This window comes from Bacteriovorax sp. BSW11_IV, from assembly GCF_000447755.1.
GTDB lineage: Bacteria > Bdellovibrionota > Bacteriovoracia > Bacteriovoracales > Bacteriovoracaceae > BSW11-IV.
Genome location: NZ_AUNE01000045.1, coordinates 57,672 through 115,342 on the forward strand (window position 1 = coordinate 57,672; position 57,671 = coordinate 115,342).

A 57,671-nucleotide genomic window follows, 5' to 3' on the forward strand; every position below is an offset into this window, starting at 1 on the left:
AAAACGAACTGTCGTAAAGTTTGTATCTTTGTGACTTATTGAATAGTGCTGACAAATCATCTCCGCGGTTCTTTTGCTGGCACCCATGATATTTGTTGGGTTAACGGCCTTGTCTGTAGAAACGAGAACGAATTTTTTTATTCGATGTTCTGCACATGCCCTGACTAAAGTCTCAGTACCAAATACATTGTTCTTGATACATTCTCTTGCATCGCCTTCCATTAGTGGAACGTGTTTATAGGCGGCCGCATGGAGGACAACTTCTGGATCATGCTTAATAAGAAGCTCTTTAATTCTTTGATGATCACAGATGTTTCCAATAGCGGGTACAATCTCGATTGAATTGTCTTGGCATTTTTCGGCAAGTTTGCGATCAATTTCGTAAAGGCCGAACTCTGAAGTATCTAGAAGAACGAGTTTTTGAGGTTTAAATGAAAGGACTTGATTGCAAAGCTCACTTCCAATTGATCCAGCAGCTCCAGTGATGAGGATAGATTTCCCTTGAATCATTTCACTGATTTTCTTTGTATCTAAGCGAACAGGTCTTCTACCAAGTAAATCTTCTGGATCAATATCTTTGATTAAAGAAATATCAACAAACTCAGAAGTTAGCTGACTCATACTTGGCAGAATTTTCACTTTAAGATCTTCGAGTTGAGGAATTTTAGAAACGATTTTACTTACTTCTTTTGCATTGGCAGAAGGAATAGCAATGATAACCGTTTTAACATTTCTTTGATCCACAAGCGTTGCGATATCATCTGAAGTCCCCATGATTGGACAACCATGAATCAAACGACCTTTTTTACTTCTATCATCGTCTAGAAAACCAACTACTTTAAGATTTGTGTCGTGGGAAGATTTAATCGACTTATATAGCTGAGAACCAGCATCTCCAGCTCCCACAATAAGAGTGTTGTCTCCATTATTCTTGTATAGACTGTCTTTGTAAAGTCTATAAGAGAAGCGACCAGCACTTAGAAGGATGATATTTAGAAGATAGTAAATAATAAAAGAAGAGCGAGGTACGTCATCTAAATTATGCGTAAAAAAGAAAAGTGTTAGAGTTAAAATAAGACCAATACTTGATGATTTAATAATTTGAATTAAATCGTGAGTACTCGCATATCTCCATATCCCTTTATACTGACCTGTGATTAAAAATATGACTTGGTGACAAAGAAGAATAATAAGAATCTTTGTCGTCATCGTTTGATTCAGGACTGGATTTGAGAAGCTTCCATAACGTAGGGCCGTTGCAAGAGGAAAGGTCGCAACAACAATGGAGCTGTCATAGATAAAAGCAATAGTTCTTTTGTACTTAATATTTAACATCAAACTTCCTCTTTTTGGTTGTGAGCATTGTTAAAAACTGTCGTTGCAGCAAAGACAAATAGGATAAAGAAAACGTTCTCTCCATCAGTGAATGTACATTGAGTAAGACCACCGATGATAAAACAGCTAATAAATGAGAGCGAAACCTTTTTAGAAAGTTCATTTTTCGATTGAATAGATTCTTTGATCCAAAAAAAGATCCAAAGCAGAAAGCTGATAAAACCGAAAATTCCTGTTGTCGCAAGGATTTCAAAGAAATTACTATGAGCATGACCTTGGAAATCTTGGCCAGGAATATTGTATTTAATTTTTAATGGGATCGCGTTTCTTTCAAAATTTAGAAAACCCATTCCAAAAACAGGTCTTTCTTTGAAGCCATTGTAAGCTGCTTCCCATAAATAAAGTCTTTGCATAGATGAACTCGAACGAACAACTTGTTCATCGATAAATTCTTTTTTAGCAGAATAAATACCAAGGCCTGCAACAATTCCAACAAGGAGAGCAATTGCTATGAATTTCTTTCCAAGTGTTGAAAGAGAGGCCATAAAGGCTAAAATTGCTCCACGAGTAAAACTTAGAACTAGTCCTACAATATTGATGGCAAAGCCAATCAGAACGAGTCGAGTTTGATTCTTATTGAGAATTTTCTTTTTATAATTGTAAATCGCTATTGGAAGTAGAAGTGATCCTAGAAGAGCCGCTTGATGAGAATAAGTCATAAGCATCCCAAAAAGACCTCTGTTTCTATCTGTTCCTTTGAATTCAAATCTTAATGGGTGAAAGTCGAAAAAATATTGTGTCAAACCTGACAACGTCGCCACAAGAGATGAAATAAGAAGAACTTGTAATACTCGCCATAAAAACGTTTTTCTTTTTTCTTCATCAAAATAATGAAAAAGCAAATGGCGGATAGGGAAGTAACTAAGTGCTCCAATAAGGTAGTACTTTATTTTCTTCAAATTTTTGAAACTGCCTAAAAGGTCTTGATTAAAGAAAACGGAAAAAGCGATGGCAATAGAAAAGAGTATTAAGAACCATACACTGAGCGGCGTTTTTTTTAATCGACTCTTAAAAGCGAAAAAAAGTGAAGGGATTGATATAAAAATGTGAAAGCCAGACATTATCGAAATTGATGTAAAGGCCCCGATTGCCAAGATAAAAATTGCGCCAAGTGTTAATTGATTCATAATCGTCCTTTTATGAGTGCAAATAATACTCGTTTTTGTGAGGTTCGTTAACTTATTCTTTCACTTTCAAGCTTTTTGTGGACAGGTAAAAAAACGAAAGAAGGAAAATTGGCAGAGGCGCAAAAAGCATAGGGTTAGATAAAGACAAAATTAAGATTGCCGCGGAGCATGTGAATGTTAAAAATGATTCTCTTTTTTCAAATTCGACGAGACTGCTTCTAAAAACTAGGTAGATCAAAAAGAAGATAAAAAATGAATTCACTCCGTACTTATGAATGATATTTCCCATAGTCATCTCAAAGGCATAGGAAAAGTTTGGATCAAAGGCAAGAAGGTTTTTGAGTCCACTACCAAGCCCATTGCCCAGAGGCATTGAGTCAATAACAAGACTATAGAGTTGGTAAAGCCTAATCTCCTTGTCTTTAACAAAAGAGAGAAGCGCAAGGGGAGTAAGGGCAATAATCACTATTTTTGAAAAGTGTGTTGAAATCAAAGCATGATACTTTTTGATTGGATAATAAAGAGCGACAAGAAGTATCACGAGAAGAAATATGATTTTGGAATTCAAGTGAAGTAAATTAAAGACGGCAAGACCAATGACAACAAGCTGTAAAAGAGTGTTTAAAACTTTCTTTTGAGGAGAGTTAACAAGACAGTGAAACCCGTAAAAAAAAGATAAAATTGGAAAAAGTGCCATTTCATTATAATAGGTTCTAGAAAAAGCATACGAGAGTCCGAGCTTTTCAATATTAAACACACTTGCTATGGCGAGAAAAAGATTTGCAAAGTGTGAACTCAATAAAAGTGTGTTCCAGTAAGCACTTTTTGATTTTTCAGTATTGATTAGAAAAAGTGGAACGGCCAAAACAAAAGTACCGAAAAAATTTCGAAGAACTACTTGAAGAGGTACATCTCCTATAAAAAAACCATAGAAAAGAGTGTTTATATGGATTGCAATTATCGTCAGGATAAGAGGATATTTTTTTAAATTAAAAATATTCTTGATATGAAACAAAGGAATAAGGGCAAAAAAACCATAGAAAAAATAATTCTTTTGCTTGAAGATTTCTTTTGGAAGAAGAAAGGGTTCTCCCAGTAAAGGGTAGTTGTAGCCGAGATATACATTGAAAACCATTTCTAAGGCCAACAGCGCCGAAGGAATAAGAAGGACAAAAAATAGTAAAAATGAGTAACTATTGTTTCTTTTCATAAGTACGCGCGAAAAATGTATAAATCAAAATATTAATAATATAGAAAAATAAGAGGGCCATTACTTTAAAAGGTGAAAATGGTGGCACTTGGTTAGTTAGAAGCATATTTTGATCTAACTCTTTTTGAATTTGGTCAATTGTCATCTCTACAATTGGTCTTGTGTCATCGGTACAATCTCTAAAGAAAAAGGCTGGTTCTCCAAGAATGTGTGTCTGTTCTTCTGGAAGAATTGAAAGATAATCTTTCATTTCATGTAACGTCTTTTGAATTTTCACAAACGATATTTCTGATCCATGATGATCAGCAATCTCAAGCATGACTTTTAAATTTCTAAAAGTTAGCTTAAATGAAGAAACATTTTTTTTAATTAAAGTTACAGTACAAGAAATTGGGTGTTCGTAATTTTGAATAAAGTTTTGTTTTGAATAAAACTTATCTCTTTCTTGGAAAAGAAAGATCGAATGGCATATAGCTAGGAGAACTCCAATCACTATTGGAAAATAGAATTTCATTTTTTTATTCATTTGTAATGAGATTATATGATGCGAGTAGGTCTGTGAAGGTCTTTTATTTGATCAGAAAAAAGAGAGGGTGCTACTTGCACCCAAACTCCACAGTATAATCTTTCCAAGAATCAATCGAATGTTTTTCCATTGGGACATTATAGGCCCTGCCATCTTTTAAATCGCGGAATGTATCTTTACGATTAATATATGTTTCCCCGCGATTAATCGAGGCCGCGAAATAAAATACACCATTTTTCGTTGTGGCCACATTAATTGTTTCTTTTGGTTCAATAGGCAATAGACCTACGGCGAGCCATTCATTATCTGTATTTTTATAGTAGTAGGCCGTGTAGATACGCTTGTTGCATTTATTTTTTATAAAAAGGTCGATAACCTTATCATGTTTATGCTCAATTGAAGTCCATTGTTCTTCAAATTTCTCGGGAGAAAATTGATTAGTGATAATGGACTTTATAATTTGATGGCGCTCTTTTGTGAGGAATGATCCACCATTTGAAAAACGTCCATGAGATGAAATAACGCCCATCACGTAATGAAATCCATGCTCTTTAGAGAACATTAAAATGGGGCCACCACTTTGACCACTGTAGATATCGCAATCGAGATTAAGCTCTTTGTTATCTACAATATGGGCAACACAATCTCTTTCATAGTATTGAGTACTTTCTCTCAAATCACCCGGATAACCAATTGTTAGAACTGATCCTAGATCAAATTCTGCTCGTCCCCAATATGAGAGATAACCAAGGATTTCTCCTGCATGTTTTCCGTCTTTATTGGATTCAAGCTCCATTACGGCCATATCATCGGCATCATTAACAATTTGTCTGTTGTTAGCATAATTTCTAACGAGATAGGACTTTTTAATTTTAAAACGACCAAATGGAATATCGTTCAGGCGTTTAACTCCAGGAATGAAGTAGGCATTTTCAATAGCTGGATTATCGGTTGCTGATGAAAAGACACAATGGGCCGCTGTTATAATAAAGTTCTTCGCGATTAAGCTCGCTGAACATCTTGTCTTTTTCTCCAGTCCAGAATCATCTGTATAGGTTGACTCTATTAGCCCAACTTTATTAGACATGATTTTGTCTAGGCTTCCATACTCACTGATAATTCTATTGTCCTGGCCAATGACCATAGCAGAGCTCTTAATTTGAGAGTTTGCGCTTTCTCCTACTTCTGTTTTACAGGCAGCTGCTAGAAATGTGAGAGAGAGACTAAGAACAAGTGTGTTTGTGTATTTCATAAAAAACCCTTAGATACTGATTTCTTTTATTCTAAATAAAATAATCATTACTAGGGTCAAATATTGAAAAATATTCAGGTGTGTAAAGAAAGCGAACACTTTTTAAGTGTTTGAAATTATTGAAGATTTTCTTCGTTAAAGTGAAACAAATCGCGTACTTTTAGTGAGGTGTTGGAAGGGACCACTTGAGGCCTTTTTTCAAAAGGGTCATTGCCTAAGTCATACATTAGAGTTTCATCATATCTTTTGGACCAGACATATTTTTTTGGCCATTCGATGGCGCCAATATATTGTCCATCGTAAGGTTGAAGAACTGGTGCGAATGATTCTGTTGCGCTCAACATAGATTGGCCCATAACTCGCGCATCGCCGTTGAAGTGAATCAACTCGTAAATTGTTGGAGCAATATCAATTTGTGAAAAGGCGAGATGATCAATCTTTTTGGGTTCAATTTTCCCTTTCCAAATAGCAATAAAAGGAACTTTGAAATTTTCTTCAAAGCTTCCCATTTCATTTGAGTAATAATCATGTTCACCAGCAGGAAAGCTGTGATCACCCGTTATAATAATTAAGCTATTTTCGTAAAGATTTTTTTCCTTCAAAAGAGAGATGAACTCCCCAAGATATTTGTCGCTTAAGTGAAGAGAGTTTAAAAATCTTTCCTTTCTTCCTTCTCCTTTTTCCCCTGGAAATAGGAATCGTTGAGACACAGGGATGCGATTGAATTTCATGTGATGACTAATGGTCGCCATCATAGAAAAAAGAGGCCGATCAGATTTTTTAATGAGTTCTAAGGACTCATCAATGAATTGTTTATAGCTAAAATTGTCTTGAATTCCCCAGCCCCAGATATTTTCGATTCTTTGAGCTTCTGTTAATAGGTAAGGTGAGGCGCTTTTAATATTTTTAAAGCCCATCATCTCCATAAAGTTTTGAGTGTTATCAAAACCAAGATTCCCAAAGCTTTGGAAGAAGAAATTTTGATAGCCATTGCTTTCAAGAGTTTTGGGCAGACAATCGACTTTGTCTGTACTCACTTTATAAGAGGCTTTTCCTTGGATGAGGGGAAGTCTTGAGCAAAGAATACTAAAGTGACCCTTCACCGTCTGAATTGAATTGCCATAGAAGTGTTCAATATAAAGACCTTCATTAATGAGTTCATTTATTATTGGGGTCACAAACTTATCTTCAACTTTCTTATTAATATACAGACCATTAAACGATTCAAGGGCCACAAGGAAAATGTGTGGTTTTTGATCTTTGTTGTCGCTAGTGAATGTGGTTAGAAATGGATTTTCTTTTTTACTCAGTTCACTATAAAGCGCACCTTTTTCAGTCGGTTTGAAATGATAATCAAGTGCAGTCTTAACTGTATATGAAATCTTCTCATACAGATAAGGAGAGTTAAATACTGCTGTGATATAAAGAGCAATCAGAACGACACCGAAACGTAAGCTTCTATGTTCAAAATTTTTAGAAAATATTTTTTTCCAAAGTTCGAGAATAATTAAAGCAGGGATGGCGTAAGCGGCCATGAGTAGGTCTTTAACTTTAAATGTGTCCAGAATGACATTCGCACTTTCAGGGTTGAATGCATCTCGAATATTATTTATGAAAGTTGCGTAATCAAATCCACTTGTGGTGCGGTAGTGATACTTAAAGCCAAAGTAATAAAGGATAATCAAAAAGATTCCCCAAAATGTTCTACTAATTCTACTTTTGCACGTATGGTTAAAAGTTTCGCTAAGAAGAAAGAGGCTAATAAAACCAAGACCTACAAGAATCAAATCTTTAGGGGCGAGAGAAATTGTTTGGATGTCGCCGCGGCTCTGAAAATACAGAATAACCATCACATAAAGTGACCATAAGACTTTTGTTGTAAACCAAGTTTTGTTTAGATTGAACATTTGGAAAAGCTAGCATAAAAAGGTAGAATTGACAGTAGCTTTGTGCAATCCTTGGCCGAAAAACAATAGAGTGAGATATATATGACATTACCCTTTAATAAATCATTAATCATTATTCCTACTTATAATGAAATCGATAATATCGACAAAATGATTAAGACAGTTTTCGGACTTTATCCGCAGATACATCTTCTTATTATTGAGGATGGCTCTCCAGATGGAACTGCAGAAGTTGTTAAAAAACATATGGAGACTAATAAAAATCTTCATATTATTGAGAGAAAAGGGAAGCTTGGACTTGGGACTGCTTATTTAACAGGTTTTAAATGGGCCCTTGAAAGAGAGTTTGATTTTGTCTTTGAAATGGACTGTGATTTCTCACATGATCCAGCACAGGTGAAAGACCTACTTGAAGCTGCTCAAAATGCAGAACTCGTTATTGGATCTCGCTATATTGATGGAATAAGAATTATCAACTGGCCATTTAGAAGACTGCTTCTTTCATATTGCGCTTCTATCTATACTCGTTTTGTTACAGGTATTCCTGTCTTTGATACAACTGGTGGCTTTAAATGTTTTACGAGAAAGGCCCTTGAATCTATTAATCTTTCAAACGTCATCTCTAACGGATACATCTTCCAATTAGAGCTAAATTACAAGGTTTGGTCTAAGGGACTTCGTGTTACTGAAGTGCCAATCATTTTCTATGAGAGAAGAGACGGGCAATCGAAAATGGGTAAAGGTATTATCTTTGAAGCATTTTTCAACGTTCTCAAGTTGCGCTTTCATAAGATGATGGGCAAATTAAATTAGAATCTTGCCGAAAATCCAAGAGTCGGTCGATACTCTCTATCGCTGCCTCTTGGTCTACCTGTAAAGACTACAGTCATTCCCGCATTCACTCGAATTCTATTATTTAAATTTATCCCTAGACCAGCTCCAGCATAAGGAGAAAGATAAACAGCAGGTTTTTTTGTCGTTGTAACACCGGCCTCAGTTCTTTCAATTTCTGATTGGCGGGCATGTCCACCAGCGCGAAGGTAAAAGCTCACGATTTTTCCAAGTCTGAATGATGATCTAATACCAAGCATTCCTGTATTGGAAGTCTCTTTAATCGTAAGATCTCTATCTACAAATGTTTCTGTATCTTTTGCTTGCGTGGCCTCTGCTTCTAGTGACAGAAGAGGGACCCCAAATCTTACTCGAACTCCATAAGTTAATCGGTCTTTTGAGTGCGCCGTGGGTTCAAACTTCATCACGCGCTCATATCCAACGATAGGCTCGATTTCGACTAGGCCCCTCAAAGAAGATTGTTGGGCCAAGGTTTGTAATGAGAGAAATGTTAGGAAAATCGTTATTAGAGTTTTCATAAGTCCATTTTGCAAGATTTATGGGGCAAAGAGAAGCGTGCAAACTATTCCCGTTATCGTACTAATCTATGGATATGACTTGGGTGGAAGTGACTGCCGATTGAATTTAAAAATAAGAGTGATTTAATAATAGAAAGAGTGCGAGGACAGAGGTTGTGGCCGACAAAAAAACTCAAATTAAAGAATTTGAAGAGATCAAAAAAGAATTAAAGAACTACGTTCGAACGAAGCGTTTTTTTACTATTTTCAAAGGTGACGAGAAATTCTCATGTCATTTTGAGAGCACTTCGGACTCGGATTTTACAGTGAAGATGTCAACTCTTCTGGCCAAAAAGGCCTTTGATGAAAATGCATCTTATAAGTTCACTGGTGGAAAGAATGGAATTTTTGTTTCATTCCAAGCAAAGTGCTTAGAGGTGGGTCCTTATGCATTTCGATTTCAAAATCCACGTGAGATTGAAGTCGTACAAAAAAGAATGCATCCAAGGATTCACACACTAGATATGCTCTATCCCTTTGTTGTAGTTGATATTGATGGTGAACATTACACTTTTAAAATGTTTGATCTATCGCAAGGGGGATTGGCCTTCTTGGTTCCAAAAGAAATTAAGGGACTTTTTATGGAAGGGCAGCATTTGTTTTTCAAAAAAATTGGGCGTCAAGATTTCAATCCACATCTTGAAGCAAAGATAACGCATATTTCAGAATACCCATTTGAAGGGAAGGCATTTTATAAATTAGGGGTACAGTTTATTCGTGTACCAGATCAAATCTCGGTCAAAATATGAAAATAACCTTAGTGCTTCTAACATTACTTTCTTCCCATGTATACGCTAGTTCTGTTTTTGATTTCTTTCATGAGCTCGAAAATGGATTCGAAAATCCTAGAGTGTTGTGTGATCCGAAATATTATGAGAATCAGAAAAAAGATGAGAAGCTGTTCCAGCAATGCGCAGTTTCCCTTTGTGGAGATGTTGATCCTAATAGATCAGCAGTTCTTTCTGATCATAATTTTGATAAGTATCTTGATGTGAGAAAAATGCAAAAATTCGAAGAGTTTGTTCCAACTATTAAGGACAAGCTTGCACGCACAAAAAAGTATTTTATCGATGCTGCAAAGAAACTTGGATCAGAAAAAGAGATGGCAGACTTTATCAAAGAAGATCATCCTGAGCTAGAATTCACTGTTTATCCGCAATACACTTCAATCGAGATTGATCACAGTAAGCCAATCGAAAAAAGAATCCGATATGTAACTAAAAAAATAAAAGATAAAGAGCTACAGGCCGGAATTGATGATTATATAAAAAGGCAAACTAAACTAATGTATTCATCTAAGTCAATGCTTCATTCTATTGGAGCTTATACTAAAGATGAACTCGTAGGAGTTTTAGAAGAGCTTTATAGTAAATATAAGTCTCTTCCTCAAATGAATCGTTTTGAGGAGGAAGAAGGATATAATGACAATAGCATTGAAGACTTTTATGAAGAAGCACTCAGAGATCCAAGTGATACTTTTGCTGTAAGTAAAGTCCTTGCTGAATTAGAAAACGCCATCATCGTGAATAAGCAGGAAGAAGATGGTTTTCTTCAAGAGAGTCCATTTAGTAAATATGATTGTGGAAGTTCATCTCTTTGTAAAAAAGGAATTAGGGCCCACTTGAAAAAACTTCCTTTTAAAGAAGCAAGTAAAGAATACTTAAGCAGATTAAATGATAAGGGACTAGAGTCCAAAATTATTGCTGATTGTCGCTCAAGCTATGCTTCAACTCTTATGAAAAGAGAGGAAGAGAATAATTTTGAAGAAAATATAAAAGAAGTGAAAAAGCGTTTTGGAAAAAATGTTTTAGGTAAGTTAAGTCAAAAATCTAGAAACGAGTTTATGAATTATTTGAATAATAAACTTAATTTTAGCGTGAAATACTCTAAAGAATCTGAAGCTGAACAATTTGAAGCAGATCTTCAATATAGTGATTATGATGCCTACAATGGAAAATCTGAAGCGAGTGATGCTGTAAGTATCTTATTGAGCATGACTCAATATAATAAAAGAAAACACGACCCAACTCCAATGCTAAATGTTTGTTCAGTTGGTAGTCCATATCTTGTTTGGGATATGTTTCTTGTTCGCGGTTCGGAACTCTACAATGATGTCGGTAGTACAGACATGTCATATGAAAAAGACAATATTATCGTTTCAGAGTATTCTTGCTCTCACTTTCATCATGGAGAAGGTGTTGTTGCTCACGAAATTGGACATGCTCTTGCACACCAATTTAAATCAGGAGATCTTAGTTCCGAAAGTAAAAAGAAGTATTTAAAACTAAGACAATGTGCCAATGCAAATTATAGTTTTTATAATCTAGATGAAATACAAGCATTTGGAGATGGATTTCCCGGTGATAAGCTTAGAACTGAAGAAGATGCAGCAGATTTAATCTCATTTAGTTATCTTGGAAAGAAAGGGAAGAATGATTCATTGTATTCATGCTCTCTTATTGATCCTAGCAAAGATTCCACAAGATATGCTGATCTTGAAGTTGATAATATTGGATCTGGAGATTCTCACTCATCTGGCTTTTTTAGATTAATTAAAGAGGCCGTAGCACGAGATGTGAAGCTATCTAGTGCTTGTGAGAGCGTTATCAAAAAATATAAATATTACGGATTTAAAAAATGCGATTTATAATTTTAGTATTATTGATGTCTTCGAATTCTTATTCATTTGAAGTGGAAATTAAGAAAGGGCTTCCTTGGAATAAGATTTCTGTTAATAAAGATATGGCCCATATCAAGGGTGCTGAAGTCAATATGAAAATCGATAGCACAGATTGTTCTCGAGATCTGGTAGAGGAATTTGAGGGGAAACTAGAAAGTAGCTTTCAAAATTCCCCGAAAGTTTTGGCAACAAAAGAGGCAGAGATTATTTATGTGATTGAAGGCAAAGAATATCAGGCCACAAGAAAATCACCTCTAGGCCAATTTCTTATTCAACAACCAAGAATATTTCAAAGCATGAAAGTAAAAGAAAAATTCCGTAAATGTCTTTAAATTTTCTTTTGATACTCAAGCTCTCTAATTTTTGTATATTTTAAAAATGCATAGAGAGCATTGATATAACAAATGATGAAGCCATAGCGTCCGTCTAAGAAGCCTCTTTTCAAAATATAATCTTTAAGAAATTTCAAGAAAGGGCGAGTGACAATTTTAAATGTACTCGATCTTTTTCCTTGATCAAATGCCGCCTTCGCTGCAATTGTCGTAAATCTATTCGTTTGATTGATATGATCAGTCACTGAATCGTAACTATAGTGAAGAATATCACCCTTCAAGTATTCAATTTTTGCACCCTCATTCATAATAATGAGATCATGCGGGTTTTCTCCGCCCCAACGCCCTTTGTGCTTATTAAGGAGTCTAAGCTTGCGATCGGGGTACCAGCCACTATAACGAACCCAGTGTCCAGCGTAATTGGTTAGTCTGTTAAAGAAGTACCCATCGGCCGAGAAATTCTCTTTCGCCTTGAGTATTTCGTTGCGAAGCGTTTCATCGAGGGCCTCATCGGCATCCAGTGATAAAACGATATCGTACTTTGTTTGCTCTAGTGCAAAGTTCTTTTGTTGAATATACCCACCAAAAGGGTTTTTGATGAAAACGACGTTGAATTTTGCGCATAGTTCCTCTGTTTTATCAGTGGAAAACGAATCAACAACAATGATTTCATCGACTATGCCTTCAAGAGATGCAAGGCAACGCTCAATTTTGTCTTCTTCGTTAAATGTAATAATGGCCGCAGATATCTTCGTCATAAACTTAACCTATGTATTTTGGGTCGTTTTTGCTATTATAAAGGTCATAGGATTCAATGGAAAATAAAAAAAAACTGATGGAAAAGAATATAAAAAACATTCTAATTGTCAAAAATCGGGCCATGGGTGATAGCATCATGGGCCTTTCCACTGTCTCTTATCTAAGAGGACTCTATCCTGAAAGCAAAATTTACTACGCTCTTCCGGGGTGGATTGCCAAGCTTTATAAAAATGTAAAAACAGATGCCGACGAAGTCATTGCCTTTGATCTAAAAGGAATGAAAGACTGGTTTGCTAATTGGAAGAAATTAGATGGTCTTAATATCGACCTCGTTTATGAAATGCACCAGTCCGGACGAACGGCAAAGTTTTTTAAGTTCTATACATTTTGGAAGAGAATTCCTTATTTTTTTCACAACCATCATTTAAAATCTGGAACAAAGGTATTTGACCAAGGTGTTATCAAGGCCGTGATTCAACGAGACTTGGATGGTGTGTATACTTATCTTGGTAATGAAGATGGGTACCCAAAATACTTAGATTTTGAGCCCTTGATGAAGCCTTTAAGTGGAGAGTGGATTCAGGAGAAGAAAATTATTTTTGGAGTTGTAGCTACTCGTGAAACAAAAATGTGGCCATTAAATTTCTACGTATCCTTGGCGCGTATGATTTATGAATACAATCCGAAAATAAAAATTGAAATACCACTTTCTCAATCGAGTGCTGATCTTAAAATCAAAGAACAACTCAATGAACTTGGCCTGCCAAATAATACACATATAGTTCATTATGGGCTTGATGTATTACCTGAAAAAATTGCTCAGGCCAAACTCTATATAGGAAATGATACAGGCATAAAGCATTTGGCCATTGCCACTGGTGTAAAGTCTTATACACTTTTTGGTCCAGAGCCTCCAAATGAATGGCATCCTTACGATGAAATGAAGCATCCTTACTTTTATAGAGAGGGTTTAGAGTGTCGTACAAGAGATGCGCATTATTGTGGCCTTTCTACATGTGACAGTATGATCTGTCTCAATGAGATTCGACCAGAATTTGTATTTTCTACAATTAAAAGAGATTTAAATGAATTCAATTAATGAAAATATCCTAATTTCAGGAATCACATTTATAAAAAATGGTCTTACTCTAGGTTATCCAATAAAAGAGAGTATCGAGAGTATCGATGCTCTTTGTGATGAGATCATTGTTAATGTTGGTTTTAATAATCCTGAGTGCACAGAAGATGATGGAACCTGGGATTATTTAACAAAAAATTTCACAGGACCAAAGTTTAAATTTTTAAAGTCATGGTGGAACCCTGATGTTATGAGTAAAGGCTTAATATTGTCTGAACAGACAAATATTGCGCTTGAAGCTGCAACTGGGAAATACTGTCAATATATTCAAGGTGACGAATGTCTCCATGAAGACGATCTTGAATTGATTCGTAGTGAAGTTAAAAAACTTGATCAAGAAAAGGATGTCGATGGCCTTGTCTTTAAATATGTTCATTTTTATGGAAATACTAATATCCAAAAAGTAACAAAGAAAACATACCGTCAGGAAGTTCGTCTTATTCGCAATGGCGTTGGAATTAAATCTTGGTTAGATGCCCAAGGTTTTAGAAAGGCCGATGATTCTAAACTTCTTTGTAAAAAAATTAATGCAACAGTTTATCATTATGGATGGGCAAGGGCCGAGCAAGTAATGAATAAGAAGACTGAAGCTTTTAATAAGCTTTATCATGGAAAAGATTTTAAGTCTGAAGAAGTTCGTTATTCTCGCATTTGGGGGCTTCGTCCTTTTACCAAATCTCATCCTAAAGTAATGGCAAAGTGGATTGAAGATAATAAAAACGAAATTGATATTCTCTCTCTTCCCCTAGATTTTAAATGGGGTGATATTCGTTTGATGCTTTCTGATTCATTCGAACACATTAGTGGAATTCGCCTAGGTGAGTACAAAAATTTTAAATTGAAAGGTTAAATATGAAAATTGTCTTTGTTCATATGGGAGTTCTTCCTGTTAAGACTTATGGTGGAACTGAGCGAATTATGTTTTGGCATATGTGTGAACTTGCTAGGCTTGGACACGATGTCGTATTAATTGGAAATAAAGAGAGTGATGTTGAGCGCTTTGGCATTGAGCTAATTGCACTTGATAAGAGTGAAGAAAGCAAATGGCCAACTCTTGTTCCAAAAGACGCGGATATAGTTCACTTACAGTATAATTGGAAAGAAAAGCTCTCTGTTCCTCATATCAATACGGTGCATGGAAATGGACAGCCCGGCGAAGTATTTTATAAAAATACTGTTTTTGTTTCAAAACGACATGCCGAAATTCATAATGCAAAGGCCTTCATCCATAATGCTATTGCCCTTGAAGAATATCCCTATGAGCCGCCAAAGGAACAGAAATGGGAAAATTTTTTATTCTTGGCCAAAGCATCTTGGCGCGTAAAGAATGTTAAACATACAGTTAAAGTTTGTAAGAAGAATAAAAAGCACATTTATATTGCAGGTGGAAAGGTTTTTTCATTTTCCAAGTATGTTCATAATGAAGGAATGGTAGGCGGCGAGAAAAAAATGTCGCTGCTAAGAAGCACTGATGCATTAATATTTCCTGTTCGATGGGAAGAGCCATTTGGAATAGCAATTATTGAGGCCATGAGCCAAGGACGTCCCGTTATTGGATCACCTTATGGCAGTTTGAAGGAGTTGATTACTCCTGAAACGGGAATTGTTTGTCATAATTATGATGAACTTGATAAGGCCATTTCTGGTTGGGAGAACAAGTTTAATCCTGACGTTATTAGAAAATATGTCGAAGATAATTTCTCGGTTGTTGATTACACAAAAAAATATCTAGAATGCTATGAAAAGGTTATTTCTGGACAGGACATTAATGATTCACAACCATGCTTTAAGGGGCCAAAAAGAGCAGAGGATTTACTGCCCTTTTAATTGTTTTTCAAAATGGTGTTTAAGTCATTAACTGCATAGCGCTTGAAAAATACGACACCTAGTTCTTTTGTCTTATTATCGAATTGATTGATGTTCGCATAAAATTTGCGAGCATCAAATTCTTCTTCAAGTTCATATTTGTCATCTTTGTAGCGAAATAATCTCATGAGCTTTTCATCTTGAAGAAAGACAGCTTTAACTTCTGGATCTTGTCCATCGTATAAGGCTTCGTTTTCAAGTTTTCTATTAGGGACATTATAGTTCTTAACTGAATTGTAGCTATCTAAACTTATTAGTGACGGCCCAGAGATACTTGTACTTGAACCAATAGTCCCACTGGCCGCCTTTGATGAGGTAGCGGCTTCTGCGCTTTTTTGAGTCTGGCCTTGCTTAACGGAAGCTGATGTCCTTTCATTTTTGACATTAGATTGGTCTATCATTTGTTCTTGATTAACATTGCTATCAGCAACTTGATTATTTTCACGAAATTCTGGAGTGTTTAAATCATAACTAGGAAAAGAGAATTTTGCTTCAGCGGTTGAACCCGGAGTCGTGTTGTAATTTGGTTCATAGCTGCTTTTTCCTTTCGAAGAGAAAAAATCATCGCGAGATTTCTTCTTCGAAAGACTACTAATCTTCTTATTAATATTAAAGCGATCTTTTGATGTAAGATTTGGATTTGTATTCAATTCCTTATTCAAACGAGCAATTTCATCTTGTTTTCTTTTAATCTCTTTTTTATAAATTGAGGCCTTAACTTTGTCCAAAAGATCTTTTTTACTGTCAGCAAAAAGATTGATTGAGTTGCCATACATTTTCTTCAATTTTGTTTCTATCGTTTTAATGCGGGCCTTGTCGTTTTCAGATAGGTTGCCTGAGTCTATGATATCCTTTGCTTTGGATATAATGTCTTCAGCTTCTTTCTCTTCATTAGAATTGTGGGATATGACTATTTCAGTTTGTGTTACATCTGGAGTAAAAATTTCAACTTCAGCAGATGTGGTTATTGCCTTATTATTTTCCGGGTATAAACAGCTGAGCTTTTTGATGTTTTCTTTGAAGTCTCGATCTGCAACTGTGAATTCATTTTCAGCATTCAAGTAAAAATGCATTTTGTTTCCAATTTCACTTGTCGGATTACAAGAAAAACTTAGTTTCGCTGTGATTTCTGAACAAAGACGATTTTTACTTGGTATAGTTGGTTTTGCTTGTGCTAAAGATTTACTTTTAAATAGTTTGTCCATAATGGTTTGAATCAATGCACTCTTTGCAGCAATCTCATCAGAATTTTTACATCGCAAGTCTATCTCTGGAAAGTTTGCGGCAACATCAAATAGAAGTTGTCTGACTTCTAATGGATATGACGTCTTTACATCACAAATGCTTGTTATAATTTCATTTCGATAAGGAGTTTGTCCATCAGTATTAGCTAAGATAAAATCTGAAAATGAGTCGTGATTTTTTAATACATTTTCAATTCTTTGAAGGGAGTCTTCTTTTTTTGATTGAATATCTTTTCCATAATATTCTTGTTCTAGCTTATCTTCTGTGAAGTTTGAGCGTATGATTTTGTCTTTGAACTGCTCGCCACAATATTCGAACTCAGAGAGATCGCATTGCGCATCTTTAAAGCTCATTAATGAAATAATGGCATTTTTGTTATAGACATCAAAATTATCTTTAAGTCTTTTATTAATTTGATCCTTATATTCATCCAGAATTCCATCAGTGCATATTTCTTTACGTGAACGGTTGGATTTTAGTTCGCAAATACATTCATTAGAAGGAAGAGGGCTGATATCGCTAACAATTGTATGTGTTTTAGTATTTATGGCCTTACAATAATCTCCAACAGACATGACTTGAACTTTGTTGATAATCTTATCGACATCATTTGCCAAATCATCTTGGGTTGATTCTTCATTATTTGCCTTATCAACCGAACATACTCCTAGATTTAAGCCTCTATATTCTTTCGTTTCTAAACCGCAGAAAAATTTATGGGCCTCATTATATTCAAGGGCATGAACATTTATAAATGTGAGAAAAGTGCCTAGAATGGCCAATGATTTTGTTTTCATACAAAGTTTTATCGACAAAACTCATTGATTACTTGAGATAAAAAATCTGTCTTGGCATGGAATGTGCTGATAGATTATTGGATTGTATTACCCTCGCAGGTGCAATTTATAAATGCAGTTAGTTAGGGTATCTTATTTTTAGACAGTGTTGAATAATTCATCATAAGTTGAGGTGTGTCGCTATTATTATAGCGGATGTTCATATGATTATTGAGGCTTAGTGTTTCTACTTCTTGGCATAGAGTTTGTATATATATTGGTATATCGAATCAATATGGGGAAGGATTTATGAAAAAGCAACTATTTACACTAATTACTCTTTTGACAGTGTTTAACTTTTCGACACTTGCTGGAGAATGCTCATTTCAAAGACCTTCTGTAGATATCAATGATTCAATTATTGAAAACCTAAATCTTGCTGAAGTTGCTGTTTCACAATTTAGCAGACAAGATAATCTATACATTAATGGTGAAAGCGGTATTCACCCTGAAGATAAAAGAGTGCAGAAAACTGCCAAATCTCCAAAGTTCCTAGATGCTGTTGGTAGATTAGAAATGAAGTTCGCAAACGGAAAGACGACATCATGTACTGCAAATTTAACTGATACTGTTCCTGGAAGAGCATCAAGAGTATTAACTACAAATAGACACTGTGTTTTTGATAAGAAAACTGGTGAAGCGCCAACTTCAATCAAGTGGACTACTAAATTGCAAGATGGTTCAACTATTACTAAAGTTGTTAAAGTTGAAATGCAAGATGAAACGACAGACGTTGCACTTTTATCATTTGAAACAGCAATTCCTTTCTCAAAAATTCAACCACTACTTCTTGAGGCCGAAATGATGTTGTCTCCAACTGATATTGGTTATTATTCAAAAAATATCGTTGCTGCGGGATATTCTTCAGATAAAGAAATTGGTAAAAACGGTACAGTTTTAACGTATACTGATGGACTTCAGAGTCAAACTTTAAGAAATGGTGCCAATCGTTCAATTGGTATTAATACTTTCTCTTTTGGTGGGGCCAGTGGTGGAGCGCTAATTGCTGATGCTGATTTGTCAGATGAAGACATTGAAAATCCACACGGACAAAAATATATTTTAGGCACTCTTATCGGAGGATCTTCTGCCGCAAGTGTTAGATATAAAAGTTCTAACGGAGCAGAGGGATCAAACGCAAATCTTTTTTCAAGCTACGAAAACTTCTTCAAGCATGATGGAGAGGGGATTTTTAATCAATTGAACTAATTAATTTGGCATAGAACTTGAATCATATTTAGTAATGAATATAGATATGAGGGATGTTCTATGAAAAAACAACTGTTTACAATAATTACATTTTTGACAGTGTTTAATCTTTCGACACTTGCTAATGATTGCTCATATCAAAGGCCAAGTGTTGATATCGACAACTCAATCTATGACAATTTAGACCTCGCAGAAATTGCAGTCGCTCAATTTCGAAGAAGTGATAATCTTTATATTAAAAAAAGCTCAGGTGGAATTCATCCTGAGGATAAGAGAGTTGCAAAAACATCTCGATCACCAAAATTTTTAGATGCTGTCGGAAGATTAGAAGTAAAGTATCCAAGTGGTAAGACATTTACTTGTACTGCAAATTTATCTGATACAGTTCCGGGGAGGGCCTCAAGAGTCCTCACAAGTAACAGACACTGCTTTTACAATGCTGAAACAGGTGAGAAGGCAAGTTCAATAAAGTGGACGACTAAACTTCAGGATGGTTCTGTCATTACCAAGATGGCCAAACTTGAAGTTGAGGATGAGGCAACAGACACGGCCCTTTTATCTTTCGATGAACCAATTCCATTTTCAAAAATTAAACCACTTATTTTAGAAACTGAATTAACTCTTGATCCAGATGAAATGAGTCTTTATTCTAAAAATATTCTTTCAGCTGGCTTTTCATCGGATAAAGAAATTGGCAAAAATGGTTATGTTTTAACTTATTCTGAAGGACTTGATGGTCGTAACTTTAAAAGAGGAGTGACCAATAGTGTTGTTATTAATGCCTTTACTTATGGTGGTGCAAGTGGCGGTGCCTTGATTGCTGATGCCGACTTATCTGAGGAAGATATAGAAAACCCTTACGACCAAAAGTATCTCCTAGGAACACTACGTGGTGGTTCATCTGGGGCGACTGTTGAGCACAGAAGTGGAAATGGTGTTGAGGGATCAAACTCAAGTATCTACTCTAGCTATTCGAGTTTCTTTAAGCATTATGGTGACACAATTTTTGAAAAACTAAATCACGAATAACCTGACCCAAATCATCTTTTTTGCCAATTTCCCCCAAGACAAGGGGGAAACAAAAAGAGTATAAATGCTCCATGGCAATACTAAAATTTGAACACATTACAGAGTCGTCATCTATTGGAGAAAAAGGGAAAAACCTTGGGCTTATGGCATCATGGGGTCTTCCTGTTCCAGATGGCATGGTTTTAACTTCACTTCCTACGCTTGAGGAATGGCAATCCATTCTCAGATGGTGGCAAGAACACGAATATCACTTACTCGCAGTTCGCAGTAGTGCCTGTGGTGAAGACTCGGCCGAGTTCAGTTTTGCTGGTCAAAATAAGAGTTTTTTGAACGTTAAAGATGAAAAACAATTAAAAAAAGCGATTGAAGATTGTTTTGCTTCAGTTTATGGCGATTCAAGTATTGCTTATCGTGAACACTTCATTGGTGGCAAATCTAAAATTGAGATGAACGTAGTTCTTCAATTGATGGTTGATCCAAAATTCTCGGGGGTTTTCTTTTCTAAAGATCCACGAGGATTGAATAGCTCTTGGCTGTTAGAAGTTGTTGAAGGACTTGGGGAAGCTCTCGTTTCTGGACAAGTGACTCCTAAGAAAATTACCGAAGATAAAAAAGATTTTTTTGAAGGATGGGAAGAATCTTTTACTCAGAAAATTTCTCATGCAGGTATTAAGCTGCGCGAACAAATTGGTGCCGAGATTGATATGGAGTGGGCGATAGATCACTTTGGTCATTTTCATGCTCTTCAGGTTCGTCCTGTAACTGCAATGGGGGAAAATACAAAAGAACTTCTAGAAACAGAATTTAAGAGACTTAAAAAGCATAATCCAGAAGGAGCTGTTTGGGACGGTCAAAGTTTCGCAGAAGTTCCAGGATTACCAACGCCTTTAACTTTCTCTGTTTGGAAAAATGCATTTGCACCAGGGAAGTCATTTCACAAAGCTCTCGTTGAACTCGGCTATTTAGGATTTGTGGATGAAGACTTCTCTCCTCATGATTCTGTTTTTGAGAGCGTTTTTGGTCGCGGATATATTAACCTTGAGAAGATGAATAGAATCTTTTTTGGTCCAATCCCGTATCGTCTAGACCCTCTACCTTCACCGCATTTGGTATTTGATGCTAAGAAGATTGATAGCACAACAGTTTTTCGCACTCCTGTGTCGCTTTACCACATGGTTAAAGTTGCTTTTGAAGTTTCGTCAAACCGTAAAAAATGGATTTCTAAAATTGAGAAAGATCTTCTTCAATTTCAAGAAAAAATGCAAAGACCTGAAAGTGGTGATCTTTATAAATCTTGGGACATTGAGAAGGTTAGAGATCGTCTTTCAAAAGAAGTTCAAATTTTTTCAGAGTATTCACTAACAAATACATTTGTTCTCATATTATTAATTCAAGCAACAATGGAATCTTTAAAGAAAGTTCTTGTTTCTATTTTTTCAGATAGAGAAAAGGCCGATAGAACTTTCAATCTTTGGTTGGCCAAAGGGCTTAAAACTGTAACTAGTGAGATGGGGCTTTATTATATAAAGGCCTGTGAAGACTCAACTAAAATTCCATTTTATCTGTCACGTTACGGACATAGAGCACCAGGGGAGCTAGAGCTTCAGAATCCACGCTTTTCTGAACTTGCTGATAAGGCCTTTAAGTCAACTGGTGGTAGTTCTTACGAAGATCATAAATCTAAAAAGCAATTTGATATAAATGCTGAGATTGAATCAATTAAGAGTTTCAAAAAAGTCTTAATCAAAGAAGAATGGGATATTTTAAAATCACTACTTCAATTAAGAGAAAAATTGAAACTAGAAATCTTGCGCCCATACGCCCATATTCGCTACCTCGCACTTGCACTCGGAGAGAAAACTGGTTTAGGCGATGGTGTCTTCTGGCTTCATGCTCACGAGTTGTGTGAGGCCCATTTTGATATGGATATTGAACTTTTAAAAAATGTTGCCAATAAACGTAAAGCACAACACAAGGCCTTTGCGTCTTTATCACTACCTCTTATTTTATCGCTTGATGAAATTGGCAACGTCGTTGAGGGCGATTCCAAAGATAGTGATGGAATACTTGTCGGAGATCCGATCTCTCCAGGTGTTGCCAAAGGTATTGTTAAAGTTATTCATGATGTTAAGGAGATTGATTTTGCAAATCTTCCCCAAGACCTCATTATTGTTACAGAGGCCACTGATCCGGGTTGGACTCCTGTGTTTACTAAAGCTCGTGGAATAATCGTGGAAAAAGGCGGAGTTCTTTCTCACTGTGCGATAGTCGCAAGGGAAATGAATATTCCTGCAGTTTCACAAGTTATGGGTTGTTACAAAAAATTAAAAGACGGTGACGTCGTATGGCTGGATGGAAATAATGGAAGAATTATCGTTAAATAGTGACGTTATATATTATGGGATTATCCCAACGGTTCTAATCCCACTGACGCTGGTAAGTTTCGTACTTAGTATGATTGCTTCATTTATTGCAGGTCTATTTGGGATTAAACTTAGTACAGAAGGCCCTCGAAAGCTTGTGGAGCTTGTGTTGAAACCTCGCTTTATTGCAATGGCGGTTGTGATAAATCTTGGTGTTTTTGGTGTTGTAAAGGCCTATGAATTTGTAGATAGAATTCCTACTAGCTTTCTGCGCATCAAGCTTATGAACAATGAATCACCATCTGAAATTGAATATAAAGATGCAAGCGTTTCAGATTTTAAATTTAAAAGAAATTTAAACGCAAGCTTTTCAGATTATAAAGTTCAAAAAGAAGTGAAATTTGACTCTGGAGCTTTCTATTCTCCTGTTGTTTCTGGCGATTCTCTTTTTATGGGAAGTGATGCCGGTGATTTCATGGAACTGGATAAAAAGACTCTCGAAAGAAAAAGAGTTCTTCACCTAAAGACTTTTTTATCTTCTGGAACATCAATCCATGATGGCTTTGCTTATTTTGGAGAAGGTGAGCATAAGACATATATGGCGAGAATTTTTAAAATTGATCTTAAAAACTTTTCAGTTAAAGATTATTTTAAAACGAAAGGTCATACAGAAGGAACAGGAGCACGCTTAGGTGAATCGTTAATCTTTCCGGCGGGTGACGATGGGATTTATAGAATAGATCTTCATACAATGAAGAAGATGTGGCATGCAAAAATCGGACACGTTGATTCAGAAGTTTCTTATGATGGAATTAATGCTTACGTTGGTACTGCACTCGATTCAAAGAGGGGAGGAGAGTACGCTAATGCTTTCGCTCTAGATTTGAAAACGGGTGAGATTATCTGGAAGAAAAACCTGATTGCATCGAGCTGGTTTAGACCACTGGTACTCGATGAAAAGGTATGTTTTGTTGTTGGTGAAATTTACTTCGAGTCTCAGATCGGTGGAATTGAATGCTTTAATAAAGCAAATGGAGATCTTGTTGGGAGTCTCAGATTAAGTGCTCCAGTAACTTCAATGATGATTCTAGTTGATTCGAATATTGTTTTTGCAAATAACAGTGGTGAAATCTGTTCTGTAGATTCTGTAACATTACAGAAAAATTGGTGCACAAAAACTGGTGATGATAAGTATTCATATAGTTCTGTGAATTACGATGGGAACAAAGACGCCTTAGTCTTGGCCTCTCGAAAACACGGATTCTTCGCAATTGATCCAGATGACGGCAAAGTTTTGCAACAAGTGAAGTTTGGAGAAAAAGAAAAGTTCTACGCGAGACCACTCGTAGATGAACAGAATCTTTACGTTGTTTCCTTAGATGGGATGGTGAGGATCCTTAATTAAAAAGATCCTCGAAGTCTTTCATAGATAGCTTACCAGTAAATAAGCTCTCATCATTATCTGGAAGGAGTTCGTTAAAGAGCTCCTTTTTCATTTCTTGTAGCTTTAGAACTTTCTCTTCTACCGAGTTTTTAATCAAAGGTCTATAAACAGTGAGATTGTTCTTTTGACCAATTCTATGGGCCCTATCAATGGCCTGGCTCTCAACAGCAGGGTTCCACCAAGGGTCCATGATGAAAACGTAACTTGCCGCAGTTAAGTTTAGTCCAACACCCCCGGCCTTAAGGGAAATAAGAAAAACAGAAGTTTTTCCGGCCTGAAACTCTTCAACTTGAGTTTGACGTTTTTTAATAGACTGTGTCCCATCAATTCTTGAATTTTTCCAGTGCTTATCCCTGATAGCACTTTCAATAATATCTAGGTAAGTCGTAAATTGTGAGAAGACAATGGCCTGATGACCCTCTTCAATAATTTGCTCTAGTTGTTCAAGTAGAAATTCAATTTTTGTTGATTCAAGATGTTTATAATGAATGGACTGCATACTGTTATGGTTTTGCCATAGACAGCTTTGACGTAGCTCTAATAGACCTTTAAGGATTTCACCATATTTTTTCTTAGAAGGAGAAGTTTGAATTCTTTTTCTAATATTAGAAAGTGTTGTTTCGTAAAAGTCTTTTTCACCATCATTAAAATTAAGATAAACATTATTCTCAATTTTCGGTGGGAGTTCTGTGAGAACTTGCCCTTTAGTACGTCTTAAAATGAACGGACTGGCGGTTTTTCTTGCCACCAATCTCGATTTTTGAGTTGATGTTGTTCTAATGAACTGCAGATCTCCCCAAACCCCAGGAATGGCAAGATCGAGAATATTATAAAATTCGGCCAAGTCATTTTCAACTGGAGTACCCGTTAGACACACTCTAAAGTCTGATTTAATTTTTCTGGCCGCATAGGCCCCAAGTGAGCGGATATTTTTCAAGTGCTGAACTTCATCTAGGATAAGAATATCGAATTCTTTTCCAGCAAACGCACCATCAATTTCTCTTTTTAGAACACCATAACTTGTAAGAATGATTTTTGTATCGTCTGGAAAGTTTCTCTCTCCTCCGTGATAGATATAAAGGTCCATATCGGAGAATTTCTTAATCTCTTGTTCCCAGTTTAGTAGAATCGAAACAGGACAAGCGATCATTACTCGATTAACTTTATGATAGACACTTTTTACAAATGTAATAGTTTGAAGTGTCTTACCAAGACCCATATCATCAGCAAGACAGGCACCTAATTTGTTTTCATAAAGAAAACGCAACCAATTATAACCAGTCTTTTGATAAGGTCTTAGGATTCCTTGTAAATTCTCTGGAACTTCATACTCTGGCATTTTATCCAGTGTTTGTAGTCTGTCGCAAAGATCGAGCTCTTCTTTAGTCAAGGCCCCATCAATCCCAAGTCTTCTTAGTTCAAATAACTCAAAAATTCTTGCGCGATTAAATGGTAATACAAATTTCTTAATACCTGTTTCTGTAACATTCTCTTCAGTGGATTCGTACTTTGTGTACTTTTTCATGAACTTTAAGAGGTCTTTTTGTTCATTTGTTAAAAGTACAAGCCCCTTTTTAGTGAGAGCAATATTATTGTCGAGATCGGCATTTTCAATAACATATAAATCTTCGTTATCAACATTTAATTCGAGATCAAACCATTGGTTAGAAGAAAGTCTTCTTTCGAATCTAATACGTGACGACCAGTTTGCTATCTCATGACGATCATAGAAAATTGTGATTCCATGAATGGCCAATGATTTGTAAAATTCATTGAGTCCAGTGAAGAGATTGCTCTTAGCGATTTGAAAGACTAGTTCTTTTCTATCTTTCATATAATCAGCATATCTAAAGAACATTTCTCCAAAGTTTTGATACAGAGAACATAGAATCTTGATTAGAACATAATTGTCATAGTGGCAGATCTCTTTAGTCTTATGATCGTACACCAGTGTTTCTTTAGTCTCTTTCATATAATTAATAAGATCGAGCCACTGTTCTCTTTTAGATGAAGTGAGCAGTGTTCTCTTATAATTTTCAGAGTCTATGGTGAATGAATCAGTTAGCTGTTCGATAAATGTATAGGCGTCTTTTTTCTTCTTAAAACTTGTTAGATCACCGCCCAAGAAAGTAAAAGAAGTTAGAAAATTTGGAGGATAGACTAAATTTTCATTCTTATCGAAGAAAACAAGTTTGAATTCAACAAGTCCATTTCTTTCCCCTTGATTAAGGGTGATACGGCATTGGGGCTCAACACTTGCTATATCTTTTAGCTCAGTACCATCAATTTTGATAAGTGCTTCTTCATCTTTATCAATTGATTTGATGAATTTGATAAGTTCATTAATTGAAAGCTTGTTATAGCTATATCTAATTTTTTGAACAAGTGCTCTTAGATTTCCACCAAGATTAATGGCCTTACCATTTTTCCAGTTGAATATATAAAGGTTTTCAAAGATAGAGATTTCTTGGAAGTGTTGACCATCTTGATCAATATAACTAAATTTTAGAATTGGATTTTCTGCAATTTCTAATTCTTCATCTTGAAAACGAGTCGAGGTCGCAATATTAATGACCAGCTTTCCTTCAAATTTTTCAGGAGTAGGAAAGTTTACAACTTTCTTGTCATGAAGAAGGTATTGAAAGGCAGAGTAACTCATATTGGGGTTTGCACCTTCAAGTTGGTGCGTTCCCGCAATAATAGTTCCGTACTCACTAACTGTAACACCAACAGCACTGCTAAGAGCGATGGGAGGCAATGGGGTGTCGGGATTATTTTCTACAAATTTTTCATGTTCTATTTGTAGGAGATAGCAAATATAGAGAGCGCAAGTATGTTCACAGATGCCTTTTTCCTGCCATTCAAAACAATCACAATTCGAAGTTAGTGGCGGCTCTTCTGTTCCTACAAGTCTACTTTTGAAAACGACTTTACACTCATGCGATCTATCATCTCTTACGATACCAGAGGTGATAAAATAAGTTTCAGGACTTCCTTTTGTGAAAGAGATAGAAACTTTAGATGAACGGATGTACCTCAGTGCTTTTTGCACTGTTGGTTTTGAGAAGTAATTCTCAGATAAATCTACAATTGACTGAGGCAATTGGTTACTTGGTGTAGTCATAATTATTCCGCTCTATGAACGTATAATTATACAATATATTCCTAGAATAAATAGGGTAGGCAATGGCTTGCTAAAATGGTTATACTATCTAGTTTACCCCGCCAAATTGACCAAATTGGTCGGAGAATAAATAGGCCACATAAAATCTAATGTCGTAAGATGTTATTTTTTTTGCCGGTCTATTGATGATTATAGACTCAGTAATAAATGTTTTGTAGATCACCTCGTGCATGACTAGCGCGGCCTTATGTAATTCAGAGAGCTTTTCCCAATAGCGCTTATTAAATATAAATTCTTTCATCCCAATAGGGGGTGTGACCCATTGAATCGCCCCTTGCTCAAGTTCACAATGAGAAGGGATAAAGACATTTCCTTGATCGTGGGTTTTGATAAACACATGATTTGGCAACAGCTCTGAATTGCGTCTCATTCTCTCGTAATAGCTCTTAAGTCGAAGGCCATCTCTCATTCCTATCATCATCACTTTATTGATAGTGAGGTTGATGATTTGCTTATAGTTAAGACTCTTGTTTGTAAGATCGGGGTCTAGGCGAAAGTACCAGACATTTCTACCTTCAAAGAGATCGAGAACTTCATAAGTCATTTCACCATTATTATCGCAAACGATGACATTACCGCCATTACCTCTGTTAAATCCTGAGCCCTCATCGTCTGTTGGACGAGTTTCCTGGGCGCAAGTATTAAGTGAGATATAAAGCATTGTAATAAAAATTAAAAATTTCATTTTAGACCCCCAAATTCGTTACTGGCACGAGTTGGATATTTAAATTGTAGACCTCTGTGGCCTCGATCCCATTTAGTATTTTTGTCATACTTTTTTTGAAATCTTTAATCAAAAGCTTCGCTTCTCTTAGCTTTAGAGGGTCTGTTGGAATAGTAATAGAAGAGATATCCCTTTCTAAGATATGGATTGTCTCTAGCTTTTCTAGTGCTTGATAGATGCAATCAGCGTTGGCCTTTTTAATGATCTCTGAAGGGATATCATTAGAAGTTGTAAGGGATTTAAAATTTCCTATTAATTCACCTGAATGGGCATCTCTCGTGACGTAGCCCCAATTGAGAAGACCATTTAGGACTTCAATTGTTCGCTCTTCAGAAATATTTAATTTTCTAGCAATCCATGTGGTGTCACTTTTAAAATTTTTTAATTTTAATAATGCCAAAATTGAAAAGTATTCCCAGTCACCAATTAAAGAGAATTCTTTTTGAGACAAGACCTTTTGAAAGTTTTGCTTCTTTCTTCTTCTATCGACTTTTTGATCGTATTCGCGCTCAACCAAGCGAAGAAAGAAGTTTTTTTCTTCAGGATCGAGAAGCAAATTCGGAACAATTTCGATAGCGCGTTTTGGAGTAAGGGGAGCTGTTCCGTTGAAGATTTCTGTTAGTCTTCCGCTGGAGATGCCCAGCGTTCGGGCGTAAGATCTTTTTGAGAAGCGGCAGTTCTTTTGTCTGCGTTTTTCATAATCTTTCTTGAGTATTTCAATTGAACTAATGTTATTTATATTACTTTCCATGGGCCGGATCATATAAAAAAAAGTTACAAAGTGACAATGTTTAATGGGGAGAAATGCTCCGAAATACTTTCGTAAATTCGAGGAGTTGCCTAGCTAGTAGCAATGGTTTTTAATTTAAATGCTCCGAAAAGGAGATATGTCTTGGGGATTTTTGGAAATAAAAAAAGGCCCGAAACTCGGGCCTTCTTATTTTTAAGCGTCGTTGTTATTTCCGCCTTGGTTGCCTGTAGTCCAGTCACCATTCTGGTACGCTTTAAGCATTTTAGCGCGTGAAGGATGACGGAGTTTTCTCAGGGCCTTAGCTTCAATTTGACGGATACGCTCTCTTGTTACGAAGAAGTCTTGTCCAACCTCTTCAAGAGTGTGATCCGATTTCTCACCAATACCAAAACGCATACGAAGAACTTTTTCTTCTCTTGGAGTTAGAGTCGCAAGGACTTTTCTCGTTTGTTCAGAAAGAGTAATACTCATTACAGCGTCTGCTGGAGAGATGATTTTTGTATCTTCAATGAAATCCCCAAGAGATGAATCTTCTTCCTCACCAATTGGTGTTTCAAGAGAGATTGGCTCTTTCGAGATTTTTTGAACTTTTTTAACTTTATCAACTGGAAGTTCCATTTTCTCAGCAATTTCTTCAGGAGTTGGTTCACGACCAAGTTCTTGAATAAGTTGTCTTTGAGTACGAACCATCTTGTTGATAGTTTCAATCATGTGAACTGGAATACGGATCGTTCTTGCTTGGTCAGCAATGGCACGAGTAATGGCCTGACGAATCCACCAAGTTGCATATGTAGAGAATTTGTATCCACGACGGTACTCGAATTTATCAACGGCCTTCATAAGACCGATGTTTCCTTCTTGAATAAGGTCAAGGAACTGAAGACCACGGTTAGTGTACTTCTTAGCAATCGAAACAACGAGACGAAGGTTGGCTTCAACTAGTTGTGACTTCGCTCTATCGGCCTTCTCTTCACCTTTTAGAATGATATTGTAAACATCTTGGATATCTTCAAAGCTCATTCCACAGTCAAGACTTAGACGACGAAGTTTTCTTAGGTTGTCCTCTTGATTTCTGATTAGTTGTTCAATCTTAGCATCAGTAGTGAAAAGATCTTTAGCAAGACGACGCTTGAAAGAATCATCTTCCATTACTTTGTCATAGATTTTTTTGTAATCTTCAATATCGTTTACTTCAAGGAACTTGAAGATACGATCTTGTTGCTCATAAAGCTCAGAGAATTGAAGGTAGTACTTCTTAACTGGCTCAACGAAGCTGTTGATGATCTTTCTGTTGAAAGTTAGATCAGCAAGTGTTTGAGAGATGTCGTTCATCTCTTTTTGTTGCTTCTGATTGAATCTCGCTAGAGTTCCATCCTCTTGCTCACATTCTTTAAGAAGTTTGTCGATCTTGTCACAAACTGCGCAAATTTCATCTTTTGTTTTCTTAATATCTGCTTGTGTCGATTCATCATCAAGACCACGTACAAGTTCTTTAACGAACTCACTTTGGTTTTCAGCAGTATCAATTCTCTCAGAAAGTTTTGCGATTTCTTTGAGGGCGTGAGTAGATTTTAAACATGAAAGGATAATCTCTCTTTCACCTTCTTCAATTTCTTTTGCAATTACAACTTCACCTTCTCTTGTAAGAAGGGCAACTGAACCCATTCTCTTAAGGTAAAGCTTAACTGGATCAGTTGAAGCTGAACGAAGTTCTGCTCTTTCTTCTTTTGAAAGAGTTTCTTCGATAACTTCCGTACCGTCTAGACGGATTCCATCTTCTTCTTCCTCTTCAGCAGAGTCTTCTTGAATGTCGATACGAGCTTCTTGAAGCTTTAGCATGATTTCGTCGAGAGTTTCAAAGTCGACGATGCTTGCTGGAATACAATCGTTAATTTCTTCAGCTGTTAGGTAAGACTGATCTTTACCTTTTACAAGAAGACGAGAGAATTCCTTTGAGTTTAAAAATACAGATAAAATTGACATTAAGTTCTCCCTAGACTTTAAGTTTAGGTTTGTGGGATTTAAGTTTTAATAACTCTTTATCTACTTCAATCACTTCCAACATTAGGGCGTTCATCTCTTCGTTTGTTTGACATAAGTCTTTTCTTTCGAGGATGATTTGCCTTTTCTGATTCAGTTGATTGATTTTCAATCTGTGTTCGAGGTCTAGCAAAATTTTATCTGCTGTCACATCGTTAATCGGGATCTTTCTGTATCGTGAAAGCGCCCCTTCAATTACACTCACAAGTGAATTGGAATAGTGCTCTTTTTTTAGCAGCGAGTGGAGAATGGAAACATACTCGTTTTCATCAATCTCATAGATAATTTCTCGCAATCTTAAAATATAACTTTTTACCTCATTTGTCCCTACAAAATCAAGCAGTTCAAGTGCTTTCTGACGTGTCACACACTCAGGGTGTTGGACTAATTCTTGCAATAGCTTTTCTTCAATCGCAGAGATTTTCACCTCCGTCACTTGTTCGAAATGCTCGAGACTATTGGTAAATTGTGATTCAAAATCTTCTTCCATCATCTCCACTTCGTGCATAAGTTCCTCTGATGGAGGTTCAGGTGCCCGAAATTTCTGGGAATTATCATTTGAAAGGAAATCTTCGTATCGCTTTATAATTTGTGCTGAATCAGATTGTAATCCAATTCTCTTGGCCCATACAGCAAGGCGTTCAGTGGCCTGTAGTGAATTACCTAGCGGTGCGACAATATGGAAACACTCATCTAAAATAGCAAACTGGCGGTCAATTAAATTTGGGATGACCTTCGGAATAACTTGATCTGCGAGAGTATCAATAAAGGGCCTAGACTCATCAATGAGCTTTTGCATGGCCACGATGCCTTCGTTTGTCAGATAATCATCGGGATCTTTATGAGGTTCAAAATTGAGATATTTAGGAATAATTCCCACTTTGAGACACTGTTCATTTACTCTCTTTGAAGCATTAAATCCGGCCGTGTCGCTATCGAGGGCCAAAATAAAATTTTTCGTAAGGGCCTGCAATACTTTTAGGGAATAATCACCCAGGGCAACTCCTTGAATGGCCACTGTGTTTTTTAATCCTTTATTGAACATTGCAATTTGATCCATATTTCCTTCTACGAGAAGAACGAAGTCTTTCTCACGAATGGATTGTTTTGCAAGATGAAGACCATAGAGGATATTTCTTTTGTTAAAAACAAAAGACTCTTTGGAATTCATGTACTTGGCCTTCTGATAGTCATAGACGGCACGTGAGGTATAGCCAATAACAGTCCCAAACTGGTCCCAGATAGGGAAGGTTATTCTGTCTCTGAAGGTATCATAATAGGACTCGTTATTATTGAGATCGCGCTTTATGAGACCAATTTCTTCAGCAATCTCTAGAGCGAATTTACGATCATCTTCTTTAGGGATTGAGCTTAAATACTCTATCAAAGCATTGTGCTTTGGTGCGTATCCAAGAGAGTAGGTGTCTGCAACCTCTGTACTGAGTCCTCTTTTTTTAATGAACTCCATGTACATGGGAAACTTATTTGTTCTAGCGAGACGCTTATAGAGTTCACTGCTTTTTTGCAGAACTTTTTCTGCCATTACAAGCTTGGGAGATTTTTGTTTTCTCTCAATATAGTCTTCGAAATTTAGTCCATGGTGATTTGCGATTTCTTTTAAGGCCTCAACGAATTCGATTTTCTTGTACTTCATCACGAAGTCGATGGCATTACCACCTTCACCACAAGCAAAACACTTGAAGATCTTCTTGTCGTTATTTACGTGCATTGAAGGAGTTTTATCACCATGAAACGGACAAAGGGCGACACTGGCCGTGCCTTTACGAGAGACGTGAACATAACCGCTGACAACGTCGGTCAGAGGAATCTCGTCCAGAATCCTTTGTTTTAAGTCGCTTAGTGACATTTACTTCTTAGGCCTTTTTCTTAGAAACCAAAACGTATGCTTTAATGTTTACCCCTTGTGAGATAAAAATCTTTTCAAACTTTGTTTGAAAGCTAGCAAGGAAATGATCAGGGTGAGTCACTCTCAAATCTCTAGTGGCAAGTTGAACATCAAAAAGGTCTTGATTGTTCATAACTTCTTCCATCCAATCTGCGTAACCTTCATGATCTGTTTTAACATAAAGAGTACCACCTGGCCTTAAAACCTTGTAGGCAGCTTGCAAAAATGGCAATTGAAAAAGACGCTTCTTGTTATGACGCGCCTTCGGCCATGGATCGGGAAAGAAGTAGAACATACGATCAAGTTCGTTCTCTTCGAACATAAAGCTAATTCTTTCACCCTTTGCTCTCAAGTATTTGAAATTGCGGTTCGGGTGTAGACTTAGTTTTTTAGCAAGAGCGTATGATCTTTTGAATCGGTAATCGAGTCCAATAAAGTTCACATCTGGATTCTTTTCGCAGTATTCCATCATGAAATGCCCATACCCACTACCAATTTCTAGGCACAGAGGGGCTTCTCTATTGAAAATTGCCTGATTCCATTGACCTACATTTGTTTCGGCCTCGTGATCGCGAAGAACAAATTCTTCAAATTCCTTCAGTTTATCGTGATAAGGATTATCGTGAGTATATTTAAATGAATCAGTGAAGGCCTTATCAACCATTGAGGAACCCCTGCCGTAGCGAAAAACGTGAAAATGAATCAGATATAGTGGGGCATTTTCTAGCAAATTCCCCTTTGAAATGCAACAGCGCGTGAATTAAACACTTAAGTTTTGGTAAAAAAATGACGTTAATGTACATGCGGTCACTTTATGAATAAACTAAAATCCATCGACTTCAACGAACATTATCCCTATTTCGGTCCTTTGCTTTTGACTGAAAACATTCTCTATTTAATTTGGGGACCCCTAATTAATATTCTTTATCCAAATTATATTGATCCATGGTGGGCGAGGGCCTTATACGTTCTTTTTTTTGGAGTAGTGGTTTATTTTAATAAAGTGAAGCCAGCAGCAGTGAACAGACATTTTTATGTCGTTCTTTTTATGTTTTTGATTGCTCTGCATTTGCCGATTCTGGGCATGATCAATAACGACATCGTTCTCTATAATTTAATTCTCATTCCCTGTGCCATTTTGATGGGGACAATCACATTTGATTTACGAGCAGTTGTTCTGTGGTGTTTATTCGCAAATTTAATTATGGGAGTCTCTCTCTACGTAAATTACTCTGTGAATGGAATTATTATCTTTCTATACCTAATTACGGCTTCAATTATTGCGGTCATTATTTGTATAAATCGAAGAGAAATTCTCTTTTCTATTATGGAAAAAAATAGAGAGCTGAGTGAGCAAAGAGCACTTGCTGTTTATGCCACAAAGATGAGTACGATTGGAGAAATTGCAACAGGGGTTGCGCACGAGATTAATAATCCATTGACCATAATAAATGGACACGTTGATAAGCTGAGTAAAAATTTAGAAGAAGATTTTGATAGAGATTTATTTGTGAAATCTCTTTCAAAAATCAAAAAGGCCATTCAGCGATCGAAAAATATCGTCGATTCCTTGGGGACGTTTGCCAAAAATACGGCCCAAGAAAAGTCTGATAAAGTAGATGCCAATACAATTATTAATGAGTCTTTGGCACTTGCTAAAACTAAAATCTATTCTTCAAATATAAAATTAGAAGTTTCAAAAATAGAGCATGCAGTTTATGTGGATGTTAACGTAATTGATATGTCTCAAGTCCTTCTAAATCTTTTGGTAAATGCGTTTGATGCTGTTTGTGACCTTGATCATCCGTGGATTAAAATTAATGTCTATTCATATAATGAGAGTGTTTTTATTCGTGTTACAGATTGTGGGCGAGGAATTGAACAAGAAGTTATTGATCAAATGATGAATCCATTCTTTTCTACAAAAGTAGGTACTGGTCTGGGACTTAGCACATCGAAAAATATCGTTGAAAAATACAAAGGCACGCTCTCATACGTGCCTTTGGACGGTCATACATCTTTTATAGTTGAGTTACCCAAAGCGTGATTATTGTCTCACGACCATAATTTGATTAATTTTCGCCTTACCAAATTGAGAGATAAGCTCAATACTTGAAGCGTAATCCTCTACTGTAACGATATAGCTTGGGTCTCTACCTGGAACATAGATCGAACCTTTAATATCTCCATTAATCATGACCTCAAATTTGGCATCATTTCTAACACCTTCAGCTGTGATGATTAATTTTTTTACATAACTTGGATTTGGAATGAGAATCGATTTCGTTGTTCCAGCTTCAAGAATAATAGATCTACTTAAAAGTGAAACAGTTGTTGTGTAATCATCATTTGTATTGTCATGACGAGAAGAGAAATCCGAAGGGCATCTCCAAGAGTTGTTCACAACTTCAGCGGCCTGGGCGTAGAAACTTCTGAAAGCTAGGGCCTCATTTGGGTATCTATTTGTTTCAATATCAGTTGCAAGTTCCTCTAGAGCAATAATTTTACAAGAGTAAAATTGTGCAAGGATACTTTCTTTAAGGTCTGCAGCAGCATTTAAGCTTGTCATCTTAAGTCCTGTTGTAAAAGTATTAACAGAACCTTTTGGATAAACCATACCACCGTGATTAATTGCAAAAGCATCTAAGATCATTTGAACTTGTTTAAAAGCAAAACGAGTGAACAATCTCTCAAATTTTTCAGTCGTAGCTCTACAGTATCCACAACGAGTATTCTCAAAGAATGGAATGTCTAGATTGTTTGCGACTTCAATAATAAATTCATAATAAGCATTCAAAAAATAGTTTAGTGCTCTCAGATGATTCTTATCTGTTGATGTTGCTAGCTTTACAGAAGTTGCAATATCAGCGCCTCTTTTAATCGCCTTAATAGTTAAAGGAAGAGATTGAAATTTTTGAGTATTTTCTGTCGCAACTTTTAGACCTTCTTCAAGTAGATTGATACTTCCTTGAATGTCATTGCTTAAGTAGAACATAAGAGCTTGAGACTTCGCTTTTTGCAATTGAGTAAGTTTATCCTTACACCAAATGTCGAAATTTTCTTCCGAATGAGCAGCTTGTGAGAATGTCAAAAAAACAAGTGTGATAAAAAAAACTATCTTTTTCATAGGCCCTCCCTAAGTGACTTATTGTTTTGTTGGAGAGTTTTTAGAAAAAAAAAGAAGAAGTCTCAAGAGGGAGCAATGCGATAACGCTGACAAAGAGTCAGCAGGTTAAAATTTAAAGAGGACATTTGTCCAAAGTGAATCAGTTACTTCATTGATATCATTAGTTATTTTGAAAGGTGTCTCTCTTTTTATCCAGAATGAGAGAAGACTTTTTGTTTCTAAATTCATTCCCAATTGTTTGTTGATAAAAAATACACTGTAGGGATGAATTCCTATTGTTTGAATTTCTGAGATTGAAGTGATTTCTTTTTGCTTAATGGTAGAAGGAATTAGATAATAACTGTCATCCAATTCACCATCGACAATATTGTAGCTATTAATAACTCTTGATAGATTAAAGTAGATAAAAGAATTAGAGAAATTCTTGCATTGAATTTTATCTACTGTAATGGATTGGAGAATTTTGTCGATTAGTAAAATTCCTGAGAGAGATTCCTTATTCGTAATTAATTTCCAAAAAAGATCTTTATTTCCACATTGTCTTGTTAGGTAGTGGAAATATAAAAAATGTTGCCCATAGAGAGGGCGATCTACATCTGTGAATGTATATTCAGAGAAAAAATAAGCATTAGAGTTAAAACTCGCAGATACATTGGTTGTATTATAGCGATTGAATAAATAATACTCAAAAAGTTGAGCTAGGCCTTCTTTTATCCAGCTCTTCTCGTTGGGATTAAACTCATTGTGAATTGCATGAAAAATCTCATGAGCTAAAACTTGTTCAAACTCAGATGAATGAATAAGTTTGTTACTTAACAGAATTATCTTTTGATCTTCGTTACTAACAAAAAGACCATCAATTTGTTTTGTGTCAGTAATTTTAATCTTAAATTTCTGCTCGTGATCTTTTAAAGGAGAATTTTCTAAGAACGCATTTAGCTTATTTTGAAGCGCAATAGTTCGCTTGCTAATTTCTTTTACGTAATTTTGATTTTCATTTTGAAGGATTTCTATATGCAACTTTGCCACACTTTGCAGTGAGAATAAGCTTAATAAAAAAAGTATTAGTAGTTTTGTGCACATGTTGACTGGCTTTTAGCAAATTATGGGGCGAAATAAAGAGAAAATTGTCATCAATCTGAGTTAAGTGATTAAAAAGAGATGAGAACTGTAATAAATACATGTTTTTGAGTGCTGACTGTGAGTCTGCGGAAAAAGACCATGCTTACTTGCACAGTATTCAAAAGTGATTTAGAAGTGCACAAATTTTAAATGTGGACGACTACTAATGATTAATCATGAAGCTGTGACAGATATTTCTCAAAAACAAACCAAACCTTTGGTGTTTGATTTTGTTAACTATAGAGAGTTTCTACATGCCTCGTATATTTATCTCAATACTCTTAATCCGAGTTTTTCGGAAACGGCGTTTATTAGAAAGGCCGGCTATGGGGCAAATAGCAGAGGTTACTTCAAGCTCATAGTTTCTGGAAAAAGAAACTTATCAAGTTCGGCCATCCTTGGATTTGGACAAGCTTTAAAGCTATCAGTTAAAGAACTAGAGTATTTTGAGAACCTTGTTCTATTTAATCAAGGCAAGAATCAAAAAGATAAGGCCTATTATTTTGAAAAGCTTTCTTCTAAAATTAAAGGAAAAGAGACCGAGGCCTATAGCATTCTAAAGTCTCAGTACAACTATCTTTCAAAATGGTATCTCATCGCAATACGTGAAATGGTTTCATTAAAAGAATTTAAAAATGACTATGAATGGATTTCTAAAAAACTTAGAAATGATGTTTCTCCAGTACAAGTTAAAGAAGCAGTTGAAGATTTATTAAAACTAGGTCTTCTTGAGTTGAATAAGGGCAAACTGTCACAGGTAGATAAACTTCTTCATTTCTCTGACTCTTCTTTGAATTACACCGTTGTGAATAATATTCATTCTCAAATGCTAGAGAAAACAAATCAACTCCTCGATAGAGATGATTACAATTACAGAAGTGCAAGCTCTGTCACACTTTCTTGCAAAAAAGAAGATTTTGCAAAGATTAGACAAGAAATCGCTAAATTTAGAGAAGATATTCTCAACAAATATGGAACAGAAATTAATGGTCTCGATACTGTCCTTCATTTAGGTGTTCAATTGATTCATCTAACTGAACCAGTGAAGAGCAAGGGAGAATAATATATGAAGTGGCTAGTGGTGTTTGCTGTTGCTTTCACTCAATTTTCTTATGCAAATGAAGAGAGTAAGAAAGAAATTACTTCTATTGAAGAATTGATTCAAATTATGAATGATTCACGAAAAGTTGAAGAGGTTGTTCGCGTTGAAGAGCAAATTTTAAGTAGAGTCGAATCTGGCACGAATATTGGCGGCGGTTTTGCGACAAGTGACGATCTGAGTATTTGGTGTAATACGAGCAATATGATTCTTGAAACATATTACACTGAGGCCAAATTCCAAGGGAAAAACTTCTTTGAGGCCAATAAGTTATTAAGTAAAGGTTTATACTTGGCCCATGGCAAGATTGCGAATGAGAATAACTCAACATTTACACTCAAGGCGCTTGCAAGAGGTTTAGAACTTGTAAATCTAATTGGTGCCATTGATCCAATGAGTAGCAAAGAGTCATTAGAGTCTGCCAATAATGTGCTCAATCATTACTATGATTTTATTTTAAGTGCAGTTACTAAGTCACTTGATCTTTCAGCTGTGATTCCTTTGTTATCGGACTTAGAAAGTTGTTCTGATTGCAGAGTCGATTTCGAGAAATTCGAATACCGATTTGTTGAATACGCGAAAATGCAGTTGAAATTCATTTCGATCGCTACTTTAGGAAAGAAAAATGGTGTTTTTTATCCAGTAGGAAACTCTGAACATTTTTTAAGAGCACTTGAGTTGTTTTCAGAAAAAACAAAAGAAGATCTGAGAAACTCACTTTGGAAAGAGCGTTTTTCATGTGCAATTGCTGAACTAGATGTTCTTTATATGCAATTGACTCTTTTCAATCAAGGAAGTCGCTCAATGTATAGAGGTCGAATTGAAATGGCCGTTCAAGGTTTTGCACAAAAAATGAACACAATTATAAATGAATTAAATAACGAAGAAAGTTGTAAATAAACAGGGGAAATCTTATGAAAATGTTTCTGGTAATTTCTCTTTCAATTCTGACAAGTATGACAAATGCTTGGGAATTTAAAGAAGGGACCTATGAGTCTACAATTAGTAAGTCGAGCTCTCAGAGTGCTTATCTAATGCTAAAACAAGTGAGTGGAAGAAAGGGGAGTTTTATTGCTGCTTTGATTCTCGCTGATAAAAAAGAACAAACAAAAGATGCCTATCTTTATTTGATGGATGCACAAAGGGGAGGGTCTTACTCTCTTACTCCATTGAGTGTTGTCGATAAGGGCGAAGTTGGTATCGACGATGATAATCCGTCTTTAGTAATCATCAAAGATGGAAAAGAGAATAACTTTAAAGTTACTTCAAGCCAATCTGGTAATGTCCTTGGGTATAACGGATCAATTTCTTTCGAAGAGGGGATGAGTCAAAGATATTCTTGGCAACTATCAAAAAATGGTGACTACAGCAGAACGGGTCAAGAAGAAGAGAAGGCCATGATTTCAATTGCGGTGAGCTCTCATGACATTGAAAATGATGCAGTCTTTGAAATTCCTAATGATATTGTTGGAATTTTTAAAATTAGACAGAAGATGCCTTTTGTTTACTCAATCAACTCTAACAAGCTGCTTGCTACTGGTTATGAGAGAGAGGAAGTTCCAGCTAGATTAGCTATTTATGTGCAAGAGAATCGCAAAAAAGGTTTTTCTAAAAAATGGGTTAAGAAACAAGATCTAATCTTATTGATCTCTCCAAAAGGAAAAGATCACTTTAGACCACTAGTACGTAAGCAGTAGGGAGTAAGAAATGAAACTTAGATATACATTTTTATTAGTAATTTTATCAGTAATTTTTAATATTTCAGTTACTCATGCAGAAGAGGATATTTCAACGCCTACATCTGTACTAAATGAAGGACTTGAAACTCAACTCACAGATGAGCAGATTGAATCAATTCTTCCTTGGGCGAATAACTCGAAAATATACATTGAAGATCTAATCTCTTTGATTAAATCAATGACTTTTGAGCAAGCATTAATGGAACTAGAAAGAGGGTATACTGATGTAGTTTTAAGTAGCGCACCAGATAATGCTCAAGTTCTACTAAGATTCTCGCTAAATAGAGCTCTAGAATATTCTAAAATTCTTTCGGCAGAAGTTGAAAAAGATGCAGTTGGTATTGTTGATATTAAAACACGTTTTTTAAAAGTTGCTGCAGACTTGGCCCTAGAGCACTTTCAAAGTGATATTCTTCTTTTAGAGAAGAAGACGGATAATATTGTTGATTTAAAGTTTAAGTACGCCATCTTTGGTATCAGTTTTGCTGATAAGTTCCTACATGTTGCAAGATCTATCGTCGATGCGAGTGCTCAACACCGTATTTATCTAACTACTTTAAAGTTTCTTCAGTTGGATTTATATAGAGATTTAGATCGTAATAGATTTGCAGTTGAAATTAGAAAAATTCAAAATTTAGTTAGAACTTTGGAATTATCAAAACCAAGTTCTGATTTCGACATAGTTGATGATGTTAGACAAATGAAATCTTTGATCAAAAGTCTTAGATTAAGTAATCTGCTGACTGAACTTAATGATGAGAAAGCGAGAATTTTACAAGAGATCGTTACTCAAAGAAACAGTGAAATTGAAAGACAAAAGTTAGAAGAGTTAAAAAAGAATAAAAAAGTTTTTGCTAAGTATATTCAAAGTTTAACTGGGAAAGCATTTGAATCTCCAACTCGTGATTTCTATAGAGGTGAGGATGTCGGTTATTTAGAAAGTGAACAAAAATTTATTGAAGGTAAGTTTGTTCAAAATGTTTCTGATAAAGAAGTGTTGCTGCTAATTAATGGTTCTCCTTTGAAAGTTAATAAAAACATGGTTGTTCATAAAAATATTTGTACTCTGGGATTTTGCACTGGAGATAAAGCTTACTCGGTCAAAATGGTGAATGAATATAACTATAGCTATAGAAGATACTTTGAAACTGCAAGAATTTATTCTGGTGAAGTTGTAGGTGGTTCTATTGATGATGATATTCTTCTTAAAAGCGTTAATGGAGAAAGTGTTACGTATCAGTTCTTGTCTATCAAGGATAGTCGTTACTATGTCGTTGGTTGTTCTGGTCCAGCCTGCGTTGGCGATGCTGTTTATGTTTTGAATAAAGAATATAAGTCTAGTAAGATCGTAGGAATTGACGGAGAAGGTAAATATTTGATTGAAGCCGTAAATTCAAATGATTCTGTAGTAATGGATGCTTACTCAGAAAGTGATATTATTAAATTATAAAAAATAAAGGCCTCTTTTACGAGGCCTTTTTATTTGATTTTTCTTCTAGCATTTTAGAAATTATCAGCGCAGCTTTCTTGGTCATTTCTGGGTCGTGTAATTTATCTTCAATTAGCTTTTTGTATTGTTCAATCTGTGCCTTATCTCTGATATTTTGTTGCACATCTCGTTTATTCTTTTCTACTTCTTCAATAGAAGTGGCATTCTGAGCAGCTTTTTTAGTCTCAGTTTTTGAAGAGAGGAAAAGATCTTTTAATTTGCTAAGACCACCCATATAAACCTCGTCGTCAATTATGCTGCAGCTTCTGCGTTTCTTCTTTTTTGGTAAGAAGTAACTCTTTTCATGTGATCTTCGATCACTTCATATAGCTCAAGCTTAGTTGTTCTTGGGTCCATACCTTCTGGAAGAGTTGAGTAGATCATCTCGTTTTCAACTTCAGCAAAAATGTACCAAGTGTTACCAAGTTTTTGGAAAAGAAATTCTGTGTCTTTAATTGTTTGTGTCATTGTCATGGTGCCCCTCCTAGGATTTTATCATTGATCGATACCTGGTCTTCGTCCTAAAGTCCTTTTGGTATTTCTATATAACTTATCGGGGCAATTTGTAGAAACTTTAGACATTTTTTGAGGGGCAAAGTGTTGAAAATATAGACAATGAATAAGAAAAATAAGGGGAGTTTTTTGGTCAACTAAAAGTTGCCAATAACTCCCGCAAACATACTGAAGTTTGTTGTGAGATCTACAGCAATAGTGTCATTAGTTTCATTCCAATAGCTAGGGATTTGCGCCTCTGTAGATGTTGTCATAGTAAAGGGAAACTTCATTGAAACATCTGCACCAACTGAAACAAAGTACTGATCACTTGGAAGAAGTTTTTTTAATTGAAGAATAGTTCCAATATTTGAAGAGAAAGAAATACCATGGAAAAGTCTCTCTTCTTCACCGAGATCACCATCTTGTCTTACAAGATGCCTGTTGTATCCAACCTTGAGTCCGCCACGAATTCCCCATGAGTATTTTTCATTACGATAAAAATCATAGTTCAGGACAGGACCAAAATTAATTTCGGTATGAGATTCTTTCACATAGCGATTATCACTTAATAAGAATTCACTTTCTTGGGAAAGAATTCCACCTTCGAATCCAAAGTAAAAGCGATTAGTCTTATCAAAGTTTGCTTTTTTAGCATAAAAACCAGTCAATCCGAATTGAGAAGAGAAGTTCTCTTTATTCAATTTTAAATTGTGCTGGTAGTGTTGTTTGAATGAACTTCCGTAGTGAAAGTTGAATGAGGCCAGTAGAGATTTTTCACTAGCAATGGGATAATTTCTCGGTAGCGGCTCTTCTAATCTATAGTCAGTAGGATCATTATTTAAAGCAATCATTGGTTCATCAAGCTCATTAAGATTGTTATGAACAACTTTAACGAACTTTATTGGAATATAGGCATCGGAGCCGTCCCTCGTTACCGTTTTAAAGAAACCCTGATCTTTTTCATAACCACTAAATTCTCTCCCATGTAAATAGATCACTTGTCCTCTTCTGAGTATTTGAAGTACAGAGGCTTCTTCAGAGGGGGATTGGTAAAGTGGTGCTTCCAAGACTACGACCATTGCTTTTGGTTTTGCAAAAGTTGTTATTGAAAATACTAGCATGGTCACAGTTAAGGCTTTTTTCATATTTCTAACTCAAATTTATAACCAAATACAATTCCTGTGGATGTATTTGATGTTTTTTGTGAATCAAAGTTTAAATCCATATCATCAAAGTTTTTTACGCTTGATCGATAATTAGTATAATTTAATCCCGCAAAGAAAATACCATATGAAGATCGATATTCTGCATCTAGCTCTAAGGTCCAAAATGTTGTTGATAGATCATATGTTGAAGTTTCTGATGACGATTTAATTTGTAAGCTGTCATAGAGACTTCTACCGGCCTCTATACTTGGAGTTAGTGTCCATTTGTTATTGATTTCAAATGGCAACTTCGCAGTTATTCCATAGAACAAGCTATTCCAAGAAGCATCTGTTTCATTAAACTCATTACCCTGAATCGCGATTGTCGCTCCAATTTTTAGCGGTATCGTCGTATCCACATATGTTTTATATTTCAAAGTTCTAGCGTTAACACTTGTATCTTGAAGATTTGAAATATTGTTTGCGAAATAGCCAATATCCTTATTTTCAAAGGAAACCTGCACGTGATGATCAGTGTTGAAAAAATAGTTACTGGCAATTGGTGCTTTATTTTTACTATGATCAATAGTGTATCTGTTTTCTGGTTTTAATTTTATGACCTCTTCAATTGAGTTCAAATTACTTGTGAGTGTGAAGTACTTTTTATCGCCATTAGCATCTAAAATGTATGAATAGGGACTTTCTGGACCTGAAAGGATGGCCTTTACGTAAACTGCTTTTTGAATTGTGAAAACGTTATCATCACTAATACGCTGAAGGCGTGAGTTTTTTCTAATTACTGCTTGATAAGGTTTTATTGATTTTTGTGCGTCTTCGTAGTGGTATCTCACTTTAGTCTTCTGTGGAATTGGCTCACTACGACGGTTGAATTTTTCAAGCTTTCGAATTTCTTCGAGACCTGATTGGGAAAGGCCACTCAAAGGCACAATTGGTTCTTCTTCAATAAATTCGTCGATCTTATTGTCATCTAAATCTACAATGACTTCTCCATCTGGAAAAAGAACTTCGTCATAGGCGTGTGCTTGCACCACGATTGCCAGAAGGCATAACAATACTTTCATGGTAAATCCTTCGTGAGACAAAAGGCTTCATAGTTTGAAGAATAGTGAAAGTGCTCTTGTTGAATTTCTTCAATAGGTATCCACTTAAAGTTTGCATGTTCTTCACTCAATCTAACCTGCGGTGTATTTTCAAGATTTACATAAAAAACTTTTTCGATAACATTTTTTTGCCAACGATCAAAAAATTTATACTCAATTTGAGTTTCAATTGGAGTCGCCACAATTCCTGTTTCCTCGAAGAGCTCTCTTTTAGCGCCATCGAAAAAGGATTCGCCAGCATCGACTGATCCTGTGACATTTTGCCAAATATGGTTTCTTTCTCCACTTGTTTGTAAGAGGAGGAGGTGTTTTTTGTTTTGATGCCTTGCGTATACAATTACCTGTGCTTTCATCTTTTCCATGACTTAAATTATAGCTGATTTTAAAAGACATAAAAGGTGAGGACAGGATTTCGTTTTGCACTGCGTTTTCTTTTGCCACATAATGTCCAAAATGGTATGAATTTTCTCTATGGATTTTTCAGCAGCACTACAAAAAATAGCTATTTTTCTACCAGGATTTCTTTTGGCCGTGGTTTTCCACGAAGTGGCACATGGGCTCATGGCCTTGAAATTTGGAGATGAAACAGCAAAACATGAAGGCAGGTTAACTTTAAACCCGGCCGCTCACTTTGATTCAGTGGGATCACTTCTCGTTCCTATGGTTCTATTTGTGACTACGGGATTTTTATTTGGATGGGCAAAACCAGTTCCAGTTAATCCTATGAGATTTAAAAAATTTCGTGAAGGAATGTTCTGGGTAAGCTTTGCAGGACCATTAACGAATTTTATACTAGCAATTTTGTCGGCCTTGATCTGCGCATTGCTATTAGTTTTTGTTGATCCATCTTTTTATTTATTCGAACCATTTGTAAAAATGTTAACGTTTTCAGCTTCTATTAATATGGCCTTGGGAATTTTTAATTTAATTCCTCTGCCCCCATTGGATGGGTCAAAAATGGTTCAAGCATTTTTGGATTACAACCAATCACGTAAATTTGAAGAACTAGGACGATATTCGTTCTTTATTTTAATTGCTTTAATGATGACGGGTGGACTTTCTTATATTTTCACTCCAGGACAAGTATTAATTAATAAACTTTTGTATTTTTTTATTTATCTGTTTGGACAGGCTTAGTAGGGAATAACATATGTTAGACACAAGTATTCAGGTTAAAACTGATCACTTTGATGGACCGCTGTCACTGCTTCTTCTTCTTATTCAAAAAGAAGAAATGAATGTACGTGATTTGGATCTAACAAAGATAACTAAGCAGTACCTAGATTATCTTGATCAAATGCGCGAGTTAAATTTCGATTTAGCAGGAGACTACCTATATTTGGCGGCCACTCTTGTTCTATTGAAATCTAAAAACTGTATTACTGAAGAAGAAAATGATTCCATTAAACGTGAGCTTGAATCATCAGATGGCCTCAATATCACAACTCAAGCAGAGCTTATTCGCAGGCTTGAAGAGCTTCAACATTTTCAAAAAATGGGTGAGAAATTGTGGCAAATGCCTCGTTTAAACCAAGATGTGTTTGTTAAGCCAAAAGTGAATAGGAAAGAGATTGTAAATTCGATTCTAGTGCCAATGGATCTTGAGAAGCTTACTTTAACAATGGTTGATTTTCTATTTAGAGAAAATAGAAAATATACAATCGTAAAAAGAGATAGACTCTCTATTAAAGAAAAGCTGCAGTTTATGAAAGACAACTTGCAGCTTGGTCAAAAAACAGACCTTGATTCTCTTTTAGATGCCGATGGTAAAGGAAAAAATATCGATAATATCGTTATCACTTTTATCTCTTTACTTGAATTAGCTAGATTGAAACGAATTACAATTTTCCAGAATGAAGATCTCGGAAATATTTATGTTGATGTTGTTAAGTCACTAGAAGACTTCAACGTAGATCAAGCAGATGGGTTTGAAGAAGAGGGACAAGCAGAAGCGGACGCTTTGGATGCAGAGCTGACAAGTGTAATTAACGAGTCAATGGATGCAGTAGATAAGATCGCTTCAGCCGATGAGATTACTGAAGACGAAACATTTGAAGAAGAAGTTGAACAAGAACAGGAAATTCCTGAAGAGCTATTAAATATTGGCTCTGATAATAATGAAGACGAACCTGTAACAATCCAATAATGGAAGAGATTATGGAAGAGACAAATTCTACACACACAGAACAAATTAATGAATCAATTGAAATGATGGAAGAGACTGTTGTTTATCCAAATGAAGATGAACTTTCTTTTCCTGAAGTGGAAGTTGTCATGGCCCAAGTCGCAGAAGAACTTGCTGACTACGATGGAGAATCGGTTGCATCAAAAGACTTTTCTCTTGAGCTAAATTTTCTTGATGACAAGAAACAAGAAGACAAAATTTGGCAAGCTCGTACAGGTTTAAATTTTGAAACACTATGTGGTGCTATTGAAACAATTATTTTCATGAGTGATAAGCCAATCTCTCTTGCTAAAATTAAATCATTCATAGATGAAGACCTACCATTGAGAGTCATTCACGAGGCGCTAGCAAGACTACAAGAAGACTATGAGCAGAAATTCCACGGGATTCGTCTTGCCGAGGTAGCTGAAGGTTATCAATTTAGAACTAAGGCGACTTACGCTAAATATATCCAAGATATTTTCAAAGTTACTGAACTTGTTCTTTCTCCAACAGCTCTGGAAGTTCTGGCGATTATTGCTTACAAACAACCAGTTTCTAAAGTTGAAGTTGAAAAAATTAGAGGTGTCGATAGTTCTCATATTATTAGAGGTCTAATCGATAAGAGACTTGTTAAAGTTGCTGGTCGTTCTGAAGAAGTAGGTAAGCCAGTACTTTATGCAACAACGTCTGAATTCTTAGAAGTGTTCAACATTAATGATCTTAGTGGTCTTCCTCCTGAGTATGAGCTTCAAGATATGGCCACTCAAAGTGTTGGAAAAATTGCAGATATTAAAACACTTGTACATGATGGTGATAAAAAGAGATTTTCTTTCGACGAACTTTCTGAACTTGATGAGCTTACAGAAAGCATTAAAAATATTAGTGCTGAAACAGACTTCATCAAATCACTTAGAGTTGAAGAGAAAAAACGCATCTCTGAAGTAGGAACTGTTGTTAAGACGGCATTTGATCTTCTTGAAGAGTTCGTAAATAGCTCACAAGTTGCAAAAATTAATATGGAAGCTGTTGCCTCTGAATTAATGACAGCTGGAATAGACCCACAAGTTATTAGTGATCTTTCGGCCGGTCCATTTAATACTCCAGAAGTATTTGATGAAGATGAAGACTTCCAGATGATTGATCTTGACACTGGTGAGACAATTCTATTTGACGATGAATTTGATATCGAAGTTGAACTTGAAGAAGATATGGAAGAAGAAGATCTCTTTGAAGATGATCTTTCTGAATACCCAACTGAAGATGCTGAAGATCTTGCAATGAAGGCAGCACTTATTGCTGATGGAATGGGTGGTATCGATTCATATATTGGAGATGAAGAGTCTGAAGAAGAGGATTCTGATGAGATCCATGTTAAGGAAGAAAATACATTCAATCTATTTAACGATGATGAAGATGCAGCAACTTCTTTGGCCCGAGCTCTTGATCAGGCCTTTGCAAAATTAACAGGTTCTACTCTTGATGACGATTCTGACCTTGAGGAAACTCATAAGAATATAGCTGAAAAGGGTAATAATCTCGATAGTTTAACTGATGACGTAATCAGAAAAGGAAACGATCTTGATCTAGACCTTTCTTTTTTGAAGAGTAGTGAAAATTCTTCAGAAGACTCAATAGATTTAGACTAATCCATTGACTTCGGCGGGGTTATCGCTTATTTTAGCCCCGCATAAATCATGCAAAATTATTAACTTCTAAACGGCCGTGATGGCAGATTGGAGGACCGATGGAAAACGGAATCCGCTTACAAAAATTTATTGCAGACTGTGGTATTACTTCTAGACGTAAGGCCGAAGAGCTTATCGTTCAAGGACGTGTTACTATCAATGGTACAACAGTTACTCAACTAGGAACTAAAGTTAATCCTGCTAATGATGCTGTTGTTGTTGATGGGCAAATTGCAGACTTAAATGCTGTTCAAAAAATATATGCAGTTGTTAATAAGCCTCGTGGTTATATGACAACTGTATCTGATCCAGAAGGAAGAAAGACTGTATTAGATTTAGTACAAGAAATTTCTGAGAGGATTTATCCTGTAGGACGTCTGGATTATTTATCTGAAGGACTTCTAATCCTAACAAATGATGGTGAAGTGGCCAATATGATCATTCACCCTAGTAATGAAATTGAAAAAGTTTACGAAGTAAAAGTTTTCGGTGCCGTTAATGAGTTCCTACTTAAGAAATTAAGAGCTGGAGTTCAACTAGAAGAAGGATTTGTTAAACCTATTTCTGTTCGTGTTATTAAGCAACTTCCAACAAAAACTTGGTTAGAGTTTAGACTTGGAGAAGGTAAGAACAGAGAGATTAGAAGAATTTGTGAAGCTTGTAACCTAACTGTTGATAAGCTAAAGCGTATTGCCATTGGCGGCCTTGTTGTTGAAGGTATCAGACCAGGTGGGGTACGTTATGTTACAAAAGGAAATCTTTTAAGAGCTATTGGTTTAAATTCTGATGGAACTAAATCAAAAGATTCAAAATCATATTTCTCTGCTAAGAAATCTATCGACCTTAAGAAAAAAGGTGCACAGGTAGGTTCAGCCGCCGACGATGAAGGATTCAAGAAGTTTAGAAAAGCAGATTACTTCAAAAACGTTAAAGAGCTAGAAGAGAAAAGAAAGCTAGAGGCCAAGAAAGAAAGAACTGAGGCCTATATGATTAAAGAAGAAGCACACCAGAAGAGAAAAGCTAAAAAAGCTTTTAGAGCTAAGAAAAAGTCTGAAGTTCAAAAAGGTGTTCACGCTAAAATTGTTGATTAATTTTCAAAGAGCTCTCCACTAAGTGGAGAGCTTTCTGTTATTTTCTGAAATCGGAAAAATTATTTCAAAACATGTACCATTACTTGGTTTAGATGTTACTTCAACGCGTCCACCGTTAGCATTCACAATTTTATAGAGAATAGGCAAACCAAGACCACTACCTTTTTCATTCTTTGTTCCCAATGTAGTAGTATTCTTTTGAACCTCAAAAAGTTCACTTATCTTTTTCTCGTCCATACCAACTCCTTGATCAGTGATACGGAAGATGAAGTTGTTGTTAAACTCTTCGAAGATTAATGTGACAGTTTGATTTTCATGAGAGAACTTTAAAGCATTTGAAAGTAGATTTCCTAGAATAGAAGTGACGAGCTGATTTTTTGAGATAGTAAGTATGACTTCACTATCTAGTCTGTTAAAAATATAAAGTTGAACATTCTTTTCCACATAATTGTCTTCAAACTTATCTTTAACTTCTGCGAGAGCTTCGCTTACTAAAGTTAGTTCAGATGTTCTTGGGGGTGTATGCTCTAGTGTCTTAATGGTTTGAATTTCTTTTTGATATTCTCGCACTTGCTCTAGGCGCCTTTGCACTCGCTCAAGTTTGCTCTGATCCCCACTTCTAATGGCCAAACGCAAACCATTTTCAATTATGTGAAGATCATTTTTAAGATCATGAGTAATGATATTGAAAAGATTATCGTTAAACCATTTTTGATCTTCAACTTCTTCTTTTAGTTTTTGCATTTGAGAAATGAATAAGAACGGAGTGGTGAGGGCAATCGCCATATAGGCGGCAACTGCACATGACCAACCCCAAAATTCAGACCCCGGCTCCATTCTATAAAATGCAAAAGTAAGGCAGTTTAAAAACGTATAGATCAAAATACCAAACATGATCCTATGAAAAACCGTAGATTTTTCATTGAGCATAATTTTGATCATTGTATCTGCAGCAGGAGAGAAAATTGTTATTGCAATAGGCAGTGTGTAGATAGTGAAATTATCTGTGAGGTTTGAGAGAATAAAATAAAGTAAGAGGCCTGTTCCAATAATTATGGAATGTTTTTTTACAGAGATCTTTTCATTTAATGTTTCTACAGCGTATTGAGATAGTAAAAACATAGGAACAGCATGGGCAACAAAGAAAAAGGAAATTAATCGAGGAGACTGTGGCGTTGAAAAATTAATAATGTATGCTAAAAGTACTGCAAACCAATAAAACGTGATGATTTTTAGAGAAGGATTTTTTGCACTTTTGTGCAAAAAATAATTTAAGATCAAATTAACGAGAATTAGTCCTAATAAAATAAGATATAAAGTAATAATTGATGTTGGCACTCTAGAATTTTCTCTAAAGTCACAATAAAAGTAAAGTTATTGTTCTAAACGACAACCAAATCTTTCACCCTTAAATTCAGCAAAAGAAGTTTCAAAAAGAAAAGTCGCAAAGACTGATTTTTTACTTTTGTCCAAAACATAGCTAGATACTGGAACAACGTAAGTTGAGAATTCTTTACATTGTCCCTCTGGAAGTTGTTCTACAAATACACATGAGCAGAACTCTTTAACAAAACTCGACGTGACGGCTTTGCGTAGACCACAAGACGAAGTAAGAAGAACAATGGTCATTAGGCATAATATTTTTTTCATTACTTCTCCAAATATTTATCAGCGTAGAGTGCTTTGAAGATTTGATCGCGATCAAAATGACCGTCTTTATCAATTCCAGTTCTAACAAAAATTAAATTCTCTTCAGGAATAATCATCATAGACTGCCCATGATGGCCTAGGGCCATATAAAGACTTTCTGGTGCATGAGGATGCTTTTTGCCAACAGTATCTATTCTTTTGTTCAACCACCAGTGTGCACCGAAAGAATCGTCACGTCTTTCTTTTGGTTCCATGTTCTTTTGAGAGGGAGCTTCTGTTAGAGAGAAATTTATCCACTCTTGTGAAACGATAATTTTATCTTCCCATTTTCCTTTATTTAAAAATAGCTGACCGATTCGTGCGAGATCTTCTGGTGATAGGTAAAGATAAGAAGATCCAATGAAGTTGTCGGAGTGGTCTCTCTCCCAAGTTGCAGTTGTTATTCCAATTGGAGTAAATAGTTTTTTCCAAGGAAAACTCTCGTAATCAGGTCTTGATATTTTTTTTTGTAAAATACTCATTAATAAATTCGTTTCACCGCTAGAGTATTTAAAATGCTCTCCAGGGGGATATTCTTGAGATTTATGGGCCACATAGCTTGCCATGTTTTTGTGACCTTTTATAAAGAGCATATTGAGAACATCGCTGTCTAATGGGTTATTCTCATAGGTTTCGCTCCAAGTGAGACCAGAGCTCATATGAAGAAGATTTGCTATAGTTAGGAACTCGTTTGCATTTGGATAGTAGTTCTTTATCGCTTCATCTACTTTTAATAATCCTTGCTGTTCGGCAATTCCTATAAGTATTCCAGCAACAGTCTTTGAAATAGACCAGAGTTTTTGAGGTTGTTTGGAACTAAAGCCTTCAGCACTTTTTTCATAGATAAGTTTTCCATCTTTAATGATAAGAAAACTTTTAGTGAAGTATTTGTGCTCTTTTGAAAAAAGGACATTTTCTAGATTGGTGATTTGTTCTTTTGAGAACGGGGCAGTAGCGCTTTCCCACTTTTCTTTTGGAAGAGGAAGAGAGTAGGTTGTAGTACATATTAGAAATGAGAATAAGATAATTAGTGTTTTCATACTTTTCATTCTCTCAGAAACAAAAGCATGAGGCAAAAAGGCAAAAAAAAACGCCCTAATGGGCGTTCTTATTAATTATCGTAGTGAACTACTTTTGAATTAGTGATGTGCTCAGTAAGCATATCCATTGAGTACTCTAGTGCTTGTTCTGCATAAGGAATACCATCGATACCTTTTAGGTTTTCAGCGAAATTGGCCTGCTTGATAAGTGAAGCGCACATTCTCATGAACTCAGCACTTCCTTCGAAAAAATCTTCTTCTGAATCCGTCGTAACGACGTTGGCCAGAATTGCATTAATTGACTTAATAAGTCTTATTTGTTGAGTTGACAGCTCTGCAGCGTCTAATTCGATGAGTACTTTATTCTTTTTAAGTCCAAAGGCCATGCTTACCTCTCTATGTTCGACCACTATCTGCTTTCTTATCGCAAGTTTTATTAACAATTTTAGAGATTTGTGTTGGAGTATTTTAGTTTTTTTACCAGACCTAAAAAGTTCTTTACTTTTCGAGGGTAGAGGACTAGTATTCATGAACAGAAGACAAATCAAGTTTTCGCATACTTAACGCGGGATGGAGCAGTCTGGTAGCTCGTCGGGCTCATAACCCGAAGGTCGTAGGTTCGAATCCTGCTCCCGCAACCAATTCCTTATACATTTATACTATCGTGAAGGGCCCTTCGAGGATCTTTTCAAATTCGTAGGTTCGCAGAAAGCTCTCGCTTTCAGTACTCCCGCAACCAATTTTCCCTTAAAATTCACATTCATTAAAAATTCTAATAGAAGAATTGCGTTTCTCTATAGCTTTAAATCATTAAAGTTGTTTATACGGCCCTACTCTAGATCATCTTTAGTGATGTGCTAGGCTGTTTTTGTTCCATAGTTTTCGACGCCTTAATTAGTTAAAATTAGTGATAAAATTTTAAATAATAATTGGGCAATTTTAATGAATCAAATCTACAAAAAAATAATAGCTGTGAGTTTTCTTATTCTAGTGAATATTTTTACTTTCATAGTTGCTCGCCATTTTGAAAATGAAATCATAAAAAGTGAAACCAGTGCACAGCTGAATTCTGCCATACTTAATATCGAAGATAATTTGCGTGAAAGCTCTCTTGCTTTACAAAGAATGGGGGAGCGTTGGGGTGCCAATGATGGAACATCTGAACTGGCGTGGAGAAAAGATGCAATGGCCTATTCTCACGATCTTATTGGGGTTGTAGGAACTGGTTATGCAGACGCAGAAGGGAAAATTCAATGGATCGAGCCTGAAGAGCAAAATAGGGCCGCCGTTGGATTTGTTTTGAAGTCTGAAGAGTCACGTTTAGATGCTATTAAAGAAGCGGAAAGAACGAAAATTCCTCAAATGACTAGGCCAATTGATTTGAAGCAAAATGGTCTTGGCCATCTCATTATTTATCCTGTTTATGTGAAAGGAAAATTGGATGGTTATGTATATCTTGTAGGTCGCTATAGTGAATACTTTCCAAAAATATTACGAAATAAAGACTATATTTTCAGAATTTATTCTGGGAGCAAACTAATCTATAAGTCGCAGATAGATATTCCTCTTGAAAGTGAAAAATTTAAGGCGCTAAACTCGCAGATTAAATATACAAATAACTTTAAAATAGAAGTTTTTCCTACTCTTGCAAAAATTAAATCAATTCATGGAAGGATTACATTATGGGCAATGTTAGGTGCTTCCATTTTATCTTTCATGTTTTTGATCAGTTTAAACTTACTTGAGAAGTCTCGAATCTTAGCGAGAAAGAAAATTGAACAAGAAGCTTGGAAAGATGCAATATTAAATGGAACTGAACTTGCTGTTATATCGACTGATGTAAATGGTCTGGTTGTCTCGTTTAATTCTGCTGCTGAAAAACTTCTTGGTTATAAGCAAGAAGAAGTCGTAGGACTCCATACTCCAGCTCTTTGGCATGATATGCAAGAAATTGCTAATCGTGCAGTTGCTCTTTCTGAAGAATACAAAACACAAATTGATCCGGGCTTCGATGTCTTTGTCTATAAAGCGAAAAAAAATATCTTTGATAGAAATGTTTGGACCTATATTACAAAGATGGGAATTCGTAAGAAGGTCTTATTAACAGCACACCCATTGAAGGATGATGCTTCTGAGGTTATTGGATTTGTAGGAGTTATTGAAGAGCTTACAGATAAATATAAACTCAAAGAGCAGATACTAGAAAAAGAAAAGTCTATTGATAAGCTTATAGAAAATACTTTTGATGGATTTTGGGATTGGAATATAAAAAATGATTTTCAATATATGTCTCCACGCTTTTGGCAAATGTTTGGTTATGACCCGAGTGAAATGAAGCATCATCCAAGTGAGTGGCGAAGTAAAATTTCAAAAGAAGGTCTAGATCTTGCGGATGAAAACTTTAAAAAGCATGTGGAAACAAAAGGAGAGCATCCTTACTATCAAGAGGTTTGTTATAAGCACAAAGATGGCCATGATGTTTGGGTAATTTGTAAAGGTAAAGTGATTGAATGGGCCGAGGATGGGTCTCCTGTTAGGATGGTTGGAACGCACACCGATATTACCGAACTAAAAAAGAAGAATGAAAAAATAGAAGCCGCTAGAAAAGAGCTAATTGCAAGAGATGCAAAAATTTTAGAGCTTAAATCTCGAAATGAAGATTGGTTTCGAGTTATCACGAGTTCATTGCCACAATTGATGTGGACATGTACTCCCGATGGACCATGTGATTATTTAAGTGAACAATGGGTAAAATATACTGGAATCAGTGAAAAAGATCAGCTTGGTTATGGGTGGCTCAATCAAATTCATCCTGATGATAAAGATCGGGTTGTAGCTGAGTGGAGTGAAAAAGTCGTATCACAAAAGACTTTTGTCATTAAATTCAGAATTAGAAGATTTGATGGCGTATATCATTGGTTTGATACCATGGCGATTCCTATTAAAGATGAAAGTGGTGAAGTCGTTCGTTGGCTAGGATCAAATTCAGATATTCAAGAACTATATGCAATCAAAGAAAACTTAGAAGAAAGTCAAACTCAACTCCAAAATGCTCAAGAGTTAGCAAAAATTGGCAGCTGGGAACTGGTATTGGAAAATGGTGAGACAACGTGGTCAAAGCAAATGTTTTCTATTTTTGAGATGCCAATTACGGACAAGAAAATTGAGCTAAAAAGCATAAAAGAAAAATATCTAAAATCTTTGCCTAAAGAATTGAAGGAAAAAGTCGTCCTTTGTAGAACGCAGGGAATACCTTATTCAGGACTTTTTTCTATCAATATTAGCACAGGTCAAAAATGGATTAATGTTAGGGGGGAGCCTGTCTATAAAGATAATAAGATCATTAAACTGCGTGGGACATGTCAGGATGTAACCGAAGAAGTTAATAGTAATAAAGAATTAAATGAAGTTAAAACAAGATTGGTCGTCGCTCTTGAAGGTGCAAATATAGGTATTTGGGAGTGGGATATTGCCACTAACTTTCTTTCTTGGGATAAGCAGATGTTTACCATTTATGGAAAGAAAAAGGTCAATTTCAAGAACGCTTACGAAGATTGGAAGAATAGTGTTCATCCTGATGATTTTGAAAAAGCATGTATTGATTTAGAATATGCACTTAAAACAAACTCTGATTTTAATTCTGAATTTCGAATTATTGCTGAAGATGGTGCTATTCGCTACGTCTATGGAAGAGCGAAAGTTATTGTCGATGAGCAGAAGAAGCCAATTAAAATGATTGGTATCAATTGGGATATTACGAAGATCAAGTTGAATGAGCTTGACCTTAAAAGAACGAGAGCTGAGGCCCTTCAATCATCAGTGGCCAAAGCACAGTTTTTGGCCAATATGAGTCACGAAATACGTACACCTCTTAATGGTATTATCGGTATGTCAAACCTCCTAGGTGGAACGAGTCTTGATGATCAGCAAAGAGAGTATTTGGAACATGTTATTCAATCCAGTAGTATGCTACTGGCCCTTGTAAATGATATTTTAGACCTATCAAAGATTGAGTCTGGAAATATAGAGCTAGAGCATATTGATTTCAATTTAGAGCAAACTCTCGATTATATTATTAGCTCCCTTTCTTATACTGCAAAAAATAAGGGTATTGAGTTAACGTTGTCTTCTGAATTACCAGATCATTTATGGTTAAAAGGTGATCCATCTCGACTAAAGCAAGTCCTTTTAAACCTTACAAGTAATGCTATTAAATTTACTAATGAAGGCTCAGTGAAAATTGAGACTAAAGTTATTTCAAAAGGTGAAACGGACCTAAAAATCAGAATCGAAGTAACAGATACTGGGATTGGAATTAGCGAGTCCCAGCAGGAAAGGTTATTTCAAAACTTCAGTCAGGCCGATGCTTCGACCCAAAGAAAATTTGGAGGAACGGGGCTTGGTCTTGCAATTTCAAAGCTTCTTGTTGAGAAAATGAAAGGTAATATCGGAATAATTAGTAAGCTGGGAGAAGGATCTACTTTTTGGATTGAAATTGATTTTACTCTTGGAGTAGAGGGCGTAAATCACACAGATGAAGAACACTTAGATAATAAAGAAGCAAAGAATATCAAAATACTAGTGGCCGAAGATAATATCATTAATCAAAAGGTGGCCAAGGCGACACTCGCAAAAATGGGTTATGAGTGTCAGATAGTTGGTAATGGTATTGAAGCGATCCAAATCCTCCAAAATATTTCATTTGATCTTATACTAATGGATTGTCAGATGCCAGAAATGGATGGTTTAGAAGCAACTGCTGAAATCCGAAAATCGAGTAGTGGATTCTCTGATATTCCTATTGTAGCAATGACTGCCAATGCCATGAAAGAAGATAGGGAGCGCTGTTTAATGGCCGGGATGAATGACTATATAACTAAGCCAATTATTTTCTCAGAGCTCTCTAAGGTTATTGAGAAGTGGATTAAGTATAAAAAATTAAAGTCTTAGTGTTTAGGAATATAAATCTGATGCTAGAAAATCAATTTTGAGTTTTGTGATTTTTATAGCATCAATTTCTTTAATCTTTAACTTCTCATAAATATGATCACTAGAGAGGCCAAAGGGTTTAGCATCATCATTGTTGAAAGCGTAGTAGACTTCTTTAATATTAGTCATAAGAATTGCGGCCAAACACATTGGACAAGGATGACCACTCGCATAGATAACACAATCTTTCAAATCGAGCGTTTTTAGATTCTTACTGGCAAGTTTCATCGCTTCCATTTCTGCATGAGAGCTTGGGTCAATCTTTGTAAGCATATTGTTTGTTCCAGAAGCTATAATCTCATTATCTTTAGTTATAATAGCTCCAAAAGGTCTGCCACCATCTACTTTGTTTTGTAGGGCCAAATCAACTGCCATATTAAGAAATGTTTCATGTGTTTCCATTATTCTCTCTTTTTTATTTCGCATTTACATTTTCTAAGAGTTTTACAATCTCTTTAAAATTTCTTTTCTTAGCATGTGTTAATGCTGTAACGCCGTTACTATCAGGAATATTCACATCGGCCTTGGCCTTAATGAGTTCTGAAATAATATTTTGATGAACTACTCCACCATCTGAAAGGACAACTGCTTCCATGAGAGCTGTCCATCCCAGATTGTTGACATGATTGATATCGACACTAGTCGTGAGCAGATATTTGACTGTTTCGAGATGTCCTTTTTCGGCCGCAGGAATAAGTGTTGTTCCACCAAAACGATTGGTACTTTTTAGATCGGCCCCATTTTTAATTGTGTACTTTAGTATTTCTAATCGACCTTGAGCACCTGCATATAAGTACGCACTGTCTTGAATATTATCTTTAAGATTTACATCAGCACCACTGTCTATGAGGAATTTAGCGATTTCAATATGATTAAGGTGAGTGGCAATTAGTAGTGGAGATCTACCATTATGATCTCGCTCATCTATTTTATGTTTTTTATCATTGATTAGATGTTGGACACTTCTAATGTCATTTCTTTTAACAGCGTCGTGAATTTCAGAGGCCATCGCTGAATTGCTCATAATCATTCCAATAAACATTGTGTAAAAGATAGTTTTCCACATAATGATCTCGTTTTTTTGAGTTATTTTAGACGTAATCAGAGTTATTATAAAATTAAATTATTAACTTATAATCAGTGGAAAAATTAATAGGTGTTGAAATGCTTGATCCTCATATTTTAAAGAGTTTTATTGCCGTGGCCGAAACAAAAAGTTTCACTCGTGCTTCAAGACTTGTTGGATTAACTCAATCTACGGTAAGTCAGCAGATTAAACGACTAGAAGAGCAAATGAGTTGTGAATTAATTCTTAGAAATGGAAAAGAGGCTTTACTCACA

At 35.8% G+C, this 57,671-nt stretch carries 50 protein-coding genes, 1 tRNA gene and 1 pseudogene (2 of these 52 cut by a window edge); 23 read left to right on the forward strand and 29 right to left on the reverse strand.

The window, feature by feature from the left end; translation table 11 throughout:
• The 6 genes from M899_RS12215 to M899_RS12240 form a co-directional block, all read right to left on the reverse strand.
• Positions 1–1,335, reverse strand: partial view of a polysaccharide biosynthesis protein gene (locus M899_RS12215; RefSeq protein WP_021271831.1) — the 5' portion only. 528 nt of this gene lie to the left of the window's left edge; only the first 1,335 of its 1,863 coding nucleotides appear in the window; its start codon is at positions 1,333–1,335; its stop codon lies off the left edge, out of view.
• The gene (locus M899_RS12220; protein ID WP_021271729.1) at positions 1,335–2,522 is read right to left on the reverse strand and encodes an O-antigen ligase family protein; all 1,188 of its coding nucleotides are present in this window, start codon (positions 2,520–2,522) and stop codon (positions 1,335–1,337) included. Before M899_RS12220 ends, M899_RS12215 begins: the two co-directional genes overlap by 1 nt.
• A 52-nt stretch (positions 2,523–2,574) precedes the next feature.
• Positions 2,575–3,732: a hypothetical protein gene (locus tag M899_RS12225; protein WP_021271838.1), complete on the reverse strand. Its 1,158-nt coding sequence runs from the start codon at positions 3,730–3,732 to the stop codon at positions 2,575–2,577.
• A complete protein-coding gene (locus M899_RS12230) occupies positions 3,716–4,246 on the reverse strand; it encodes a hypothetical protein (protein WP_034729185.1) in 531 nt (176 codons plus the stop codon). The genes M899_RS12225 and M899_RS12230 overlap by 17 nt, the downstream gene beginning before the upstream one ends.
• Before the next feature lie 82 nt (positions 4,247–4,328).
• On the reverse strand, positions 4,329–5,510 hold the full coding sequence (locus tag M899_RS12235; protein WP_021271851.1) for a trypsin-like serine peptidase: 1,182 nt from the start codon (positions 5,508–5,510) through the stop codon (positions 4,329–4,331).
• Positions 5,511–5,626: 116 nt separating this feature from the next.
• On the reverse strand, positions 5,627–7,417 hold the full coding sequence (locus M899_RS12240; protein WP_081653824.1) for an LTA synthase family protein: 1,791 nt from the start codon (positions 7,415–7,417) through the stop codon (positions 5,627–5,629).
• A gap of 81 nt (positions 7,418–7,498) precedes the next feature.
• Between M899_RS12240 and M899_RS12245 the strand changes: the two genes are divergently transcribed.
• A complete protein-coding gene (locus M899_RS12245) occupies positions 7,499–8,230 on the forward strand; it encodes a polyprenol monophosphomannose synthase (protein WP_021271770.1) in 732 nt (243 codons plus the stop codon).
• On the opposite strand, the gene M899_RS12250 is transcribed toward M899_RS12245, so the two are convergent.
• Positions 8,227–8,787: an outer membrane beta-barrel protein gene (locus tag M899_RS12250; RefSeq protein ID WP_021271874.1), complete on the reverse strand. Its 561-nt coding sequence runs from the start codon at positions 8,785–8,787 to the stop codon at positions 8,227–8,229. The two genes, M899_RS12245 and M899_RS12250, sit on opposite strands and share 4 nt — an antisense overlap.
• A 155-nt stretch (positions 8,788–8,942) precedes the next feature.
• Between M899_RS12250 and M899_RS12255 the strand changes: the two genes are divergently transcribed.
• Genes M899_RS12255 through M899_RS12265 form a run of 3 tightly spaced genes read left to right on the forward strand, consistent with a single transcriptional unit; the run spans position 8,943 to position 11,838 of the window.
• A complete protein-coding gene (locus M899_RS12255; protein ID WP_021271783.1) occupies positions 8,943–9,575 on the forward strand; it encodes a PilZ domain-containing protein in 633 nt (210 codons plus the stop codon).
• The gene (locus M899_RS12260) at positions 9,572–11,476 is read left to right on the forward strand and encodes a hypothetical protein (protein WP_021271944.1); all 1,905 of its coding nucleotides are present in this window, start codon (positions 9,572–9,574) and stop codon (positions 11,474–11,476) included. Before M899_RS12255 ends, M899_RS12260 begins: the two co-directional genes overlap by 4 nt.
• Positions 11,464–11,838, forward strand: a complete 375-nt coding sequence (locus M899_RS12265; protein WP_231370278.1) for a hypothetical protein — start codon at positions 11,464–11,466, stop codon at positions 11,836–11,838. Before M899_RS12260 ends, M899_RS12265 begins: the two co-directional genes overlap by 13 nt.
• On the opposite strand, the gene M899_RS12270 is transcribed toward M899_RS12265, so the two are convergent.
• Positions 11,835–12,596, reverse strand: a complete 762-nt coding sequence (locus M899_RS12270) for a glycosyltransferase family 2 protein (RefSeq protein WP_021271803.1) — start codon at positions 12,594–12,596, stop codon at positions 11,835–11,837. The genes M899_RS12265 and M899_RS12270 overlap by 4 nt on opposite strands.
• Before the next feature lie 77 nt (positions 12,597–12,673).
• Between M899_RS12270 and M899_RS12275 the strand changes: the two genes are divergently transcribed.
• The 3 genes from M899_RS12275 to M899_RS12285 are packed head-to-tail and all read left to right on the forward strand — an operon-like array spanning position 12,674 to position 15,562.
• Complete coding sequence (locus M899_RS12275; protein ID WP_196801767.1) at positions 12,674–13,696, forward strand: glycosyltransferase family 9 protein; 1,023 nt, start codon at positions 12,674–12,676, stop codon at positions 13,694–13,696.
• Positions 13,683–14,585, forward strand: coding sequence for a hypothetical protein (locus M899_RS12280; protein WP_021271914.1), 903 nt, complete (start codon positions 13,683–13,685; stop codon positions 14,583–14,585). Before M899_RS12275 ends, M899_RS12280 begins: the two co-directional genes overlap by 14 nt.
• Positions 14,586–14,587: 2 nt before the next feature.
• Complete coding sequence (locus M899_RS12285) at positions 14,588–15,562, forward strand: glycosyltransferase (protein ID WP_021271904.1); 975 nt, start codon at positions 14,588–14,590, stop codon at positions 15,560–15,562.
• Here the strand turns inward: M899_RS12285 and M899_RS12290 are convergent.
• Entirely contained in the window at positions 15,559–17,643 is a 2,085-nt protein-coding gene (locus M899_RS12290) for a hypothetical protein (protein ID WP_021271741.1), read from the reverse strand. The two genes, M899_RS12285 and M899_RS12290, sit on opposite strands and share 4 nt — an antisense overlap.
• Positions 17,644–17,931: 288 nt before the next feature.
• Between M899_RS12290 and M899_RS12295 the strand changes: the two genes are divergently transcribed.
• The 4 genes from M899_RS12295 (at position 17,932) to M899_RS12310 (ending at position 23,688) form a co-directional block, all read left to right on the forward strand.
• Complete coding sequence (locus tag M899_RS12295; RefSeq protein ID WP_021271728.1) at positions 17,932–18,891, forward strand: trypsin-like peptidase domain-containing protein; 960 nt, start codon at positions 17,932–17,934, stop codon at positions 18,889–18,891.
• A 60-nt stretch (positions 18,892–18,951) separates the two neighbouring features.
• Positions 18,952–19,920: a serine protease gene (locus tag M899_RS12300; protein ID WP_021271869.1), complete on the forward strand. Its 969-nt coding sequence runs from the start codon at positions 18,952–18,954 to the stop codon at positions 19,918–19,920.
• Positions 19,921–19,991: 71 nt separating this feature from the next.
• Positions 19,992–22,304 carry a PEP/pyruvate-binding domain-containing protein gene (locus M899_RS12305; RefSeq protein ID WP_021271771.1) on the forward strand — a complete coding sequence of 771 codons (2,313 nt, stop codon included), beginning with the start codon at positions 19,992–19,994 and terminating at the stop codon, positions 22,302–22,304.
• A complete protein-coding gene (locus M899_RS12310; protein ID WP_034729189.1) occupies positions 22,282–23,688 on the forward strand; it encodes an outer membrane protein assembly factor BamB family protein in 1,407 nt (468 codons plus the stop codon). The genes M899_RS12305 and M899_RS12310 overlap by 23 nt, the downstream gene beginning before the upstream one ends.
• Here the strand turns inward: M899_RS12310 and M899_RS17875 are convergent.
• From M899_RS17875 to trmB, 7 genes and pseudogenes are all read right to left on the reverse strand, one after another.
• A complete protein-coding gene (locus M899_RS17875) occupies positions 23,681–26,851 on the reverse strand; it encodes a DEAD/DEAH box helicase (protein ID WP_021271785.1) in 3,171 nt (1,056 codons plus the stop codon). The genes M899_RS12310 and M899_RS17875 overlap by 8 nt on opposite strands.
• A gap of 88 nt (positions 26,852–26,939) precedes the next feature.
• On the reverse strand, positions 26,940–27,596 hold the full coding sequence (locus M899_RS12320) for a hypothetical protein (RefSeq protein ID WP_021271890.1): 657 nt from the start codon (positions 27,594–27,596) through the stop codon (positions 26,940–26,942).
• A 1-nt stretch (position 27,597) separates the two neighbouring features.
• Complete coding sequence (locus M899_RS12325; protein WP_021271804.1) at positions 27,598–28,386, reverse strand: TIGR02147 family protein; 789 nt, start codon at positions 28,384–28,386, stop codon at positions 27,598–27,600.
• Between the two features lie 192 nt (positions 28,387–28,578).
• Entirely contained in the window at positions 28,579–30,051 is a 1,473-nt protein-coding gene (rpoD, locus tag M899_RS12330; RefSeq protein WP_231370280.1) for an RNA polymerase sigma factor RpoD, read from the reverse strand.
• Positions 30,025–30,369: pseudogene (locus M899_RS18790) on the reverse strand (RNA polymerase sigma factor region1.1 domain-containing protein); the annotation flags it as partial. The gene rpoD and the pseudogene M899_RS18790, both read right to left, overlap by 27 nt.
• Positions 30,370–30,379: 10 nt before the next feature.
• Positions 30,380–32,293 (reverse strand): DNA primase, encoded by a 1,914-nt coding sequence (dnaG, locus tag M899_RS12335; protein ID WP_021271744.1) that lies wholly within the window; start codon positions 32,291–32,293, stop codon positions 30,380–30,382.
• Between the two features lie 7 nt (positions 32,294–32,300).
• Positions 32,301–32,996 carry a tRNA (guanosine(46)-N7)-methyltransferase TrmB gene (gene trmB / locus M899_RS12340; RefSeq protein WP_021271942.1) on the reverse strand — a complete coding sequence of 232 codons (696 nt, stop codon included), beginning with the start codon at positions 32,994–32,996 and terminating at the stop codon, positions 32,301–32,303.
• A 150-nt stretch (positions 32,997–33,146) separates the two neighbouring features.
• Here trmB and M899_RS12345 point away from each other — a divergent pair, with 150 nt between their 5' ends.
• The gene (locus M899_RS12345) at positions 33,147–34,379 is read left to right on the forward strand and encodes a sensor histidine kinase (RefSeq protein WP_021271749.1); all 1,233 of its coding nucleotides are present in this window, start codon (positions 33,147–33,149) and stop codon (positions 34,377–34,379) included.
• On the opposite strand, the gene M899_RS12350 is transcribed toward M899_RS12345, so the two are convergent.
• The gene (locus M899_RS12350; RefSeq protein WP_021271836.1) at positions 34,380–35,459 is read right to left on the reverse strand and encodes a hypothetical protein; all 1,080 of its coding nucleotides are present in this window, start codon (positions 35,457–35,459) and stop codon (positions 34,380–34,382) included.
• A gap of 105 nt (positions 35,460–35,564) precedes the next feature.
• On the reverse strand, positions 35,565–36,488 hold the full coding sequence (locus M899_RS12355; RefSeq protein ID WP_155897206.1) for a hypothetical protein: 924 nt from the start codon (positions 36,486–36,488) through the stop codon (positions 35,565–35,567).
• Between the two features lie 259 nt (positions 36,489–36,747).
• Between M899_RS12355 and M899_RS12360 the strand changes: the two genes are divergently transcribed.
• Genes M899_RS12360 through M899_RS12375 form a run of 4 tightly spaced genes read left to right on the forward strand, consistent with a single transcriptional unit; the run spans position 36,748 to position 40,869 of the window.
• Complete coding sequence (locus M899_RS12360; RefSeq protein WP_021271948.1) at positions 36,748–37,644, forward strand: TIGR02147 family protein; 897 nt, start codon at positions 36,748–36,750, stop codon at positions 37,642–37,644.
• 3 nt (positions 37,645–37,647) lie between these two features.
• Positions 37,648–38,580: a hypothetical protein gene (locus M899_RS12365; RefSeq protein WP_021271809.1), complete on the forward strand. Its 933-nt coding sequence runs from the start codon at positions 37,648–37,650 to the stop codon at positions 38,578–38,580.
• A 14-nt stretch (positions 38,581–38,594) separates the two neighbouring features.
• Positions 38,595–39,377 carry a hypothetical protein gene (locus M899_RS12370; RefSeq protein WP_021271830.1) on the forward strand — a complete coding sequence of 261 codons (783 nt, stop codon included), beginning with the start codon at positions 38,595–38,597 and terminating at the stop codon, positions 39,375–39,377.
• A gap of 10 nt (positions 39,378–39,387) precedes the next feature.
• Complete coding sequence (locus M899_RS12375; protein ID WP_021271806.1) at positions 39,388–40,869, forward strand: hypothetical protein; 1,482 nt, start codon at positions 39,388–39,390, stop codon at positions 40,867–40,869.
• Between the two features lie 16 nt (positions 40,870–40,885).
• Here the strand turns inward: M899_RS12375 and M899_RS12380 are convergent, their stop codons facing one another.
• The 5 genes from M899_RS12380 to M899_RS12400 all read right to left on the reverse strand — a co-directional run bounded on the left by M899_RS12380 (position 40,886) and on the right by M899_RS12400 (position 44,031).
• Positions 40,886–41,143: a hypothetical protein gene (locus tag M899_RS12380; protein ID WP_021271895.1), complete on the reverse strand. Its 258-nt coding sequence runs from the start codon at positions 41,141–41,143 to the stop codon at positions 40,886–40,888.
• A gap of 17 nt (positions 41,144–41,160) precedes the next feature.
• Positions 41,161–41,382 (reverse strand): hypothetical protein, encoded by a 222-nt coding sequence (locus M899_RS12385; protein ID WP_021271758.1) that lies wholly within the window; start codon positions 41,380–41,382, stop codon positions 41,161–41,163.
• Positions 41,383–41,558: 176 nt separating this feature from the next.
• Positions 41,559–42,548: a hypothetical protein gene (locus M899_RS12390; protein ID WP_021271733.1), complete on the reverse strand. Its 990-nt coding sequence runs from the start codon at positions 42,546–42,548 to the stop codon at positions 41,559–41,561.
• Positions 42,545–43,630: a hypothetical protein gene (locus M899_RS12395; RefSeq protein WP_021271796.1), complete on the reverse strand. Its 1,086-nt coding sequence runs from the start codon at positions 43,628–43,630 to the stop codon at positions 42,545–42,547. Before M899_RS12395 ends, M899_RS12390 begins: the two co-directional genes overlap by 4 nt.
• Positions 43,627–44,031: an NUDIX domain-containing protein gene (locus M899_RS12400; RefSeq protein WP_081653827.1), complete on the reverse strand. Its 405-nt coding sequence runs from the start codon at positions 44,029–44,031 to the stop codon at positions 43,627–43,629. Before M899_RS12400 ends, M899_RS12395 begins: the two co-directional genes overlap by 4 nt.
• A 109-nt stretch (positions 44,032–44,140) precedes the next feature.
• On the opposite strand from M899_RS12400, the gene M899_RS12405 reads away from it, so the two are divergent.
• The 4 genes from M899_RS12405 (at position 44,141) to M899_RS12420 (ending at position 48,612) form a co-directional block, all read left to right on the forward strand.
• On the forward strand, positions 44,141–44,806 hold the full coding sequence (locus tag M899_RS12405; RefSeq protein ID WP_021271745.1) for a site-2 protease family protein: 666 nt from the start codon (positions 44,141–44,143) through the stop codon (positions 44,804–44,806).
• A 13-nt stretch (positions 44,807–44,819) separates the two neighbouring features.
• Positions 44,820–45,815 (forward strand): segregation and condensation protein A, encoded by a 996-nt coding sequence (locus M899_RS12410; protein WP_021271936.1) that lies wholly within the window; start codon positions 44,820–44,822, stop codon positions 45,813–45,815.
• Entirely contained in the window at positions 45,815–47,482 is a 1,668-nt protein-coding gene (gene scpB, locus M899_RS17880; protein ID WP_081653828.1) for an SMC-Scp complex subunit ScpB, read from the forward strand. Before M899_RS12410 ends, scpB begins: the two co-directional genes overlap by 1 nt.
• Positions 47,483–47,580: 98 nt before the next feature.
• Entirely contained in the window at positions 47,581–48,612 is a 1,032-nt protein-coding gene (locus M899_RS12420) for a pseudouridine synthase (RefSeq protein ID WP_021271881.1), read from the forward strand.
• An 18-nt stretch (positions 48,613–48,630) separates the two neighbouring features.
• On the opposite strand, the gene M899_RS12425 is transcribed toward M899_RS12420, so the two are convergent.
• From M899_RS12425 to M899_RS12440, 4 genes are all read right to left on the reverse strand, one after another.
• A complete protein-coding gene (locus M899_RS12425; RefSeq protein ID WP_155897207.1) occupies positions 48,631–49,734 on the reverse strand; it encodes a sensor histidine kinase in 1,104 nt (367 codons plus the stop codon).
• Between the two features lie 252 nt (positions 49,735–49,986).
• Entirely contained in the window at positions 49,987–50,262 is a 276-nt protein-coding gene (locus M899_RS12430; RefSeq protein ID WP_021271778.1) for a hypothetical protein, read from the reverse strand.
• Complete coding sequence (locus M899_RS12435) at positions 50,262–51,341, reverse strand: serine hydrolase domain-containing protein (protein ID WP_021271927.1); 1,080 nt, start codon at positions 51,339–51,341, stop codon at positions 50,262–50,264. Before M899_RS12435 ends, M899_RS12430 begins: the two co-directional genes overlap by 1 nt.
• A 71-nt stretch (positions 51,342–51,412) precedes the next feature.
• A complete protein-coding gene (locus M899_RS12440; RefSeq protein WP_021271794.1) occupies positions 51,413–51,727 on the reverse strand; it encodes a hypothetical protein in 315 nt (104 codons plus the stop codon).
• A gap of 178 nt (positions 51,728–51,905) precedes the next feature.
• Between M899_RS12440 and M899_RS12445 the strand changes: the two genes are divergently transcribed.
• Positions 51,906–51,982, forward strand: a tRNA-Met gene (locus M899_RS12445).
• A 301-nt stretch (positions 51,983–52,283) separates the two neighbouring features.
• Entirely contained in the window at positions 52,284–56,291 is a 4,008-nt protein-coding gene (locus tag M899_RS12450) for a PAS domain-containing protein (RefSeq protein WP_021271824.1), read from the forward strand.
• Positions 56,292–56,294: 3 nt separating this feature from the next.
• Here M899_RS12450 and M899_RS12455 read toward each other — a convergent pair whose 3' ends face one another.
• Positions 56,295–56,732: a nucleoside deaminase gene (locus M899_RS12455; RefSeq protein ID WP_021271929.1), complete on the reverse strand. Its 438-nt coding sequence runs from the start codon at positions 56,730–56,732 to the stop codon at positions 56,295–56,297.
• Between the two features lie 13 nt (positions 56,733–56,745).
• Positions 56,746–57,354 carry an ankyrin repeat domain-containing protein gene (locus M899_RS12460; protein WP_021271839.1) on the reverse strand — a complete coding sequence of 203 codons (609 nt, stop codon included), beginning with the start codon at positions 57,352–57,354 and terminating at the stop codon, positions 56,746–56,748.
• A 116-nt stretch (positions 57,355–57,470) separates the two neighbouring features.
• Between M899_RS12460 and M899_RS12465 the strand changes: the two genes are divergently transcribed.
• Positions 57,471–57,671: the beginning of a LysR family transcriptional regulator gene (locus M899_RS12465; protein WP_155897209.1), read on the forward strand. It continues 669 nt past the right edge of the window; the window shows 201 of its 870 coding nt (coding positions 1–201); it begins with the start codon at positions 57,471–57,473; its stop codon lies off the right edge, out of view.

What these genes read in the sequence shown, in the direction of transcription:
- M899_RS12405 (WP_021271745.1), top strand. Translation starts at nt 44,141, where the DNA reads ATGGATTTTTCAGCAGCACTACAAAAAATAGCTATTTTTCTACCAGGA.
- M899_RS12245 (WP_021271770.1), top strand. Translation starts at nt 7,499, where the DNA reads ATGACATTACCCTTTAATAAATCATTAATCATTATTCCTACTTATAAT.
- M899_RS12295 (WP_021271728.1), top strand. Translation starts at nt 17,932, where the DNA reads ATGAAAAAGCAACTATTTACACTAATTACTCTTTTGACAGTGTTTAAC.
- M899_RS12435 (WP_021271927.1), bottom strand. Translation starts at nt 51,341, where the DNA reads ATGAAAACACTAATTATCTTATTCTCATTTCTAATATGTACTACAACC.
- M899_RS12270 (WP_021271803.1), bottom strand. Translation starts at nt 12,596, where the DNA reads ATGACGAAGATATCTGCGGCCATTATTACATTTAACGAAGAAGACAAA.
- dnaG (WP_021271744.1), bottom strand. Translation starts at nt 32,293, where the DNA reads ATGTCACTAAGCGACTTAAAACAAAGGATTCTGGACGAGATTCCTCTG.
- scpB (WP_081653828.1), top strand. Translation starts at nt 45,815, where the DNA reads ATGGAAGAGATTATGGAAGAGACAAATTCTACACACACAGAACAAATT.
- M899_RS12280 (WP_021271914.1), top strand. Translation starts at nt 13,683, where the DNA reads ATGAATTCAATTAATGAAAATATCCTAATTTCAGGAATCACATTTATA.
- M899_RS12410 (WP_021271936.1), top strand. Translation starts at nt 44,820, where the DNA reads ATGTTAGACACAAGTATTCAGGTTAAAACTGATCACTTTGATGGACCG.
- M899_RS12310 (WP_034729189.1), top strand. Translation starts at nt 22,282, where the DNA reads ATGGAAGAATTATCGTTAAATAGTGACGTTATATATTATGGGATTATC.
- M899_RS12240 (WP_081653824.1), bottom strand. Translation starts at nt 7,417, where the DNA reads ATGTTCAATCTAAACAAAACTTGGTTTACAACAAAAGTCTTATGGTCA.
- M899_RS17875 (WP_021271785.1), bottom strand. Translation starts at nt 26,851, where the DNA reads ATGACTACACCAAGTAACCAATTGCCTCAGTCAATTGTAGATTTATCT.
- M899_RS12380 (WP_021271895.1), bottom strand. Translation starts at nt 41,143, where the DNA reads ATGGGTGGTCTTAGCAAATTAAAAGATCTTTTCCTCTCTTCAAAAACT.
- M899_RS12290 (WP_021271741.1), bottom strand. Translation starts at nt 17,643, where the DNA reads ATGAAAACAAAATCATTGGCCATTCTAGGCACTTTTCTCACATTTATA.
- M899_RS12375 (WP_021271806.1), top strand. Translation starts at nt 39,388, where the DNA reads ATGAAACTTAGATATACATTTTTATTAGTAATTTTATCAGTAATTTTT.
- rpoD (WP_231370280.1), bottom strand. Translation starts at nt 30,051, where the DNA reads ATGGGTTCAGTTGCCCTTCTTACAAGAGAAGGTGAAGTTGTAATTGCA.
- M899_RS12300 (WP_021271869.1), top strand. Translation starts at nt 18,952, where the DNA reads ATGAAAAAACAACTGTTTACAATAATTACATTTTTGACAGTGTTTAAT.
- M899_RS12460 (WP_021271839.1), bottom strand. Translation starts at nt 57,354, where the DNA reads ATGAGCAATTCAGCGATGGCCTCTGAAATTCACGACGCTGTTAAAAGA.
- M899_RS12450 (WP_021271824.1), top strand. Translation starts at nt 52,284, where the DNA reads ATGAATCAAATCTACAAAAAAATAATAGCTGTGAGTTTTCTTATTCTA.
- M899_RS12275 (WP_196801767.1), top strand. Translation starts at nt 12,674, where the DNA reads ATGGAAAAGAATATAAAAAACATTCTAATTGTCAAAAATCGGGCCATG.
- M899_RS12325 (WP_021271804.1), bottom strand. Translation starts at nt 28,386, where the DNA reads ATGGAAAGTAATATAAATAACATTAGTTCAATTGAAATACTCAAGAAA.
- M899_RS12265 (WP_231370278.1), top strand. Translation starts at nt 11,464, where the DNA reads ATGCGATTTATAATTTTAGTATTATTGATGTCTTCGAATTCTTATTCA.
- M899_RS12400 (WP_081653827.1), bottom strand. Translation starts at nt 44,031, where the DNA reads ATGGAAAAGATGAAAGCACAGGTAATTGTATACGCAAGGCATCAAAAC.
- M899_RS12385 (WP_021271758.1), bottom strand. Translation starts at nt 41,382, where the DNA reads ATGACAATGACACAAACAATTAAAGACACAGAATTTCTTTTCCAAAAA.
- M899_RS12320 (WP_021271890.1), bottom strand. Translation starts at nt 27,596, where the DNA reads ATGAAATTTTTAATTTTTATTACAATGCTTTATATCTCACTTAATACT.
- M899_RS12455 (WP_021271929.1), bottom strand. Translation starts at nt 56,732, where the DNA reads ATGGAAACACATGAAACATTTCTTAATATGGCAGTTGATTTGGCCCTA.
- M899_RS12230 (WP_034729185.1), bottom strand. Translation starts at nt 4,246, where the DNA reads ATGAAATTCTATTTTCCAATAGTGATTGGAGTTCTCCTAGCTATATGC.
- M899_RS12425 (WP_155897207.1), bottom strand. Translation starts at nt 49,734, where the DNA reads ATGTTTTTACTATCTCAATACGCTGTAGAAACATTAAATGAAAAGATC.
- M899_RS12345 (WP_021271749.1), top strand. Translation starts at nt 33,147, where the DNA reads ATGAATAAACTAAAATCCATCGACTTCAACGAACATTATCCCTATTTC.
- M899_RS12430 (WP_021271778.1), bottom strand. Translation starts at nt 50,262, where the DNA reads ATGAAAAAAATATTATGCCTAATGACCATTGTTCTTCTTACTTCGTCT.
- M899_RS12440 (WP_021271794.1), bottom strand. Translation starts at nt 51,727, where the DNA reads ATGGCCTTTGGACTTAAAAAGAATAAAGTACTCATCGAATTAGACGCT.
- M899_RS12420 (WP_021271881.1), top strand. Translation starts at nt 47,581, where the DNA reads ATGGAAAACGGAATCCGCTTACAAAAATTTATTGCAGACTGTGGTATT.
- M899_RS12235 (WP_021271851.1), bottom strand. Translation starts at nt 5,510, where the DNA reads ATGAAATACACAAACACACTTGTTCTTAGTCTCTCTCTCACATTTCTA.
- M899_RS12370 (WP_021271830.1), top strand. Translation starts at nt 38,595, where the DNA reads ATGAAAATGTTTCTGGTAATTTCTCTTTCAATTCTGACAAGTATGACA.
- M899_RS12390 (WP_021271733.1), bottom strand. Translation starts at nt 42,548, where the DNA reads ATGAAAAAAGCCTTAACTGTGACCATGCTAGTATTTTCAATAACAACT.
- M899_RS12350 (WP_021271836.1), bottom strand. Translation starts at nt 35,459, where the DNA reads ATGAAAAAGATAGTTTTTTTTATCACACTTGTTTTTTTGACATTCTCA.
- M899_RS12395 (WP_021271796.1), bottom strand. Translation starts at nt 43,630, where the DNA reads ATGAAAGTATTGTTATGCCTTCTGGCAATCGTGGTGCAAGCACACGCC.
- M899_RS12305 (WP_021271771.1), top strand. Translation starts at nt 19,992, where the DNA reads ATGGCAATACTAAAATTTGAACACATTACAGAGTCGTCATCTATTGGA.
- M899_RS12250 (WP_021271874.1), bottom strand. Translation starts at nt 8,787, where the DNA reads ATGAAAACTCTAATAACGATTTTCCTAACATTTCTCTCATTACAAACC.
- M899_RS12365 (WP_021271809.1), top strand. Translation starts at nt 37,648, where the DNA reads ATGAAGTGGCTAGTGGTGTTTGCTGTTGCTTTCACTCAATTTTCTTAT.
- trmB (WP_021271942.1), bottom strand. Translation starts at nt 32,996, where the DNA reads ATGGTTGATAAGGCCTTCACTGATTCATTTAAATATACTCACGATAAT.
- M899_RS12260 (WP_021271944.1), top strand. Translation starts at nt 9,572, where the DNA reads ATGAAAATAACCTTAGTGCTTCTAACATTACTTTCTTCCCATGTATAC.
- M899_RS12220 (WP_021271729.1), bottom strand. Translation starts at nt 2,522, where the DNA reads ATGAATCAATTAACACTTGGCGCAATTTTTATCTTGGCAATCGGGGCC.
- M899_RS12360 (WP_021271948.1), top strand. Translation starts at nt 36,748, where the DNA reads ATGATTAATCATGAAGCTGTGACAGATATTTCTCAAAAACAAACCAAA.
- M899_RS12285 (WP_021271904.1), top strand. Translation starts at nt 14,588, where the DNA reads ATGAAAATTGTCTTTGTTCATATGGGAGTTCTTCCTGTTAAGACTTAT.
- M899_RS12225 (WP_021271838.1), bottom strand. Translation starts at nt 3,732, where the DNA reads ATGAAAAGAAACAATAGTTACTCATTTTTACTATTTTTTGTCCTTCTT.